The organism is Phenylobacterium zucineum HLK1, assembly GCF_000017265.1.
In the GTDB taxonomy this organism is placed as follows: Bacteria; Pseudomonadota; Alphaproteobacteria; order Caulobacterales; family Caulobacteraceae; genus Phenylobacterium; species Phenylobacterium zucineum.
The window spans coordinates 52,809-106,349 of record NC_011144.1; the positions used below are offsets into that span (position 1 = coordinate 52,809).

At 71.1% G+C, this 53,541-nt stretch carries 61 protein-coding genes (1 of these 61 cut by a window edge); 32 read left to right on the forward strand and 29 right to left on the reverse strand.

The genetic code is table 11. From position 1 onward, the window contains the following. Positions 1-197 precede the first annotated feature (197 nt). Entirely contained in the window at positions 198-437 is a 240-nt protein-coding gene (locus PHZ_RS00325; protein WP_041372918.1) for a hypothetical protein, read from the forward strand. Beyond that, positions 434-829 carry a GreA/GreB family elongation factor gene (locus PHZ_RS00330; RefSeq protein ID WP_012520621.1) on the forward strand — a complete coding sequence of 132 codons (396 nt, stop codon included), beginning with the start codon at positions 434-436 and terminating at the stop codon, positions 827-829. The genes PHZ_RS00325 and PHZ_RS00330 overlap by 4 nt, the downstream gene beginning before the upstream one ends. Positions 830-833: 4 nt before the next feature. Here PHZ_RS00330 and PHZ_RS00335 read toward each other — a convergent pair whose 3' ends face one another. From PHZ_RS00335 to alr, 3 genes are all read right to left on the reverse strand, one after another. After that, positions 834-1,019 (reverse strand): hypothetical protein, encoded by a 186-nt coding sequence (locus PHZ_RS00335; RefSeq protein ID WP_041372919.1) that lies wholly within the window; start codon positions 1,017-1,019, stop codon positions 834-836. A 256-nt stretch (positions 1,020-1,275) separates the two neighbouring features. Continuing rightward, entirely contained in the window at positions 1,276-2,556 is a 1,281-nt protein-coding gene (locus PHZ_RS00340) for a D-amino acid dehydrogenase (protein ID WP_012520622.1), read from the reverse strand. After that, a complete protein-coding gene (alr, locus tag PHZ_RS00345; RefSeq protein ID WP_012520623.1) occupies positions 2,553-3,701 on the reverse strand; it encodes an alanine racemase in 1,149 nt (382 codons plus the stop codon). Before alr ends, PHZ_RS00340 begins: the two co-directional genes overlap by 4 nt. A gap of 114 nt (positions 3,702-3,815) precedes the next feature. On the opposite strand from alr, the gene PHZ_RS00350 reads away from it, so the two are divergent. Then, positions 3,816-4,280 (forward strand): Lrp/AsnC family transcriptional regulator, encoded by a 465-nt coding sequence (locus PHZ_RS00350; protein WP_012520624.1) that lies wholly within the window; start codon positions 3,816-3,818, stop codon positions 4,278-4,280. Between the two features lie 84 nt (positions 4,281-4,364). Further along, positions 4,365-5,954 carry a phytoene desaturase family protein gene (locus tag PHZ_RS00355; protein ID WP_012520625.1) on the forward strand — a complete coding sequence of 530 codons (1,590 nt, stop codon included), beginning with the start codon at positions 4,365-4,367 and terminating at the stop codon, positions 5,952-5,954. Here PHZ_RS00355 and PHZ_RS00360 read toward each other — a convergent pair. The 4 genes from PHZ_RS00360 to PHZ_RS00375 are packed head-to-tail and all read right to left on the reverse strand — an operon-like array spanning position 5,951 to position 10,948. Continuing rightward, positions 5,951-6,301 carry an ArsR/SmtB family transcription factor gene (locus tag PHZ_RS00360; protein ID WP_012520626.1) on the reverse strand — a complete coding sequence of 117 codons (351 nt, stop codon included), beginning with the start codon at positions 6,299-6,301 and terminating at the stop codon, positions 5,951-5,953. The two genes, PHZ_RS00355 and PHZ_RS00360, sit on opposite strands and share 4 nt — an antisense overlap. Positions 6,302-6,320: 19 nt before the next feature. Continuing rightward, positions 6,321-9,548 carry an efflux RND transporter permease subunit gene (locus PHZ_RS00365; RefSeq protein WP_012520627.1) on the reverse strand — a complete coding sequence of 1,076 codons (3,228 nt, stop codon included), beginning with the start codon at positions 9,546-9,548 and terminating at the stop codon, positions 6,321-6,323. Continuing rightward, on the reverse strand, positions 9,545-10,579 hold the full coding sequence (locus PHZ_RS00370; RefSeq protein ID WP_012520628.1) for an efflux RND transporter periplasmic adaptor subunit: 1,035 nt from the start codon (positions 10,577-10,579) through the stop codon (positions 9,545-9,547). Before PHZ_RS00370 ends, PHZ_RS00365 begins: the two co-directional genes overlap by 4 nt. Positions 10,580-10,585: 6 nt before the next feature. Next, positions 10,586-10,948, reverse strand: a complete 363-nt coding sequence (locus tag PHZ_RS00375) for a rhodanese-like domain-containing protein (RefSeq protein ID WP_012520629.1) — start codon at positions 10,946-10,948, stop codon at positions 10,586-10,588. A 153-nt stretch (positions 10,949-11,101) separates the two neighbouring features. On the opposite strand from PHZ_RS00375, the gene PHZ_RS00380 reads away from it, so the two are divergent. The 5 genes from PHZ_RS00380 to PHZ_RS00400 all read left to right on the forward strand — a co-directional run bounded on the left by PHZ_RS00380 (position 11,102) and on the right by PHZ_RS00400 (position 15,817). Next, positions 11,102-12,388 carry an NAD(P)/FAD-dependent oxidoreductase gene (locus PHZ_RS00380; RefSeq protein ID WP_012520630.1) on the forward strand — a complete coding sequence of 429 codons (1,287 nt, stop codon included), beginning with the start codon at positions 11,102-11,104 and terminating at the stop codon, positions 12,386-12,388. Between the two features lie 5 nt (positions 12,389-12,393). After that, on the forward strand, positions 12,394-12,837 hold the full coding sequence (locus tag PHZ_RS00385; protein ID WP_012520631.1) for a thioredoxin family protein: 444 nt from the start codon (positions 12,394-12,396) through the stop codon (positions 12,835-12,837). A gap of 25 nt (positions 12,838-12,862) precedes the next feature. Continuing rightward, positions 12,863-13,066: a YgaP family membrane protein gene (locus PHZ_RS00390; RefSeq protein WP_012520632.1), complete on the forward strand. Its 204-nt coding sequence runs from the start codon at positions 12,863-12,865 to the stop codon at positions 13,064-13,066. A 172-nt stretch (positions 13,067-13,238) separates the two neighbouring features. After that, entirely contained in the window at positions 13,239-14,621 is a 1,383-nt protein-coding gene (locus tag PHZ_RS00395; RefSeq protein ID WP_012520633.1) for a pyridoxal-phosphate dependent enzyme, read from the forward strand. Further along, complete coding sequence (locus PHZ_RS00400; protein WP_012520634.1) at positions 14,618-15,817, forward strand: cystathionine gamma-synthase; 1,200 nt, start codon at positions 14,618-14,620, stop codon at positions 15,815-15,817. The genes PHZ_RS00395 and PHZ_RS00400 overlap by 4 nt, the downstream gene beginning before the upstream one ends. 28 nt (positions 15,818-15,845) lie before the next feature. Here PHZ_RS00400 and PHZ_RS00405 read toward each other — a convergent pair whose 3' ends face one another. Then, positions 15,846-18,215 (reverse strand): transketolase, encoded by a 2,370-nt coding sequence (locus PHZ_RS00405; protein ID WP_012520635.1) that lies wholly within the window; start codon positions 18,213-18,215, stop codon positions 15,846-15,848. 213 nt (positions 18,216-18,428) lie between these two features. Here PHZ_RS00405 and PHZ_RS00410 point away from each other — a divergent pair, with 213 nt between their 5' ends. After that, on the forward strand, positions 18,429-19,937 hold the full coding sequence (locus PHZ_RS00410; protein WP_012520636.1) for an MFS transporter: 1,509 nt from the start codon (positions 18,429-18,431) through the stop codon (positions 19,935-19,937). Here the strand turns inward: PHZ_RS00410 and PHZ_RS00415 are convergent. Next, a complete protein-coding gene (locus tag PHZ_RS00415; RefSeq protein ID WP_012520637.1) occupies positions 19,896-20,273 on the reverse strand; it encodes a hypothetical protein in 378 nt (125 codons plus the stop codon). The two genes, PHZ_RS00410 and PHZ_RS00415, sit on opposite strands and share 42 nt — an antisense overlap. Positions 20,274-20,343: 70 nt before the next feature. Between PHZ_RS00415 and PHZ_RS00420 the strand changes: the two genes are divergently transcribed. Genes PHZ_RS00420 through PHZ_RS00430 form a run of 3 tightly spaced genes read left to right on the forward strand, consistent with a single transcriptional unit; the run spans position 20,344 to position 22,083 of the window. Beyond that, complete coding sequence (locus tag PHZ_RS00420; protein WP_012520638.1) at positions 20,344-21,003, forward strand: HAD-IA family hydrolase; 660 nt, start codon at positions 20,344-20,346, stop codon at positions 21,001-21,003. Next, entirely contained in the window at positions 21,000-21,293 is a 294-nt protein-coding gene (locus PHZ_RS00425) for a 4a-hydroxytetrahydrobiopterin dehydratase (RefSeq protein WP_012520639.1), read from the forward strand. Before PHZ_RS00420 ends, PHZ_RS00425 begins: the two co-directional genes overlap by 4 nt. A 13-nt stretch (positions 21,294-21,306) precedes the next feature. Then, positions 21,307-22,083: an SDR family oxidoreductase gene (locus PHZ_RS00430; RefSeq protein ID WP_012520640.1), complete on the forward strand. Its 777-nt coding sequence runs from the start codon at positions 21,307-21,309 to the stop codon at positions 22,081-22,083. 15 nt (positions 22,084-22,098) lie between these two features. Here PHZ_RS00430 and PHZ_RS00435 read toward each other — a convergent pair whose 3' ends face one another. Then, complete coding sequence (locus PHZ_RS00435; protein WP_012520641.1) at positions 22,099-22,512, reverse strand: hypothetical protein; 414 nt, start codon at positions 22,510-22,512, stop codon at positions 22,099-22,101. A 92-nt stretch (positions 22,513-22,604) separates the two neighbouring features. On the opposite strand from PHZ_RS00435, the gene pseB reads away from it, so the two are divergent. After that, the gene (pseB, locus tag PHZ_RS00440) at positions 22,605-23,657 is read left to right on the forward strand and encodes a UDP-N-acetylglucosamine 4,6-dehydratase (inverting) (RefSeq protein ID WP_012520642.1); all 1,053 of its coding nucleotides are present in this window, start codon (positions 22,605-22,607) and stop codon (positions 23,655-23,657) included. A gap of 1 nt (position 23,658) precedes the next feature. Then, a complete protein-coding gene (pseC, locus tag PHZ_RS00445) occupies positions 23,659-24,816 on the forward strand; it encodes a UDP-4-amino-4,6-dideoxy-N-acetyl-beta-L-altrosamine transaminase (protein ID WP_012520643.1) in 1,158 nt (385 codons plus the stop codon). On the opposite strand, the gene PHZ_RS00450 is transcribed toward pseC, so the two are convergent. Next, complete coding sequence (locus PHZ_RS00450) at positions 24,813-26,528, reverse strand: hypothetical protein (RefSeq protein ID WP_012520644.1); 1,716 nt, start codon at positions 26,526-26,528, stop codon at positions 24,813-24,815. The two genes, pseC and PHZ_RS00450, sit on opposite strands and share 4 nt — an antisense overlap. Before the next feature lie 147 nt (positions 26,529-26,675). On the opposite strand from PHZ_RS00450, the gene PHZ_RS00455 reads away from it, so the two are divergent. The 5 genes from PHZ_RS00455 to PHZ_RS00475 are packed head-to-tail and all read left to right on the forward strand — an operon-like array spanning position 26,676 to position 30,131. Continuing rightward, positions 26,676-27,392 (forward strand): response regulator transcription factor, encoded by a 717-nt coding sequence (locus PHZ_RS00455; RefSeq protein ID WP_012520645.1) that lies wholly within the window; start codon positions 26,676-26,678, stop codon positions 27,390-27,392. Beyond that, positions 27,361-28,953, forward strand: coding sequence for a stimulus-sensing domain-containing protein (locus PHZ_RS00460; RefSeq protein ID WP_012520646.1), 1,593 nt, complete (start codon positions 27,361-27,363; stop codon positions 28,951-28,953). The genes PHZ_RS00455 and PHZ_RS00460 overlap by 32 nt, the downstream gene beginning before the upstream one ends. Then, a complete protein-coding gene (locus PHZ_RS00465) occupies positions 28,950-29,384 on the forward strand; it encodes an HPr kinase/phosphorylase (protein ID WP_012520647.1) in 435 nt (144 codons plus the stop codon). Before PHZ_RS00460 ends, PHZ_RS00465 begins: the two co-directional genes overlap by 4 nt. A 59-nt stretch (positions 29,385-29,443) precedes the next feature. Further along, positions 29,444-29,848, forward strand: a complete 405-nt coding sequence (locus tag PHZ_RS00470; RefSeq protein ID WP_012520648.1) for a PTS sugar transporter subunit IIA — start codon at positions 29,444-29,446, stop codon at positions 29,846-29,848. A gap of 1 nt (position 29,849) precedes the next feature. Continuing rightward, positions 29,850-30,131 carry an HPr family phosphocarrier protein gene (locus tag PHZ_RS00475; protein WP_041373751.1) on the forward strand — a complete coding sequence of 94 codons (282 nt, stop codon included), beginning with the start codon at positions 29,850-29,852 and terminating at the stop codon, positions 30,129-30,131. A gap of 33 nt (positions 30,132-30,164) precedes the next feature. Here PHZ_RS00475 and PHZ_RS00480 read toward each other — a convergent pair whose 3' ends face one another. From PHZ_RS00480 to bioB, 4 genes are all read right to left on the reverse strand, one after another. After that, complete coding sequence (locus PHZ_RS00480) at positions 30,165-30,926, reverse strand: ABC transporter permease (RefSeq protein ID WP_012520650.1); 762 nt, start codon at positions 30,924-30,926, stop codon at positions 30,165-30,167. Continuing rightward, positions 30,923-31,849 (reverse strand): ABC transporter ATP-binding protein, encoded by a 927-nt coding sequence (locus tag PHZ_RS00485; protein WP_012520651.1) that lies wholly within the window; start codon positions 31,847-31,849, stop codon positions 30,923-30,925. Before PHZ_RS00485 ends, PHZ_RS00480 begins: the two co-directional genes overlap by 4 nt. A 94-nt stretch (positions 31,850-31,943) precedes the next feature. Next, complete coding sequence (locus PHZ_RS00490) at positions 31,944-32,246, reverse strand: hypothetical protein (RefSeq protein WP_012520652.1); 303 nt, start codon at positions 32,244-32,246, stop codon at positions 31,944-31,946. A 115-nt stretch (positions 32,247-32,361) separates the two neighbouring features. Next, on the reverse strand, positions 32,362-33,357 hold the full coding sequence (gene bioB / locus PHZ_RS00495; protein WP_012520653.1) for a biotin synthase BioB: 996 nt from the start codon (positions 33,355-33,357) through the stop codon (positions 32,362-32,364). 71 nt (positions 33,358-33,428) lie between these two features. Between bioB and PHZ_RS00500 the strand changes: the two genes are divergently transcribed. From PHZ_RS00500 to PHZ_RS00525, 6 genes are all read left to right on the forward strand, one after another. After that, complete coding sequence (locus PHZ_RS00500) at positions 33,429-34,007, forward strand: CYTH domain-containing protein (RefSeq protein WP_012520654.1); 579 nt, start codon at positions 33,429-33,431, stop codon at positions 34,005-34,007. Positions 34,008-34,102: 95 nt separating this feature from the next. Next, positions 34,103-35,494, forward strand: coding sequence for an adenosylhomocysteinase (ahcY, locus tag PHZ_RS00505; RefSeq protein WP_012520655.1), 1,392 nt, complete (start codon positions 34,103-34,105; stop codon positions 35,492-35,494). Between the two features lie 37 nt (positions 35,495-35,531). Beyond that, complete coding sequence (locus PHZ_RS00510; RefSeq protein ID WP_012520656.1) at positions 35,532-36,377, forward strand: PfkB family carbohydrate kinase; 846 nt, start codon at positions 35,532-35,534, stop codon at positions 36,375-36,377. Positions 36,378-36,438: 61 nt separating this feature from the next. Further along, positions 36,439-36,717, forward strand: coding sequence for an acylphosphatase (locus tag PHZ_RS00515; protein WP_012520657.1), 279 nt, complete (start codon positions 36,439-36,441; stop codon positions 36,715-36,717). Further along, positions 36,717-37,841 carry a serine hydrolase domain-containing protein gene (locus tag PHZ_RS00520; RefSeq protein ID WP_012520658.1) on the forward strand — a complete coding sequence of 375 codons (1,125 nt, stop codon included), beginning with the start codon at positions 36,717-36,719 and terminating at the stop codon, positions 37,839-37,841. The genes PHZ_RS00515 and PHZ_RS00520 overlap by 1 nt, the downstream gene beginning before the upstream one ends. Before the next feature lie 5 nt (positions 37,842-37,846). Further along, on the forward strand, positions 37,847-38,362 hold the full coding sequence (locus PHZ_RS00525) for a GNAT family N-acetyltransferase (RefSeq protein WP_012520659.1): 516 nt from the start codon (positions 37,847-37,849) through the stop codon (positions 38,360-38,362). An 8-nt stretch (positions 38,363-38,370) separates the two neighbouring features. On the opposite strand, the gene rarD is transcribed toward PHZ_RS00525, so the two are convergent. Beyond that, positions 38,371-39,303 (reverse strand): EamA family transporter RarD, encoded by a 933-nt coding sequence (gene rarD / locus PHZ_RS00530; RefSeq protein WP_012520660.1) that lies wholly within the window; start codon positions 39,301-39,303, stop codon positions 38,371-38,373. Between the two features lie 5 nt (positions 39,304-39,308). Then, complete coding sequence (locus PHZ_RS00535) at positions 39,309-40,340, reverse strand: aspartate-semialdehyde dehydrogenase (RefSeq protein ID WP_012520661.1); 1,032 nt, start codon at positions 40,338-40,340, stop codon at positions 39,309-39,311. A 207-nt stretch (positions 40,341-40,547) separates the two neighbouring features. On the opposite strand from PHZ_RS00535, the gene PHZ_RS00540 reads away from it, so the two are divergent. Further along, the gene (locus tag PHZ_RS00540; RefSeq protein WP_012520662.1) at positions 40,548-40,931 is read left to right on the forward strand and encodes a PaaI family thioesterase; all 384 of its coding nucleotides are present in this window, start codon (positions 40,548-40,550) and stop codon (positions 40,929-40,931) included. A 7-nt stretch (positions 40,932-40,938) separates the two neighbouring features. Here the strand turns inward: PHZ_RS00540 and PHZ_RS21370 are convergent, their stop codons facing one another. From PHZ_RS21370 to leuB, 4 genes are all read right to left on the reverse strand, one after another. After that, positions 40,939-41,412: a hypothetical protein gene (locus PHZ_RS21370; RefSeq protein WP_012520663.1), complete on the reverse strand. Its 474-nt coding sequence runs from the start codon at positions 41,410-41,412 to the stop codon at positions 40,939-40,941. Next, positions 41,409-41,987, reverse strand: a complete 579-nt coding sequence (locus tag PHZ_RS00550; RefSeq protein ID WP_012520664.1) for a response regulator — start codon at positions 41,985-41,987, stop codon at positions 41,409-41,411. The genes PHZ_RS21370 and PHZ_RS00550 overlap by 4 nt, the downstream gene beginning before the upstream one ends. A gap of 150 nt (positions 41,988-42,137) precedes the next feature. Next, complete coding sequence (locus tag PHZ_RS00555) at positions 42,138-42,542, reverse strand: EVE domain-containing protein (RefSeq protein WP_012520665.1); 405 nt, start codon at positions 42,540-42,542, stop codon at positions 42,138-42,140. A 12-nt stretch (positions 42,543-42,554) separates the two neighbouring features. Beyond that, positions 42,555-43,604 carry a 3-isopropylmalate dehydrogenase gene (gene leuB / locus PHZ_RS00560; RefSeq protein WP_012520666.1) on the reverse strand — a complete coding sequence of 350 codons (1,050 nt, stop codon included), beginning with the start codon at positions 43,602-43,604 and terminating at the stop codon, positions 42,555-42,557. Positions 43,605-43,803: 199 nt separating this feature from the next. Between leuB and PHZ_RS00565 the strand changes: the two genes are divergently transcribed. Then, positions 43,804-44,274, forward strand: a complete 471-nt coding sequence (locus tag PHZ_RS00565; protein ID WP_041372920.1) for a hypothetical protein — start codon at positions 43,804-43,806, stop codon at positions 44,272-44,274. A 53-nt stretch (positions 44,275-44,327) separates the two neighbouring features. Here PHZ_RS00565 and leuD read toward each other — a convergent pair whose 3' ends face one another. From leuD to leuC, 3 genes are read right to left on the reverse strand one after another with little or no spacing between them, the layout of a single operon-like run. Further along, positions 44,328-44,939, reverse strand: coding sequence for a 3-isopropylmalate dehydratase small subunit (gene leuD, locus PHZ_RS00570; RefSeq protein ID WP_012520667.1), 612 nt, complete (start codon positions 44,937-44,939; stop codon positions 44,328-44,330). Then, positions 44,939-45,811 (reverse strand): VOC family protein, encoded by an 873-nt coding sequence (locus PHZ_RS00575; protein WP_012520668.1) that lies wholly within the window; start codon positions 45,809-45,811, stop codon positions 44,939-44,941. Before PHZ_RS00575 ends, leuD begins: the two co-directional genes overlap by 1 nt. Next, positions 45,808-47,232, reverse strand: coding sequence for a 3-isopropylmalate dehydratase large subunit (leuC, locus tag PHZ_RS00580; protein ID WP_012520669.1), 1,425 nt, complete (start codon positions 47,230-47,232; stop codon positions 45,808-45,810). Before leuC ends, PHZ_RS00575 begins: the two co-directional genes overlap by 4 nt. Before the next feature lie 139 nt (positions 47,233-47,371). Here leuC and PHZ_RS00585 point away from each other — a divergent pair, with 139 nt between their 5' ends. Both PHZ_RS00585 and PHZ_RS00590 read left to right on the forward strand, forming a co-directional pair. Then, the gene (locus tag PHZ_RS00585; protein WP_012520670.1) at positions 47,372-48,265 is read left to right on the forward strand and encodes a LysR family transcriptional regulator; all 894 of its coding nucleotides are present in this window, start codon (positions 47,372-47,374) and stop codon (positions 48,263-48,265) included. After that, a complete protein-coding gene (locus PHZ_RS00590) occupies positions 48,262-48,654 on the forward strand; it encodes a GFA family protein (protein ID WP_012520671.1) in 393 nt (130 codons plus the stop codon). Before PHZ_RS00585 ends, PHZ_RS00590 begins: the two co-directional genes overlap by 4 nt. 10 nt (positions 48,655-48,664) lie before the next feature. On the opposite strand, the gene PHZ_RS00595 is transcribed toward PHZ_RS00590, so the two are convergent. The 3 genes from PHZ_RS00595 to trmD form a co-directional block, all read right to left on the reverse strand. Next, positions 48,665-49,456 (reverse strand): FkbM family methyltransferase, encoded by a 792-nt coding sequence (locus PHZ_RS00595; protein WP_201765264.1) that lies wholly within the window; start codon positions 49,454-49,456, stop codon positions 48,665-48,667. A gap of 71 nt (positions 49,457-49,527) precedes the next feature. Further along, on the reverse strand, positions 49,528-49,929 hold the full coding sequence (gene rplS / locus PHZ_RS00600) for a 50S ribosomal protein L19 (RefSeq protein ID WP_012520673.1): 402 nt from the start codon (positions 49,927-49,929) through the stop codon (positions 49,528-49,530). 21 nt (positions 49,930-49,950) lie between these two features. Then, positions 49,951-50,661 carry a tRNA (guanosine(37)-N1)-methyltransferase TrmD gene (trmD, locus tag PHZ_RS00605; protein ID WP_012520674.1) on the reverse strand — a complete coding sequence of 237 codons (711 nt, stop codon included), beginning with the start codon at positions 50,659-50,661 and terminating at the stop codon, positions 49,951-49,953. A 77-nt stretch (positions 50,662-50,738) separates the two neighbouring features. Between trmD and PHZ_RS00610 the strand changes: the two genes are divergently transcribed. Both PHZ_RS00610 and PHZ_RS00615 read left to right on the forward strand, forming a co-directional pair. Continuing rightward, entirely contained in the window at positions 50,739-51,611 is an 873-nt protein-coding gene (locus PHZ_RS00610; protein WP_012520675.1) for an acyl-CoA thioesterase, read from the forward strand. A gap of 60 nt (positions 51,612-51,671) precedes the next feature. Further along, positions 51,672-52,541, forward strand: coding sequence for an acyl-CoA thioesterase (locus PHZ_RS00615; protein WP_012520676.1), 870 nt, complete (start codon positions 51,672-51,674; stop codon positions 52,539-52,541). A gap of 1 nt (position 52,542) precedes the next feature. Here PHZ_RS00615 and rimM read toward each other — a convergent pair whose 3' ends face one another. Both rimM and rpsP read right to left on the reverse strand, forming a co-directional pair. Continuing rightward, on the reverse strand, positions 52,543-53,046 hold the full coding sequence (gene rimM, locus PHZ_RS00620; protein ID WP_012520677.1) for a ribosome maturation factor RimM: 504 nt from the start codon (positions 53,044-53,046) through the stop codon (positions 52,543-52,545). A gap of 9 nt (positions 53,047-53,055) precedes the next feature. Further along, positions 53,056-53,541, reverse strand: the 3' portion of a protein-coding gene (gene rpsP / locus PHZ_RS00625) for a 30S ribosomal protein S16 (RefSeq protein ID WP_012520678.1). It continues 51 nt past the right edge of the window; only the last 486 of its 537 coding nucleotides appear in the window; its start codon lies off the right edge, out of view — the gene reads right to left on this strand; its stop codon occupies positions 53,056-53,058.

Below are 53,541 nucleotides of genomic sequence, written 5' to 3' on the forward strand. Positions count from 1 at the left end.
CTTGCAGGCCCTTGCCTGCGATGAGGCGTAGTCTTGTCCAGACGTCCTGGAGACCCGCGCGCCACCGGCGACGGGGCTCCCTCCTTCCCCTATCCTCGCGACCCAGGCTCGGGACCGGCTCCCTTGCGGTTCGGCTCGCGGCCCTTTCCGCTCGACCGTCGCCGGCCCGCCGGCGCTCAGCCGGGGCGCGAGGTCCGATGACGGGCGCCGCCTTCCTCGCCGCGCTGCTGGCGCCGTTTGTGGCCGGCTGGCTGCTGGCGTTCCTGATCGACGCCCGCAACGGGCGCCACGTGGACCCGGTCGGCCGGATCCTCAGGACCTGGCTGGAGCCGGACGCCGAAGCCGACGCCCTGGTGCGCCCACGGCGCTGGCGCCGCCGCCCCGCTGGGCCCCCGACCTTTCGCCCATCCTTCGATCCAGGGAGACCTCCGCCGTGACCGACGCCGCCGACGCGCCCCCTCCGCCCGCCGTCTACGCCACGCCCGCCGACCTGAAGCGGCTCCGCGCGATCTCGCTCTCGCGCCAGGCGCCCGGCCTGGGCCAGGAGCTGCTGCGCCGCGAGGTGGAGCGGATGGCGATCCGGGCGTACGACGACCTGCGGTTCGTGCGCCTGAACTCAACCGTCACCTACAAGGACCTGCGCACCCGGCGCCGCCGGATCGTGCAGGTCGTCCAGCCCGAGCACGCCCACCAGGACGAGAACCGCGTCTCCATCCTGTCGCCGATCGGGGCGGCGCTGATCGGCCTGCCCGAAGGCTCGGTGTTCCGCTGGGCCGAGCGGATCGATGGGGCGACCCGAGCCGTGAAGGTGCTGGCGGTGGAGTCCTGACGGCTCAGCCGAGCGTCAGCCACAGGCCCGCGGCGACGGCGAGCGCGGCCGCGCCGAGCAGCGCCGGGAGCAGGCTGCGGGAGCGCCGGCGCAGCCGCGACCGGCTCCAGCCCTGGCGCATGTAGACGAGGGGCCGGGGACGGCCGGCCTCGCTGCCGACGATGTTGTGGCGCAGGAATCGTTGCGACATTGCAGCCTCGCTTGCTCAAGCCCGGCCGTCGCCCACGGATGATCAGGAACGGCGACGGTTCGCGCCCGCGGGCGAAGCGGCCCACTGTGACGCGGCCCCGGAGCCGGCTGTGCGCCGCCCCGGGGGCTCAGCGGCCTGCGACGAGGCGGCCCGCCCGTCGCAGGAGTGCTTGGAAGCGCGCTGGAACTTGCATCGCGGCGCGGGTTTGGCGGCTGGGCGCAGCCAAGTCAATCGCGCGCCCCGGCCGGAGGCGGCGTCAGGCCGCCCGGCGCAGGGGCTCGGCGGCGGGCGAGCCGGGGACCGCGTAGTCGGTCAGGTCCAGCGCCGGCGCCTGGCGCCCCACCGCGTCGGCCAGCACCTGGGCCGAGCCGCAGGCCATGGTCCAGCCCAGGGTCCCGTGGCCGGTGTTGAGGAACAGCCGCCGCAGCGGCGCCTCGCCGATGCGCGGCGTGCTGGTGGGGGTCATCGGGCGAAGGCCGCACCAGAACGTGGCCGAGGGCAGGTCGCAGCTGCCGCCGAACAGGCTGCCGGCGGAATGCTCCAGCGTCGCCCGGCGCGAGGGACGCAGGCTGAGGTCGTAGCCGGCGAGCTCGGCCAGGCCGCCGATGCGCACCCGGTCGCCCAGCCGCGTGATGGCGACCTTGTAGGTCTCGTCCAGAAGCGTCGAGACGGGCGCCTTGGCCTCGTCGGTGATCGTCGCCGTCAGCGAATAGCCCTTCACCGGATAGACGCCGGTGCGGATCCCGTGCGGCCGCAGGAAGGGCTCGGAGTAGCTGCCGAGGCAGACGACGTAGGCGTCGCCCGTGACGGTGCCGCCGGGGGTGCGCACGCCCCCGACCTCGCCGCCGGCCGTCTCCAGGCCCTGAATAGTCGTCCCGAAGCGGAAGTCGACCCCCTGCCCGCGGCACAGGTCCGCCAGGGCGGTGGTGAACTTGAAGCAGTCGCCGGTCTCGTCGTTCGGCAGCCGAAGGCCGCCCACGATCGTGTCGCGGGCGTGGCCCAGGCCCGGCTCGCGGGCGATGCATCCCAGGCGGTCCAGCAGCTCATAGGGCACGCCGAGATCCCGCAGGACCTCCATGTCCTTGCCGGCCTCGTCCATCTGCGCCTGGGTGCGGAAGACCTGCAGCGTGCCCCGGCTGCGCTGGTCGTACTGGATGCCCGTCTCCCGGCGCAGGGCGATCAGGCAGTCGCGGCTGTGCTCGGCCAGGCGCACCATCCGCGCCTTGTTGGCGAGGTAGCGCTCGGTCGTGCAGTTGCGCAGCATCGCGAGCAGCCAGCTCAGCAGGGCGGGATCGAGGCTGGGCCGGACGATCAGCGGCGCGTGGCGGGCCAGCAGCCACTTCGGCGCCTTGCGCGGCACGCCGGGGGAGGCCCAGGGCGAGGCGTAGCCGGGCGAGATCTCGCCCGCGTTGGCGAAGCTCGTCTCCAGCGCGGCGCCGTCCTGGCGCTCCAGGACCACCACCTCGTGGCCGGCCTTGGCCAGATACCAGGCGGTCGTCACGCCGATCACGCCGGCGCCCAGCACCACAACCTTCATCGGGACGCTGCTCCTTGTTGGCGCAGGGGCCCCGGCCCGCCGACGTAGCGGCGCTGCAGGCGCCGGCCCATGCGCGTGAGGATCTCGTAGGGGATCGTGCCCGCCGCTTCGGCGGCGTCGACGATGTCGCGGCCGGCCCCCAGGAACTCCACCTCGTCGCCCGGCTGCAGGCGCCCGCCCGCCGCCTCGAAGGCGGTGACGTCGAGGGTGATGCTGTCCATCGAGACGCGGCCGGCGACCGGCAGGGTCTGGCCGTCGAAGAGGGCGGGCCAGCCTTCGGCGAGATTCCAGGACCAGCCGTCGGCGTAGCCGAGGGCGACCGTGGCGATCCGCGCCGGCGCCCGCGTCACATGGGCGAAGCCGTAGCCGACGCCGGCGCCGGCGGGCACGTCGCGCACCTGGACGACCGGGGCGGTCAGCCGCACCACGGGCCTGGGCGAGAGGACCTGCGAGCGGACCCCGCCGAACAGGAAGACGCCCGAGCGCACGAGCTGGTGGCGGAAGCGCGGGCCCAGCAGGGCGCCGTGGGAATTGGCGAGCGACCGGGGCCAGTCGGGCAGTGCGGCCGCCAGCCGGTCGAACGCCTCGGCCTGGGCGGCGTTGGCGGGATGGTCCGGCTCGTCGGCGCAGGCGAGGTGGCTCATCAGCAGGTCGATGCGCAGGCGCCCCAGCAGGTCGGCGTCGCCGGCGAGGCGCCGGACCTCGGCCTCGGGCAGGCCCAGGCGCGACATGCCGCTGTCGATCTGCAGCACCGCGGGCGGCGCGGCGCCGCCGTCGGGAGCCAGGCGCGACCAGCGTTCGGCCTGATCGAGGGAATTGAGCACGGGGAGGACGCCGGCCGCGGCGCAGGCCGGCTCGCGGCCGGCCGCCAGGCCGTTCAGCACGTAGAGCCGCGCGTCCTCGGGCAGGACCGGCTTCAGCTCCAGGGCCTCAGAGAGGTGGGCGACGAAGAAGTCGCGGCAGCCCTCGGCCGCCAGCGCCTCGGAAACCGGCCCCGCCCCCAGGCCGTAGGCGTCGGCCTTCACCACCGCGGCCAGGCGCGCGGGCGCCGCATGCCGCGCGAGCGCGCGGAAGTTCTCGCGGACCGCCGAGAGGTCGATCCACAGCGTCGCGCCGTCGGCAGGGGTGGCAGGGGTTGCGGTCATGGATTGCGCCTGTAACGCAGTTTACCGCCCCGGTGTTCGAATGAGCCGCCCATTGTTCGAATAAAATGCTAAATTGCAGGCCTAGGTGAACTTCAGGCGAACGCAGGGCGAACGATGTTCAATGTCGATGCGGTCGACCGCCGGATCCTGGGGGTCCTTCGGTTCGAGGGGCGCATTCCCAACAAGGAGCTGGCCGACCGGGTGGGGCTGTCGCCGTCCGCCTGCCTGCGCCGCGTGCGCCTGATGGAGGAGGCCGGGGTGATCCGGGGCTATGCGGCCCTGATCTCGGACGCGGCCGGGGACGAGGGCGTGACCGCGATCGTCCGCATCACCCTCGAGAAGCAGACCGAGGAGTTCCTGACCCGCTTCGAGGAGGCGGTCCGCCAGCATCCCGAGATCGTCGAGTGCTTCCTCATGACGGGGGATTCCGACTACATCCTGCGCGCCGCCGCCGCGAGCACGGCCGACTACGAGCGGATCCACAAGGAGATCCTCTCCAGGCTGCCCGGCGTGGCGCGGATCCACTCCAGCATCGCCATGCGCAGCGTCCTCGTGGCCAGGCCCCAAGCGCGCCGCTGACGTGCGGTCGCCGAACGGGGGGTTGCGGCCGAGGCCCGCCCCGTCCATTGCAGCTTCGACAGCGGTCGGACGGGGAGGCTGCGCGTGACGGACGCCATCGTGATCGGGGCCGGCCACAACGGCCTGACCTGCGCGGCCTACCTGGCCGCCGCCGGACTGAAGGTGACCGTCCTGGAGCGCCGCGGCGTCGTCGGCGGCGCGGCGGTGACCGAGGAATTCCATCCCGGCTTCCGCAACTCGGTCGCCAGCTACACCGTCAGCCTGCTGAACCCGAAGGTCATCCGCGACCTGGAGCTCGCCCGCCACGGCCTGCGCGTGGTCGAACGGAAGATGTCGAACTTCCTGCCTTTGGACGGCGACTCGCTGTCGGTGGGCGATGGACGCACGAAGGCCGAGGTGGCCCGCTTCTCGCCGCGCGACGCCGAGCGGCTCGACGCCTATGGCGAGCGCCTGGAACGGATCGCCGACGTGCTGCGCGAGCTGGTGCTGCAGACCCCGCCCAACCTCGTCGAGGGCGGCCTCGCCCAGGCGCTGCCCGAGCTCATCAGGAGCGCCAGCCTGGGACGGCGGCTTTCGAAGCTGGACCTCACCGCCAAGCGCGACCTCTTGGCGCTGTTCTCGCAGTCGGCGGGCGACTGGCTGGACGGCTGGTTCGAGAGCGAGCCGATCAAGGCGGTGCTGGGCTTCGACGGCGTGGTGGGCAACTACGCCAGCCCGTACACGCCGGGCTCGGCCTATGTGCTGCTGCACCACGTCTTCGGCGAGGTGAACGGGAAGAAGGGCGCCTGGGGCCACGCGGTCGGCGGCATGGGCGCGATCACCGCCGCGATGGCCGCCTGCTGCCGCGAGCGCGGGGTGGAGATCCGCACCGGGACCGGCGTCGCCGAGGTGCTGACGCAGAAGGGCCGCGCCGTCGGCGTGGTCACCGAGGCGGGGGAGGCCCTGAAGGCGCGGCTGGTGGTCTCGAACCTGCACCCGCAGCTGCTGTTCTCGAAGGTGGATGCGGGCGCCGTGCCGGCGGATTTCGCCGAGCGGATCGGCCGCTACCGCTCGGGGTCGGGCACCTTCCGGATGAACGTGGCCCTGTCCGAACTGCCCAGCTTCACGGTCAAGCCGGGGGCGGGCGACCACCTGACCGCCGGGATCATCATCGCCCCCAGCCTGGCCTACATGGACCGGGCCTACATGGACGCGCGCCGGGACGGCTGGTCGCGCGAGCCGATCGTCGAGATGTTGATCCCCTCGACCCTGGACGAGACCCTGGCGCCGGCCGGCCGGCACGTGGCCAGCCTGTTCTGCCAGCACGTGGCGCCGCAGTTGCCGGACGGCCGCTCGTGGGACGACCATCGCGACGAGGTCGCCGACCTGATGATCGCGACGGTGGACCGCCACGCGCCGGGCTTCGCCAGGTCCGTGATCGGCCGACAGGTGCTCTCGCCGCTGGACCTGGAGCGCACCTTCGGCCTGGTGGCCGGCGACATCATGCACGGGCGCCTGAGCCTGGATCAGCTGTTCTCGGCCCGGCCGGTGCTGGGGGCGGGCGACTACCGCACGCCGGTCCCGGGCCTCTACCAGTGCGGTTCGGGAACCCACCCGGGCGGCGGGGTCACCGGCGCGCCGGGCCACAACGCCGCCGCCGAGATCCTGCGCGACGTGCGCCGGCGGAAGGTCTAGCCGGCCGGCTTGCCGCGGTAGATCTCGCAGAGGGTGTCGATCACCCGGGCCGCGGCGGGGTCCTCGAGGCGGTAGTAGATCGTCTGGCCGTCCCGGCGGGTGGCGACCACGCCCTCGGCCCGCAGCTTGGCCAGGTGCTGCGAGGCGGCGGACTGGGCCAGGCCCACGTGGGCGGCCAGGTCGCCCACCGAGCACTCGCCCTCGCCCAGGCGGCACATCAGGATCAGCCGCTGCTCGTTGGCCATCAGCTTCATCAGCCGCGCGGCGGCCGAGGCGTGCCGCTCCAGCTCCTCGAGCTCGGCGGGCTTGGGCAGCTCCCGGGCGACGGCGGCGGGGACTTTGGTCATGGCCTTATTTTAGGGATCCCTAATGTTGCGCGCCAGGGGTCGGTCCGCTCGCCGGGCGGCCGTCGTCGCGCAGCACCACGTAGATCGCCGGGATCACCAGCACGGTCAGCAGGGTCGAGGAGGCCAGGCCGAACAGCAGGCTGATCGCCAGCCCCTGGAAGATCGGGTCGAACAGGATCACCGCCGCCCCGATCATCGCCGCGAGCGCCGTCAGCAGGATCGGCTTGAAGCGGATCGCGCCGGCTGTGAGCAGGACGTCGCGCAGGGCCCGGCCCTCGCCCTGCTGGTGGCGGATGAAGTCCACGAGCAGGATCGAGTTGCGCACGATGATCCCGGCCAGGGCGATGAAGCCGATCATCGAGGTGGCCGTGAACGGCGCGCGGAACAGCATGTGGCCGATCACGATGCCCACCAGGGTCAGCGGGATCGGCGTCAGGATCACCAGCGGCAGGCGGAAGCTTTTGAACTGCGCCACCACCAGCACGTAGATGCCGAGGATCGCGACGCCGAAGGCCGCCCCCATGTCGCGGAAGGTGACCCAGGTGATCTCCCACTCGCCGTCCCACAGGACGGTGGGCCGGCTCTCGTCCGTCGGCTGGCCGTTCAGGCGGATGTCGGGCTTGGGCAGCTTGCCCCAGTCGTGCGCCTCGATGGCGTCGTCGACGGCCAGCATCCCGTAGATCGGCGCCTCGTAGCGCCCGGCGAGGTCGGCCATGACCATCTCGGCGTCGCGGCCGTCGCGGCGGTAGATGGGGTAGGAGCCGGTCTCCCGGGTGGCCTCGACCACCTCGCCCAGCTCGACCAGGCGGCGGCCCTGCGGCGTCTCCGCGACGGCCACCGGCGTGGAGGCCAGCCGCTCGCTCCAGGTGCGGTCGGCCTGGGGCAGGCGCACGGCGATCTCCACCGGCGTGCGGCCCTCGCCGCGGTGCGAATAGCCGACCGTGCTGCCGCCCAGGATCGCGCCGATGGAATCGAACACCTGGCCCTCGGAGAGGCCGAAGAACTCGACCTGCTCGCGGTCGGGGGTCAGCCGCAGGCGCGGCCGCGGCTCGCCCCAGCTGTCGTCCACGTCGACGATGTAGGGCACCGACTGGAACAGCTTCTTGACCTCGGCGGCCACGGCCCTGCGCGTCTGCGGGTCTGGCCCGTAGACCTCGGCCAGCAGGGTCGCCAGCACCGGCGGGCCGGGCGGCGCCTCCACGACCTTGATCGAAGCGCCTTTCGGCAGGGGCAGCTTCGCGAGCCGCTCGCGAAGGTCGAGGGCCACGGCGTGGCTGGCGCGCTTGCGATCGGACTTGTGCGACAGCGCCACGGCGAGGTCGCCCTGCTCGGGCCGGCTGCGCAGGAAGTAGTGGCGCACCAGGCCGTTGAAGTTGAACGGCGAGGCGGTCCCGGCGTAGGCCTCCATCGAGACCACTTCGGGCACCGTCTGGGCGACGGCGGCGGCGGCGGCCAGCGTCCGGCGGGTGGCCTCCAGGCTGGTCCCCTCCGGCATGTCGACCACGACCTGCAGCTCGGACTTGTTGTCGAACGGCAGCAGCTTCACGGTCACCGCCTTGAAGGCGAACATCGACATGGCGACGAGGGTCGCCACGCCCACGCCGATCAGGAACAGCCAGGCGCTGCGGCGGGTGGCGATCACCCGGCCGGCGACGGCGCGGTAGGCGGCGCCCAGCCGCCCCTCGCCCTCGGCATGGCCGTGGCCCTCGGCCAGGGCCTTGCGGGCGAAGCGGATCATCAGCCAGGGCGCGATCACCACGGCCACGAAGAACGAGAAGACCATGGCCGCCGAGGCGTTCACGGGGATCGGCGCCATGTAGGGCCCCATCAGGCCCGAGACGAACAGCATCGGCAGCAGCGCCGCCACGACGGTCAGGGTGGCCACCACGGTGGGGTTGCCGACCTCGGCCACCGCCTCGACGGCGGCCTGGGTTCGGCTGCGGCCATCGTTCATCGCCCAGTGGCGGGCGATGTTCTCGATCATCACGATCGCGTCGTCGACGAGGATGCCGATCGAGAAGATCAGGGCGAACAGGCTGACGCGGTTGATGGTGTAGCCCATCAGGTTCGAGGCGAAGAGCGTCAGCAGGATCGTGGTCGGGATCACCACGGCGGTGACCGCCGCCTCGCGCCAGCCGATCGCGAAGCCGATGAGGATCACGATCGAAACCGTCGCCAGGCCCAGGTGGAACAGCAGCTCGTTGGCCTTCTCGTTGGCGCTCTCGCCGTAGTCGCGGGTAACGGCGACCTCCAGCCCAGCCGGGATCAGCGAGCCCTGCAGGGTCTCGACCTTCTCCTTGATGTGCTCGGCCACGACGACGGCGTTGGCGCCCTTGCGCTTGGCGATGGCGAGGCTGACCGCGGGGGCGTCGGTCCAGCGGCCGTCCCGCCGGGCGTAGCGCCACACGCCGGCCTGGTCCTCGCGCGGCGCCTGCACCACCTCGGCCACGTCGCGCAGGTAGACGGGCTCGCCGTTCACCGAGGCGACGGTCAGCAGCCCCACGTCGGCGGGCGAGGCGAGGGTGCGGCCGGCGGCCACCTCCAGGGCCTGGCCGCCCTCGCGGATCGATCCCGTCGGGAAGCTGCGGTTGGCCTGGCGCATGGTCTCGATCACCGCCGACAGCGGCACGCCGCGCAGCGTCAGCCGCTCGGGGTCGGGCTCGACGCGGATCTCGTCGGGGCGGCCGCCGACGATGAACGTCAGGCCGACGTCCTCGACCTTGGCGACCTCGGTCCGCAGCTTGCCGGCGATCTCGTAGAGGGCCTGGTCGGTCCAGCGCCCGGCGTAGCCCGGCTTGGGCGACAGCGTCAGCACCACCGCCGGCACGTCGTTGATGCCGCGGGTGACGACCTGGGGCTCGGGGATCCCGACGGGGATGCGGTCGTAGTTCGCCCGCAGCTTCTCGTGAATCCGCACGGCCGCGTCGTCCGGGTCCTCGCCGACGTCGAAGCGGGCGGTGACCAGCACCCGGTCGTCCTCGACCTGGGTGTAGACGTGGTCGACGGCGTCGACGCTCTTGACGATGGTCTCCAGCGGCTTGGCGACCAGCTCGGCCGCGTCGGGCGCGCGCAGGCCCGGCGCCTGCACCATGATGTCCACCATCGGCACGCTGATCTGCGGCTCCTCCTCGCGCGGGATCGACATCAGCGCGAGCAGGCCCATGGCGATCGCCGCCAGCAGGAATAGCGGCGTCAGGGGCGAGCGGATGGTCGCCTGGGTGAGCCGTCCGGAGATGCCGAGGTTCATCGCGCCGCCGACGGCTGGGCCAGCAGGACGTCGCCCGCGGCGGCGCCGGACAGGATCTCGAACTCCCGGGCGGTCGGACCGGGGGCGAGCTGGACCGCCACGTCGCTGGTGCGGCCGTCGGGCCCCAGCACGCGGACGAAGTCGACGCCGTAGCGGGTCGCGACGAACCGGGCGGGGACGATCAGGGCCGTCCGCTCGCCGACCTTCACGCGCACCCGCACGCGCTGGCCGACCAGGTCGGCGCGCAGGCCGGGCACGGCGATGTCGGCGGTGACCCGTCCGGCGCTGACGGCGGGGTAGACCCGGTCGATGGCCCCGACGGCGGCGGCCCCGGGCAGGTCGCCCGTCTCGACCGGAACGGGATCGCCCACCTTCAGCGCGCGGGCCTGGGCCTCGGGGATCTCCAGCCGCAGCAGCGGCTCGCCGGCGGTGATCGTCGCCACCGACTGGCCGGCGGTCACCACCGAGCCGGGCGGCACGTCGGCGGTCAGGACCCGGCCGGCCGTGGGGGCCAGGATCGCGCCCTGGGCCGAGAGCTCGGCGCTGGCCGAGCGCTGGGCGCGGGCGGCGTCGAGCTGCCCCTGGGCGGCGCGGGCCTGAGCCTGCGCCTGCTCCAGCCGCGCCTTGGCGTAGAACCCCTTCTCGTAGAGCGTCTGCACGCGGGAGAGCTCAGCCCGGGCGCGGGCGGCCTCGGCGGCGGCGGCCGCGGCCTGGGCCTCGTAGGCGCCCGTCTCGAAGGTCAGGCGCTGGTCGGTCACGACGCCCACGAGCTGACCCTTGCGGACCACGTCCCCCTCCTTGACCGCCAGCTTCACCAGCGTGCCGCCGATCCGCGCCCGGGCCTCGCCCAGGTCGCGGGTGGCCACGGTCGCGGCGACCGGCTTCAGGTCGGCCACCGTGCGCGGCGCGAGCGTCAGCCGCTCGCGCGCCGTGCTGACCACCGGGGTCTCGGCCGGCTTCGGCTCGGAGCCGCAGGCCGCCAGCGCCAGGGCGGCGGCCGTGAGGGCTGCGGGGATGAGGGGGCGGATCATCGCGGGTCAGCCGGCGTCCACGACCTGGCCCGTCGCCGGGTCGAAGCGGATGGTGGGCAGGCCCTCGCTGCGCCAGGCGGCGATGCCGCCGGCCAGGTGCGCTTCGGCGGCCACGCCTTCTTGCCGGCAGCGCTCGACAGCCATGGCCGACCGCTTGCCCGAGCCGCACTGGAACACCAGCGGGCGGTCGCCGCCGGCGGGCAGGGCCCTGGGGTCGAAGGTCGACAGCGGGAAGTTCAGCGCGCCATGGATGCGCTCGGCGGCGAACTCGGGCGGCTCGCGCACGTCGATCAGCACGATCTCCCGGTGCTGCATCTTCGCCCTGACCTCGTTGGGGGTCAGGTCCTTGATCCTCTGGCGTCCGAACATCGCGGCGTCTCCGGTTGATGGGCTTGTATATGCGTAGTTGCGCATATATTGATATATCAAGCCCGATCAAGGGCAGCTTCATTAGGCTCGCCGCGGCCGGAAAGCGTTGACTTCGCTCAAGGCGGACGGCGCGGACTCCCGCAAGGTATGCTCATGGAAACGCCCGTCCCCGTCATCGCCATCCTCGGCGCCGGTCTCGGTGGGACCATCGCCGCCTACGAAATCAAGGCCGCCGTCGGCGGCCGCGCCGAAGTCACGGTCGTCAACCAGGGCGACACGTTCCACTTCGTGCCGTCCAATCCCTGGGTGGCCGTCCGATGGCGCAAGCGCGACGCCATCGAGGTCAGGCTGCCCGAGGTGATGAAGCGCAAGGGCATCGGCTTCACCGGCGTGGGAGCCCGCCGGGTCCACCCGGCCGAGAACCGCATCGAGCTGAACGACGGCCAAAGCCTCGCCTACGACTATCTGGTGATCGCCACCGGCCCCGAGCTCGCCTTCGACGAGATCCCGGGGCTGGGGCCGCACGGCGGCTTCACCCAGTCGATCTGCCACGTCGACCACGCCGAGCGCGCGGCGGCCGCCTTCGACGCCTTCGTGAAGGATCCGGGCCCGATCGTGGTCGGGGCCGTGCAGGGGGCCTCGTGCTTCGGCCCGGCCTACGAGTTCGCGATGATCCTCGACACCGAGCTGCGCCGGCGGAAGCTGCGCGACCGCGTGCCGATGACCTTCGTCACCTCCGAACCCTACATCGGGCACCTGGGCCTCGACGGCGTGGGCGACACCAAGGGCCTGCTCGAGAGCGAGATGCGCAACCGCCACATCAAGTGGATCACCAACGCCAAGGTGGAGAAGGTGGAGGCGGGGGTCATGGACGTGGAGGAGGTCGCCGACGACGGCGCCGTGAAGGCCCGGCACGAGCTCCCCTTCGCCTTCTCCATGCTGCTGCCGGCGTTCCGGGGCGTTCCGGCGATCCATGGGATCGAGGGTCTGACCAATCCCCGCGGCTTCGTGGTGGTCGACAAGAACCAGCGCAATCCCGCCTTCCCGAACGTCTTCGGGCTGGGCGTGGCCGTGGCCATCGCCCCGACCGGCAAGACGCCGGTGCCGGTCGGCGTGCCGAAGACCGGCTTCATGATCGAGAGCATGGTCACCGCCATCGCCAAGAACCTGTCGGCCCTGGTGGACGGCGGGTCGGCGAGCGCCGAGGCGACCTGGAACGCCATCTGCCTGGCCGACTTCGGGGACAGCGGGGTGGCCTTCATCGCCCAGCCGCAGATCCCGCCGCGCAACGTCAACTGGTCGGCCGAGGGCCGCTGGGTGCACCTGGCGAAGGTGGGCTTCGAAAAGTACTTCATCGGCAAGGTGAAGCGCGGCGAGGCCGAGCCCTTCTACGAGAAGCTGGCGCTCGACCTCATGGGCGCCCGCAAGCTCAAGGCCTGACGCCCATGCGACAGCTCGTCTGCCACGCGTGCAACGCGGTGAACCGGATGCCGCTCGGCAAGGACCCGCTGGAGGCCAAGTGCGGCCGCTGCGGGGACCGACTGTTCGCGGGCCGGCCGATCGAGGTGACCGGCGCCGAACTGGCCGTCCACCGGGGATCGACCAAGGGCGCGGCCCTGTTGCTCGACGTCTGGGCGCCCTGGTGCGGCCCCTGCCGGATGATGGCGCCGCACTTCGAAAAGGCGGCCGCCCGGCTGGAACCGCAGGTGCGGCTGCTGAAGCTAAATTCCGAGCAGGACCCGCAGGCCGCCGCCGACCTGCAGGTGTCGGGCATCCCGACGCTGATCCTGTTCCGGGACGGCGGGGTCGTCGCCCGCCAGGCCGGCGCCCTGAGCGCCGACCAGATCGTCGCCTGGACCCAGCAGGCGCTCGCCAAGGCGCCCGCCTGAGACTGAGAGACAAGGAGCCTTCCGAATGACCCTCGACCGCGCCGTCTTCGTCTTCGCCGGCTGCATGATCCTGCTCAGCGTGGCCCTGGCCTACTACGTCAGCCCCTGGTGGATCCTGCTGGCGGTGTTCGCCGGCCTGAACATGATCCAGGCCGCCTTCACCGGCTTCTGCCCGGCGGCCATGGCGTTCAAGAAGCTGGGCGTGCGGCCCGGCGCCGCCTTCTTCTGAGCCCCGGCCACAACGACTGGGCGGCGCGTTCTGCCCTCTGGAGGGTGCGGTGCGGCAAGGAAATCGCGGTTGCGCCGCGCTTGGGCTTAATGTCTACCACCGCTAGCTGAACTCGAAGCAATCCGGTTCCGTTTCGTAGAGCCGTGCGCTTCCGCCACTCCAGAGGCTAGTCGTGACCGCCCAACCCCTGCCGCCGCCGGCGGACTCCGCGCTCGAGCTGATCGGGCGCACCCCCATGGTCGAGCTGCATGGCTTCGACACCGGCCCCTGCCGCCTGTTCGTCAAGCTCGAGAACGCCAATCCCGGCGGCTCCATCAAGGACCGCATCGCCCGCTCGATGATCGAGGCGGCCGAGAAGGACGGCCGGCTGAAGCCCGGCGGCACCATCGTCGAGGCCACCGCCGGCAACACGGGCCTGGGCCTGGCCCAGGTGGGCCTGCTGAAGGGCTACAAGCTGCTGCTGGTCGTGCCCGACAAGATGGCCCGCGAGAAGATCCAGCACCTGCGGGCCATGGGCGTCGATGTGCGCATCACCCGCTCCGACGTCGGCAAGGGCCATCCCGAGTACTACCAGGACATGGCCGCCGCCATCGCGGCGAAGCTGAACAACGCCGTCTACATCAACCAGTTCGAGAACCCGGCGAACCCGCTGGCCCACGAGACCACCACGGGTCCGGAGATCTTCGAGCAGATGGAGGGCGACGTGGACGCCGTCGTCGTGGGCGTCGGCTCGGGCGGCACGCTCACCGGCCTCGGCCGCTACTTCGCGAAGGTCTCGCCCAAGACCAGGATGGTGCTGGCCGATCCGGTGGGCTCGATCCTCGCCCCCCTCGTCAACGAAGGGAAGCACGTCGAGGCCGGCTCGTGGATCGTCGAGGGCATCGGCGAGGACTTCGTGCCCGACATCTGCGACCTCGACCTCGTCGAGAAGGCCTATGCGATCACCGACCAGGAAAGCGTGGCCACCGCCCGCGAGCTGCTGATGAAGGCGGGCATCCTGGCCGGCTCCTCGTCGGGCACCCTGCTGGCCGCGGCGCTGAAGTACTGCCGCGAGCAGACCGAGCCGAAGCGGGTCGTGACCCTCGTGTGCGACACCGGCTCCCGCTACCTGTCCAAGATGTACAACGACAGCTGGGTGGCCGAGCAGGGCCTGGCCGACCGCCAGCTGCACGGCGACCTGCGCGACCTGATCGCCCGCTCGGAGGGCGAGGCGGTCACGGTCGGGCCCGAGGACACCCTGCTCACCGCCTACAACCGCATGCGCCAGGCCGACGTCAGCCAGCTGCCGGTGATGGACGACGGCCGCCTGATCGGCCTGATCGACGAGAGCGACCTGCTGGAGGCCGTCGAGCGGCGCCAGGCCGAGGGCCGCTTCAAGCAGCCGGTGAGCGCGGCCATGACCGCCAAGCTCAACACGCTCCAGGCGAACCAACCGCTGGACGCCCTGCTGCCGATCTTCGAGCAGGACCAGGTGGCCATCGTCATGGACGGCCGGGACTTCCTGGGCCTCATCACCCGCATCGACCTGATCAACTACATGAGGCGCTCGGCGTGACCAGCGACAGCCCCAAGACCTCTCCCACGACCCTTGGCGGGAAGAACCGGCTGGAGTTCGCCACCCGGACCATCCACGGCGGCCAGAGCCACGATCCCAGCACCGGCGCGGTGATGCCGCCGATCTACGCGACCTCGACCTACGCCCAGTCCTCGCCCGGCGTGCACCAGGGCTTCGAGTACTCGCGCAGCCACAACCCGACCCGCTTCGCCTTGGAGCGGGCGCTGGCGGACCTGGAGAGCGGGACGAACGGCTACGCCTTCGCCTCGGGCCTGGCGGCCATCTCAACCCTGCTGGAGGTGCTGGACGCGGGCGACCACGTCATCGCCTCCGAGGACCTCTACGGCGGCTCGTTCCGACTGTTCGACAAGGTGAAGCGCCGCTCGGCGGGCCTCGAGTTCAGCTTCGTGGACCTGGCCGACGTCGCGGCCATCGAGGCGGCGATCACGCCGAAGACCCGGATGATCTGGGTGGAGACGCCCACCAATCCGCTGCTGCGGCTCGCGGACCTGGAGGCCATCGCCGACCTGTGCAAGCGCCGCGGCCTGATCGCGGCGGCCGACAACACCTTCGCCAGCCCCTACGTCCAGCGGCCGCTGGAGCTGGGCTTCGACGTGGTGATGCACTCGACCACCAAGTACCTGGGCGGCCACTCCGACGTGGTCGGCGGGGCGCTGGTGGTCGGCGACAACGCCGCCCTGCGCGACCAGCTCACCTTCCTGCAGAACGCCGTGGGCGCGGTGGCCTCGCCGTTCGACAGCTTCCTGACGCTGCGCGGGGTGAAGACCCTGGCGCTGCGCATGGAGCGCCATTGCGAGAACGGGATGAAGATCGCCCGCTGGCTGGAGGCGCGCGGCCACATCCGCCAGGTGATCTATCCGGGCCTGGAGAGCCATCCGCAGCACGCGCTGGCGAAGAAGCAGATGCACGGCTTCGGCGGCATGATCACCGCCATCCTCGACCGCGACCTCGACGGCACGCGGCGGATGCTGGAGCGGACCCGCCTCTTCACCCTGGCAGAGAGCCTGGGCGGGGTGGAGAGCCTGATCGAGCACCCGGCGATCATGACCCACGCCTCGATCCCGCCCGAGACCCGCGCGCGCATCGGCATCTCGGACGGCCTGATCCGCCTGTCCGTGGGCGTGGAGTCCGCCGACGACCTGATCGCAGACTTGGAGCAGGCGCTGGCTCCGTAACGGCGCTCCCCCTTCAGGGGGAGCCCCACTACAGGAACAGCTCCGCCGCCGCGTCGACGATGGCGTCCACGTCGAGGCGGTAGTGGCGGTAGAGGTCGGGCAGGTCGCCGACCTGGCCGAAGCTGTCGAGGCCGAGCGCGCTGACCCGCATGCCGCGCACCCCGCCCAGCCACGAGAGCGTGGCGGGCGAGCCGTCGACGACGGTGACGAGGCCGGCTCCCGGCGCCAGCCGCGACAGCAGCGCCTCGGCGTGGCTGCGCCGGCGCTCGCCGCGGGTCCAACGGCCGCGGCGCGCGTCCATCCAGTCGCGGTGCAGCAGGCCCGGGGAGACGACGTTCAGCACGCCCAGCCCCGGCAGGTCGTCGGCCAGCTGCTCGGCCGCGGCCAGCACCTCGGGCGCGACGGCGCCGCAGAACACGAGGGCCGCCTCGGAGCCTTCCGCCGGCTCGCGCAGCCAGTAGCCGCCCTTCAGCGCCGGCTCGCGCCAAGCGTCGTCGGACCGTTCCGGCTGCGACAGGCTGCGGGTCGTCAGGCGCAGGTAGACCGAGCCGCCGTCCGGCGCCTGCATGTGCTCGAACGACCAGCGCATGACCTCGGAGAGCTCGTCCACGAAGGCCGGCTCGAAATAGGTCAGGCCCGGCTGGCCGATGCCGATCAGCGGCGTGTAGATCGACTGGTGCGCCCCGCCTTCCGGGCCCAGCGTCAGGCCGGACGGCGTCGCCACCAGCATGAAGCGGGCGTCCTGGTAGCAGGCGTAGTTCAGGGCATCGAGGCCGCGGCTGATGAAGGGATCGTACACGGTCCCGATCGGCAGCAGCCGCTCGCCGAACAGCGGGGCCGTCAGGCCCAGGGCGCCCAGGTTCAGGAACAGGTTGTGCTCGGCGATGCCGAGCTCGATGTGCTGGCCGGCGCGCCCGCCCGCCCATTTCTGGGGCGAGGGGATCTTGGCGTCGCGGAACACGTCGGCGGTCTCGCGCCGGCGGAACAGGCCCCGCTGGTTCACGAAGCCGCCGAGGTTCGTCGAGACGGTCACGTCCGGGCTGGTCGTGACGATCCGGTCGGCGATCGGGTGGCCGCTCTTGGCGAGGTCCAGCAGGATGCGCCCGAAGGCGGCCTGGGTGGACTGCTCGGCGCCGTCCGGGGCGGGGAAGGCCTCGCGCGGCGGGACCGGCACGGGGGCCGCCCGGGGCCGCCGGTCGGCCTCGGCGGCGAAGGGGACGTCGCGCACGAAGGCCGCCAGCGCCTCGGCCTCCTCGGGCGGCAGGCCGGCGTAGGGCTCCCATTCGGCCCCCGCGGGAACGCCCATCGCCTCGCGCAGGGCTTCCACCTGGGACGGCGTCATCAGGCCGGCGTGGTTGTCCTTGTGGCCCTGCAGCGGCAGGCCGAAGCCCTTGACCGTGTAGGCGATGAACAGGGTGGGCGTGTCGTCGCGGGCGGCGGCGTCGAAGGCCTCGGTCAGGGTCTCGATGCAGTGGCCGCCGAGACCGATCATCAGCTGGTGCAGCGCCTCGTCCGAGAAGCTCTCGAGCAGGGCCGGGACGTGCGACTCGCGGCCGATGTCGCGGGTCAGGCGTGCGCGCCAGGCCGCGCCGCCCTGGTAGGTGAGCGCCGCGTATTCGGCGTTCGAGCAGGCCTCGATCCAGCTGCGCAGGGCCGCGCCGCCGGGACGGGCGAAGGCGCGCTCCTGGGCCTTGCCCCACTTCAGCGTCACGACCCGCCAGCCGGCGGTCTCGAAGATGTCGTCGAACCGGTCGAACATCCGGTCGGCGGTCGTCGCGTCGAGGCTCTGGCGGTTGTAGTCGACGATCCACCAGACGTTGCGGATGTCGTGCTTGTAGGCCTCGATGAGACACTCGTAGATGTTGCCCTCGTCCAGCTCGGCGTCGCCCAGCGTGGCGACGAAGCGACCCTCGCGCGCCGGATCCAGCAGGCCGTGGCCCTTCAGGTAATCCTGGGCCAGCGAGGCGAAGGCGGTGATCGCCACGCCCAGGCCGACCGAGCCGGTGGAGAAGTCGACGTCGTCCTTGTCCTTGGTCCGCGAGGGATAGGACTGGGCGCCGCCGAAGCTGCGGAAGGCCTCCAGCTGCTCGCGGGTCTGCCGGCCCATCAGGTACTGGGCGGCGTGGAAGACCGGGGAGGCGTGCGGCTTCACCGCCACCCGGTCCTCGGGGCGCAGCGCGTGGAAGTACAGCGCCGTCAGGATGGTGGTCATCGAGGCGCAGGAGGCCTGGTGGCCGCCCACCTTCAGGCCGTCGCGGCTCTCGCGCAGGTGGTTGGCGTGGTGGATGGTCCAGGTGGCCAGCCAGCGCAGGCGCTCGTCGATGCGCGTCAGGGCGCGGGTCCGGTCTGCGGTCCCGATGTTGTGACCGGCGGCGGGAACGGCTTGGGCGCGGGGCATGGAATGTTCCGGCGTCAGGGGTGAGGGGGACGAACGTGCGCCCATGGCGGCGCTTCGGGAACGTCGAACCCCCTCCTAGCAGGTTTCCGGGGCAGGCGGCAGTCGCAAGGATCGCCGCCGTGGGGATCGAAAGTGCGGTACGCCGCCGATTGACGGTCCCGCGGCCCTGAGGTTGGCTTGCGGCAAGGCGCCCGAGAGCGCGGGAGGATGCGGATGGTCGGCAAGCCGGCGGCGGGCGAACGCCTGCCCATGAAGACCAAGCTCGCCTTCGGGCTGGGCGGCGCGGCGGAGATGGTCGCGCTCTATTCGGTCTCCAGCTTCGCCATCCTCTTCTACAACCAGGTCCTGGGCGTGCCGGCCCATCTGGCGGGCCTGGCCATCTCGGCCAGCCTCGTGCTGGACGCGGTCTCGGACCCGATCGTGGGCTCGATCTCGGACCGGACGCGGTCGCGCTGGGGCCGGCGGCACCCCTACCTGTTCGCCGCCTGCATCCCGGTGGGGCTGTCGGTGTGGGCGATCTTCGCGCCGCCCGCCGGGCTGGGCCAGACGGGCCTGCTGATCTGGCTGGCGGCCGCGGTGATCCTGATGCGGCAGGCGATGACGTTCTTCTACGTGCCGCACCTGGCGCTCGGGGGCGAACTGTCGCCCCACTACACCGAGCGCTCCAAGGTCATGGCTTACTACAGCTTCTTCAACTGGGCCGGCGGGTCGCTGACCGTGATCGTGGCGCTGCGGGTGTTCTTCCCGACCACGCCCGAGTTCCCGCGCGGGCTCCTGAACCCCGAGCCCTGGGGCGCCTACGCCCTGACGATCGGCCTCGTCACCGGCGGCGTGCTGCTGATCTCGGCCTGGTTCACCAAGGACCGCATCCCCCACCTGCCGAAGGCCCAGCCGGGGCAGCCGGCGTTCAGCGTCGGCGGCTTCCTCAGCGACATCCGCAAGGCGCTGGCCAACATCAACTACGTCTGGCTGCTGGTGGCCTACTTCTTCGTGGCCCTGATGATCGGCCTGCGCGAGGGCCTCAGGCTCTACGTCGCCACCTACTACTGGGATCTCTCCAGCGAGGAGCTGTCCTGGTTCGTGCTGGGCAGCTTCGTCGGCTACCTGACCGCCTTCCTGTTCGCGCCCCTGCTGCACGGGCGCATCGACAAGAAGCGCACCATCATCATCGCCGCCCTGATCTACGCCCTCGTGCCGCCGATCCCGATCATCCTGGGCATGATGGGCGTGCTGCACCCGGGTCAGGCCGGTCTCGTGCCGCTGCTGATCGCCTTCGCGGCGGTGCAGTACGGCGCCATCAGCGTGCTGCAGATCAGCGTCATGTCGGCCCTGGCCGACGTCGCGGACGAGAACGAGCTGCGGTTCGGCCTCCGCCAGGAGGGAATCCTCTATTCGACCCGCACCATGGCCGGGAAGATCGACATGGCCGTGGGCACCGCCGTCGCCGGCTGGGTGATCACCCTGATCAACTTCCCGATCGGGGCGAAGACCATCGCGGACGTGCCGTCGGACGTCCTCTTCAACCTGGCCCTGTGGGACAGCGTCATGGCCGCCGTGCCCGGCGTGATCGCGGCGTTCTTCTACTCGCTCTACAGGATCGACCGGCGGACCTACGAGGCCACCAAGGCGGCGCTGGAGGAGCGCCGGGCGCGCCAGCGGGCCGAGGCGGAGGGCCAGGGCTCAGGCGTGATCCCGGGCGCGGCCCCGGCGCCGGCGGAGTAGCGTCGCCGCCGCAACCACCGCGGCGACCCCGACCGCGTCGGCCAGGAAGTCGAGGGGATCGCCCTGCCGGCCCGCGCCCATTCCCGCCTGCAGCGCCTCGATGGCTGCGCCCAGGACCAGGGCGAAGGCCGAGACGGCGAGCAGCCGGCGGGGCCAGAACGCCAGGCCCAGGAGGACCAGGCCGGCCCAGGTGAGCGCGTGCTCGGCCTTGTCCCAGACGTCGAGCGCGACGTCAGGCAGGGCGTCGGTGGGCGCCAGGCAGATGTACAGCACCACCGCCGTGGCCGCGGCATAGGCGGCGAGGCGGACGGCGAGGGGCAGGCGGTCGGGGCGCATCGGCCCTTAGTTGCACGGCCGGCGCAGCCTCTCTAGACCGCTGGTGACGATCAGGAAGGCGGAGCGGCGGATGAGCATCGAGGCGGTGATCTGGGATTTCGGCGGGGTGTTCACCTCCTCGCCCTTCGAGGCCTTCAACCGCTACGAGGCCGAGAAGGGGCTGCCGCGGGACTTCATCCGGCGGGTGAACGCCACCAACCCCGACCACAACGCCTGGGCGCTGTTCGAGCGCAACGAGATCGACGCCTTCCGCTTCGACGAGCTGTTCCTGGCTGAGTCCACGACCCTGGGCCATCCGGTCCCCGGCCGCGAGGTGCTGCCGCTGCTGTCGGGCCAGCTGCGCCCGCGGATGGTGGCGGCGCTCAAGGCGTGCAAGGCGCAGTTCAAGGTGGGCTGCATCACCAACAACGTCGTCTCCGAGCACAGCCCCGGCCAGGACGAGGGCCAGCGGATGGCCGGCGCCATGGCCCAGGTGATGCCGCTGTTCGACGCCATCATCGAGAGCAGCAAGGCCGGCGTGCGCAAGCCCGACCCGCGGATCTACCTGATGATGTGCGACCTGCTGGACGTGCGGCCCGAGGCCTGCGTCTACCTCGACGACCTGGGTATCAACTGCAAGCCGGCCGCGGGCCTGGGCATGCAGGCCATCAAGGTGACCACCGAGGCCCAGGCGCTGGCCGACCTGTCGGCCATCGTCGGCCTCGACTTCCCCGAGGAGGAGCCGGCATGAGCCGCCCCAAGAAGATCGGCGCCGAGGCGGCGCTGGCGCGCCTGCCGACCTGGGCCAAGGCCGAGGGCGGGCGCGATGCGATCTGCAAGACCTTCCGCTTCAAGGACTTCAACGCGGCCTTCGGCTTCATGACCCGGGTGGCGATCCGGGCCGACCAGCTCGACCACCATCCGGAGTGGTTCAACGTCTACAACCGGGTCGAGGTGACCCTAGCCACCCACGACGCCGACGGCGTCACCGAGCTGGACATGACCCTGGCGGGGTTCATGGACGAGATTTCGGGGAACTAGGAGGAAACAGACGATGGCCCGACGGGTCGCGGGCAAGAAGGCGTTCATCACCGGGGCGGCGCAGGGACTGGGGGCGGCGTTCGCGCGCAAGCTGGCGTCCGAAGGCGCCAAGGTGAGCCTGGCCGACATCAACGTGGCGGGAGCGGCGGCGGTCGCCGCCGAGATCAACGCCGCGCAGGGCGAGGGGACGGCGTTCGCCTTCCCGCTCGACGTGACCAAGGAGGAGCAGTGGATCTTCGCCCTCGAGGAGGCCGACGCGGCCATGGGCGGGATCTCGGTGCTGGTGAACAACGCCGGCATCAGCCGCGGCGGCAATATCGAGGAGCTCAGCTTCGAGGACTGGAAGCTGGTGATGGGCGTCAACGTCGACTCGGTCTTCCTCGGCACCAAGCACGCGCTGAAGTATCTGCGCCAGAACCAGCCCGGCTCGATCGTCAACATCAGCTCGATCGCGGGTCTGATCGCGGCCCACAACACCCCCGTCTACAACGCCTCGAAGGCGGCGGTCTGGCTGCTGTCGAAGGGGATCGCGCTGCACTGCGCCAAGCAGGGGCTGGACGTCCGCTCGAACTCGATCCACCCGACCTTCATCGACACCCCGATCCTCGATCCGCTGCGCCAGCGGTTCGGCAAGGAGGAGGCCGAGGCCAAGCTGGCCCGCCAGGTGCCGCTGGGCCGCATCGGCGAGCCGGACGACATCGCCAACGCCGTGCTCTACCTGGCCTCGGACGAGAGCCGGTTCATGACGGCGGCAGAACTCAAGCTGGACGGCGGCATCTCGGCGATGTGAGGCCGCTGCTGGGCGTCAGTTCACCAGCACGGCGCCCAGCAGCACCTTGGCGCCGGCGCGGCCCAGCACCTGGTCCGTCTGCTGCTGCAGGGCGCGGGCGATGAAGTCGACATTGGGCGGATGGCCGGCCGGCAGGCCCGCGGCGTAGGTCCGGACCGTGGCGGCGAAGGCTGACCGCAGGCGGGGCATCGAGGCCTCGGCGCGTTCCCTCAAGGACGCGTCCGGTATGTCGAGTCCGCACTCCACCGACAGCGACCCGCGGCGGCCGTCCGGCCGCACGGTCGTGCCGAGCAGGGTCTGGATCGGGACGTAGGGCGAGCGGGTGGCCGGCTCGTCCTTCTTCTTGCCGGCCGCGCGGGCGGCGCCGGGCAGCAGGGCGGTCCCCACGGGGATCAGCGCGATCAGGCCTGCGAGGCGGCGGCGGTCCATGGGGCGATGATGGCCCCGCGCATGGTTAGCGGTCTCTTTACGCGGCGGGCCGGACAGTCGGCTCCGATACGAATCGCTGCCGGGAGCCCCGCTTGGGACGATTTGCGCCGACCGCCCTGGACCTCGACGGCAAGGTCATCCTCGTGACCGGCGGCACCGGCTCGTTCGGGCGCCGCTTCATCGAGACCGTCCTGCAGCGCTCGACGCCCCGCAAGCTGATCGTCTACTCGCGCGACGAGCTGAAGCAGAGCGAGATGCAGATCGACCTCGCCGAGCGGTTCGGGCGCGAGAAGCTGGCGCACATGCGCTTCTTCCTGGGCGACGTGCGGGACCGCGAGCGGCTGAGCCTGGCGTTCCGCGGCGTCGACGTGGTGATCCACGCCGCCGCCCTGAAGCAGGTGCCCGCGGCCGAGTACAATCCCTCGGAGTGCATCCACACGAACGTGCTGGGCGCCGAGAACGTGGTCCGCGCCTGCCTCGCCAACCGGGTGCAGAAGGTGGTGGCGCTCTCCACCGACAAGGCCTGCAATCCGATCAACCTCTACGGGGCCACCAAGCTCGCCTCGGACAAGACCTTCGTGGCGGCCAACAACCTGTCGGGCGACATCGGCACGCGGTTCTCGGTGGTGCGCTACGGCAACGTGGTCGGCTCGCGCGGCTCGGTGGCGCCGCTGTTCCAGCGCCTGATCGCCCGCGGCGCGGCCGAGCTGCCGATCACCGACCCGCGCATGACCCGGTTCCTGATCACCCTGGACGAGGGCGTGGACTTCGTCCTCTCGTCGCTGCAGCTCATGCGCGGCGGCGAGATCTTCGTGCCCAAGATCCCTTCGATGAAGGTCGTGGACATCGCCGCCGCCATGGCGCCGAAGCTGCCCACCAAGGTGATCGGCATCCGCCCGGGCGAGAAGCTGCACGAGATGATGATCTCGTCGGACGATGCGCGCACCACGCTGGACCTCGGCGACCGCTACGTCATCGAGCCGGCCTTCGCCGAGTACACCCGCGAGCCGCTGGAAGGCGGCGAGGTCGCGGAAGGCTTCTCCTACGCCTCGGACACCAACGACGACTGGCTGGGCGCCGAGGCCTTCCTCGCCATGCTGGGCGAAGACGCCCCCGAGCGCCGCCGCCGGCGCGCGACCGACTGAGGTGGCGGTGCTTCCCTACGGCCGGCAGACGATCGAGGACGACGACATCGCCGCCGTCGCCGAGGCCCTGCGCGGCGACTTCCTGACCACCGGCCCGACCGTCGAGGCGTTCGAGCGGGCGTTCGCCGAGGTGGTGGGGGCAAGGCACGCCGTCGCCTGCGCCAACGGCACGGCGGCGCTGCACCTGGCCATGCTGGCGCTGGACGTTCGCCCCGGCGAGGCGGTGATCGCGCCTGCCATCACCTTCCTGGCGACGGCCAATTGCGCCCGGTATGTCGGCGCCGAGGTGGTGTTCGCCGACGTCGATCCCGACACCGGCCTGATGACGCCGCAGACCCTGGCCGAGGCGCTGGGCCGGCTGGACGGGCGCCGGCTGCGGGCCGTCCTGCCCGTCCACCTGCGCGGCGACGCGGCCGAGCTGCCGGCCCTGGCGGACCTGGCCCGCAGCGCCGGCGCGGTGCTCGTCGAAGACGCGCCGCACGCCCTCGGAACGACGATGCGCTTCAGCGATAGGGCGGAACGGGTCGGCGATGTGCGCCACTCCGCCATGGCGACGTTCTCGTTCCACCCGGTGAAGACCATCGCCACCGGCGAGGGCGGCATGGTCACGACGAACGATCCCGAGCTCGCCACGCGCCTGCGGACCTTCCGCAGCCACGGCATGGTCCGGCCCGAGGGCTGCGAGCCCTGGTGGTACGAGATGCCCGAGCTGGGCTTCAACTACCGCCTGCCCGACGTGCTGTGCGCCCTGGGCCTCTCGCAGCTGAAGAAGCTGCCCAGGTTCGCGGCGCGGCGACGGGCCCTGGCCGGCCTCTACGCCGAGGCGCTCGCGCCGCTAGCGCCGGTGGTGCGTCCCGCGGCCCGCCCCGCCTGGAGCGATCCGGTGCTGCACCTGATGACCGTGCTGATCGATTTCGAGGCGGCCGGCCGCACGCGCCTTGAGGTCGTGGAGGCCCTGAAGGCGCGCGGGATCGGCAGCCAGGTGCACTACATCCCGGTCCACCGCCAGCCGTACTACCGGGACCGGTACGGCGCCCTGGAGCTGCCCGGGGCCGAGGCCTGGTACGCGCGCTGCCTGTCCCTGCCGCTCTATCCGGGGATGGCGGATGGCGACGTGGCGAAGGTGGCGGGCGCGCTCGAGGAGGCGCTGGGCCTCTAGGCCGCCAGGCCCGCCTGCTGGATCAGCTCGCGCATGCTGTCGACCTGGTCCGGGGTCTGGGACAGCTCGATGCGGATGTCGTCGTGGCGGGCGAGCTTCAGCGCCTCGACCTTGGCGCGGCCGGCCGCGGGGCCGAGCGGCGCGGTCTCGCCGCTGGCGAGCTTCAGCAGCAGGGTGAGCCGCTGGACGGCCGAGGCGTTGGCCTTGACGATGCTGGCCACCAGCCGGGCCTCGGCCTCGACCTGCCCGCCGAGTTCGCCCAGGCGGGTCTGGATCGGCACGAAGTCCTCCTCGACGAGGCCGCAGCGGGCCACCGCGCGCTGGAGGGCGGCGAGCTGGGCGAGGCGCACCGCCGGGCTGTCGGCGCCGTCCTGGCGCATCTCCTTCTCGAAGCGCAGGGACTGCACCACGGCCTTCAGCCAGCGGCCGGCCTGGCGCTTGTTGGCGGCGCCGATGACGTTCTCGGTCAGCCAGATCAGCGCCTCGACTTCCTCGCGGGAGGTTTTGCCCTGGCCGAGGTAGGCCTCAACGAAGTCGCCGGTGATCAGCATCCGCGAGCGGGCGGAGAAGGCGGCCTGGACATCCTCCAGGGGCAGCAGCTTGCCCGAGGCCGCGGTCAGCGACATGGCGAGCGCCCGCAGGACATCGATCTCGGCCTCGGCGTCGCCGGGCTTCAGGCGGCGGGGCCCGTTCAGTTCGCGCAGGATGCGCTTGCCCAGCGCGGTGCGCACGTCGGCGAAATCCTCGGTGGAGAGCCATTTGGCGAGACGCTGCGCGGGGGGCGCGAGCTCGGGCATGACCTTGGCGACTGACCGCTCGACGCGGATGAGCGACTCCACCGATTCATAGGCCGCAAGGCGGGTGACGGCGGCCAGGCCCGAGCCGAGGTCCAGCCCCTTGCCCAGCAGGTCGCCGAGCCCGGGCTTGGATTCCAGGATCTCGGCCAGCGGCTGTTCCAGCACCGACAGGGCGAGAGCGCGGGCGGCGTGGCCCTTGGGAGCGGCGTCGGCCAGGTCCAGCAGCCGCAGCACCTTCTCGGACCAGTTGTTCGCCGGCGCGATGGAGGCCGCGACGCCGGCGCCCAGCAGGTAGACCCGCTCGGGCTCCTTGGCGAGGCGTTCGGCGGCGGCCGCGAAGCCTTCCCTGTCGACATCGGGCAGGGCGCCGCGGCGGTGGTCGCCCATCAGGCGGTCGACGGCGCGGTCGACCAGCTGGTGGAACACCCGCATCAGCTCGTGGACCGTCATGCCGCGGGCCTGGGCCTCGGGCACGGCCAGCTTCTGGATCGCGTGCTGCAGGTCGATGCCGGAGGCCTCCAGCTTCTCGACCAGGTCGGGGCGGTGCAGCAGCTCGAAGGGCGTGGCGTTGTTGCGCTCGAGCCAGCCCTCGAGGAGGCGGCCGATGCGCTCGCGCGCATGGATGGTGTAGAGGTCCTGGGGCGTCACGCAGAGCGGCTGGACGTCGACCTGCGGCTTGGGCTTGCGGGCGGCCTCGGGTGCGCCCAGCTTCAGTATGGCGACGCTCTGGAACTCGCGCGTGTCCTCGTCGAGGGTCTCCTTTGTCACCTTGGCGGCGGCGCAGCGACCCTCCTTGAACATGTCCTCCGCAGCCTGCATGGCGGCCGTGCGGTTCTCCGTGGCCATCTCCAATGTCCACGGCGCGCCGGGGGTTTTCCGGACGAACACCTCGAAATGCACGCTGAATCCATCCATGCCAGCATCCCCCCGGACGCTGGCACGTTGCTAGAAACAGCTTAAGGGCGTGTTGACTTCACGCAGCACCTGAACCCCGGCCCCATTGAGGCCACGGTGCTCTCTCAATAGCTTGGCTCTTCTCGGATACGGAGACCTCGATCGCACATGGCGAAGATCACCCTGGTGGACGACGACGAGAACATCGTCACCTCCGTCAGCCTGGCGCTGGAAAGCCACGGCCACGCGGTGAAGGCGTACTACGACGGCGCCTCGGGCCTGGCGGCGCTCGAGAACGACCCGCCGGACCTGGCGATCCTGGACGTGAAGATGCCGCGCATGGACGGCATGGAGGTGCTGCGCCGCCTGCGCCGGACCTCGGACGTGCCGGTCATCATCCTCACCTCGAAGGATGAGGAGATCGACGAAATCCTGGGCTTCAACCTCGGGGCCGACGACTACATCCACAAGCCGTTCAGCCAGCGTCTGCTGATCGAGCGGGTGAAGGCCGTGCTGCGCCGGGCCGGCCGGGGCGAGGCCGACGAGGCCGCGGGCCCCGCCAGCGCCGCCGAGGTCAGCGCCCGGGCGATCAAGCGCGGCAAGCTCACCCTGGACCCCGCCCGTCACGACTGCCTGTGGGACGGCAAGCCGGTGAAGCTGACGGTCACCGAGTTCCTGCTGCTGCAGTCGCTGGCCCAGCGGCCCGGCTTCGTGAAGAGCCGCGACAACCTGATGGACGCGGCCTACGAAGACCAGGTCTATGTCGACGACCGCACGATCGACAGCCACATCAAGCGCATGCGCAAGAAGTTCCGCGAGGTCGACCCCGATTTCGACGCGATCGAAACCCTCTATGGCGTCGGCTACCGCTACCGGGAAACCTGAGCGGCCGGCCCGGGCTTCGAAGTTCCGCTGGCTGCCGGGCTCCAAGCTCGGCCGGCTGATCGTCGCCCTGAACCTGCTGGGCCTCGCGGTTCTCGTGGGGGGCGCCCTGGTGCTGAACGAGCTGCGCCAGGGCCTCGTCAACGCGCGCATCGACAGCCTCAGCACCCAGGGCGCGCTGATCGCCGACATCATCAACCGGGCGGCCACGGTGGGCGAGCCCGAGCCCGAGATGGATACGGCGCTCGCCGCCGACATCATGCAGACCTTCAAGAGCCCGACCACCCAGCGGGCGCGCCTGTACGACCGCGAGGGGCGGCTGGTGGCCGACACCGACCTCCTCGCCGACCGGGTGGAGTGGAAGGTGCTGCCGCCCGCCCGGGCCCGGGAGGAGCGCGGCGTCCACCTCGACCTCATGCCGCACAAGCCGAAGGCCACCGCGGAGGAGGCGCAGCAGCAGCTCGCCTTCGAGGTGGGCGAGGCGCTGAAGGGTCGCCAGTGGGCCGGGATGCGCCGCAGCGCCGACGGCGAGCGGGTGGTCTCGGTCTCGATCCCTATCCGCCACGTGAAGGCCGTGCTGGGGGTGATCACCCTGGAAGCCAGCGACGTCGACGAGATCATCGCCGGCGAGCGGGCCGCGCTGATCCCCTTCATCCTGATCGCGGTGGCGGTGAACCTCGCCTCTATCCTGCTGCTGAACAGCCTGGTCGCCCAGCCTGTGCGCCGGCTCGCCCGCGCGGCCGACCGGGTGCGCCAGGCCCGGGCCCGGGCTATCTCGCTGCCGGACCTCGCCAAGCGGGACGACGAGATCGGTGACCTGACCCGCAGCCTGGAGGACATGACCCACTCGCTCTCCGAGCGGATGGACGCCATCGAGGCTTTCGCGGCGGACGTGGCCCACGAGATCCGCAACCCGCTGACCTCGATCCGCTCGGCCGTGGAGACCCTCGACCTCGTGAAGGAGCCCGCCTCCCGCGAGCGGCTGATGGGGGTGGTGAAGAACGACGTCCAGCGGCTGGACCGGCTGGTCACCGACATCTCCAACGCCTCGCGGCTGGACGCCGAGCTCTCGCGCGACCAGCCGAAGCTTGTGGACGTCGGCCGCCTGCTGTCCGACATCGTCCGCCTCTACCAGGCCACCGCCAAGACGGGCGACGTGCGCGTCCGCCTCGAGATCGCCCCCGGCGCCGAGCCGGTCCGGGTGATGGGGCGCGAGGGCCCGCTGGGGCAGATCTTCCGCAACCTCATCGACAACGCCCGCTCGTTCAGCCCCCCGGGCGACGTGGTCACCGTCGCCCTCGGCCGCGGGCACGGCCGGGTGGTGGCCACCGTCTCGGACAACGGCCCGGGCATTCCCCCGGAGAACCTGGAGACGATCTTTGAGCGGTTCTACACCTCGCGGCCCAAGGGCGCGGCGTTCGGCGGCAATTCGGGCCTTGGACTGTCGATCGCGCGGCAGATCGCCGAGGCGCACGGCGGCACCGTGCAGGCGCAGAACCGGACCGCCGACGGCGAGGTGCTGGGCGCCGTCTTCACGCTGATCCTTCCGGACTCCGAGCCGTGATCCGCCACGCCGGCCTCGTGGCGCAGCGGATCGGCGGCCGCTGGCTGGGCGTGCTGATCGAGGGGCCGTCCGGCGCGGGCAAGAGCGATCTCGCCCTCCGCTGCCTCGGCGGGGGCTTCCGGCTGGTGGCGGACGACCGGGTGGTGCTGTGGGCCTCCGGGGGGCGGCTCTTCGGCCGCGCGCCGGACGCGCTGCACGGGCTGATCGAGGTGCGCGGCCTGGACGTCGTGCGGACCGAGGCGCTGCCGCTGGCCGAGGTGGGCCTGGTGGCGCGCCTGGGCGAGCCCGAGCGGATTCCCGATCCCGCCTTCGAGGACATCCTTGGCGTGCGCACCCCGATGCTCACTACCGCAGCGTTCGAGGAGTCGGCGCCTGCGAAACTCAGTCGCGCGCTGTCATGCTTTGACGCGGCGCACAACAGGCGTATTTAGCTCCGCTCGCGCCCCGGCTACGGCGCCATCGGGTGGGGATACCCTTTGGAACAAAAGGCATGATCGGGCTCGTGATCGTCACCCACGGGCGTCTGGCGGAAGAGTTCATCTTCGCCATGGAGCACGTGGTGGGCCCGCAGGCGGCGGTGGAGTCGATCTGCATCGGCCCCGACGACGACATGGAGCGCCGGCGCAAGGACATCCTCGAGGCCTGCGGCCGCGTGGATACAGGCCAGGGCGTCATCCTGCTGACCGACATGTTCGGGGGCACGCCCTCGAACCTGGCCATCTCGGTGATGGAGCAGACCCGGGCCGAGGTGATCGCCGGCCTCAACCTCCCCATGCTGATCAAGCTGGCCAGCGTACGGACCCGCTACAGCCTCGAAGACTCGGTTGCGGCGGCGCAGGAAGCCGGGCGAAAGTACATCTCCGTCGCCTCCTACGTCCTGGCCGGAGAGAAGTGAGCTGAGCGAGACCGTCGCCTCCCGCACCGTGGAGATCGTCAACAAGCGAGGCCTGCACGCCCGCGCGTCGGCGAAATTCGTAAAGACCGCCGCCGGCTTCGACGCCGAGGTCCGCGTCTCCAAGGACGGCCAGTCCGTCGACGCCCGCTCGATCATGGGCCTGATGATGCTGGCGGCTTCGCCGGGCTGCTGCATCCAGATCGAGGCCGAGGGGCCCGAGGCCGAGCCGGCCGTCGCCGCCCTGGCCGAGCTGGTCGCCGCCCGCTTCGACGAAGACGAATAGAGAAGCTTCAGAACTCCTTCAAAATCGAAGGACCTAGCTCTTCAGGCGCCAGCCGGTACGGAAGATCCAGGTCACCGCCGCCATGCACAGCGCCAGGAAGCCGAAGGTGGCGGCGAGGCTGACGCCCACCCCCACGTCCGAGACGCCGTAGAACGCCCACCGGAAGCCGCTGACCAGGTAGACCACCGGGTTCACCAGGGCGATGTCGCGCCAGATCCCCGGCAGCATGTCGATCGAATAGAAGCTGCCGCCCAGGAACGTCAGCGGCGTGATCACCAGGATCGGGATGATCGACAACTTCTCCCAGCCGTCGGCCCAGATGCCGGTCAGGAAGCCGAACAGGCTGAAGGTCACCGAGGTCAGGACGAGGAACGCCAGCATCACGAACGGGTGCGCGATGGAGAAGTCCACGAAGAGGCGCGCCGTGGCCAGGATGATGAGCCCGAGCACCACCGACTTGGTGGCCGCCGCGCCGACGTAGCCCAGCACCACCTCGAAGGTGGAGACCGGCGCGGACAGCAGCTCGTAGATGGTGCCGGCGAACTTCGGCATGTAGATGCCGAATGAGCCGTTGGAGATGCTCTCGGTCAGGATCGAGAGCATGATCAGGCCCGGGATGATGAAAGCGCCGTAGCTGACCCCGTCGATCTCGGGCATGCGGCGTCCGATCGCCGCCCCGAAGACGATGAAGTAGAGCGAGGTGGTGATCACCGGCGCGGCGAGGCTCTGCACGATGGTGCGCAGCCAGCGGTGCATCTCGAACAGGTAGATGGCCTTCACGGCGTGCACGTTCATGCGCGGCTCCTGACCAGGCTCACGAAGATCTCCTCCAGCGAGCTTTCCTGCGTGCGCAGGTCCCTGAAATCGACGCCCTGCTCGGTGAGCCGCTTGATCAGCTCGGCGATGCCGGTGCGCTCGGCCTGGGCGTCGAAGGTGTAGACGAGCTCGGTCCCCTCGGCGGCCAGCTCGAGCTGGTAGTCGGCGAGCCCGGGCGGCACGGCGGCCAGGGGCTCCTGCAGGTGCAGGGTGAGCTGCTTCTTGCCCAGCTTGCGCATCAGGACGTCCTTGTCCTCGACGACGATCAGCTCGCCCCTGGAGATCACGCCGATCCGGTCGGCCATCTCCTCGGCTTCCTCGATGTAGTGGGTGGTCAGGATCACCGTCACGCCGGCCTCGCGCAGGCGGCGGACCATCTCCCACATGTCGCGGCGCAGCTCGACGTCCACCCCGGCGGTGGGCTCGTCGAGGAACAGGATGGTCGGCTCGTGCGACAGGGCCTTGGCGATCATCACCCGGCGCTTCATGCCGCCGGACAGCGCCATGATCTTGGCGTCCTTCTTGTCCCAGAGGGACAGGTCCTTCAGCACCTTCTCCAGGTGGGCGTCGTCGGGCGCCTTGCCGAACAGGCCGCGGGAGAACTTCACCGTGTCCCACACCTTCTCGAAGGCGTCGGTGGAGAGCTCCTGAGGCACCAGGCCGATCTTGGTGCGCGCGGCGCGATAGTCTCGCTGGATGTCGTGGCCGTCGGCGACCACCTGGCCGGACGAGGCCCGCACGAGGCCGCAGATGATGCCGATGAGCGTGGTCTTGCCGGCCCCGTTCGGGCCCAGCAGGGCGAAAATCTCGCCCCGGCGGATGTCGAGATTGACGTCCTTCAGGGCCTGGTGGCCCGAGGCGTAGGTCTTGGAAAGACCCCTGACGGAAATGATCGGATCCAAACGCGTCCCCCTCCGGAAGCTTCCCAGATAGGACCCGAAGGACGGTTCAGCTAGGCCGTCGCCGACATGATCCGATGAACAGGCAGGCAAGACCTCAGGCGCGGACATCCACCAGGAGGCCCGTCCGCTGCTCGGTGTCTTCGCGCACCTTCTGCTCGATCATCTCGCGGACCTTCTCCTCCAGCTTCTCGCGCTCCTTCGGGTCCATCGCCCGGACCTCGTCCTCGGTCACGCCAAGGGCGCGCAGGACCTGCTCGCGCATCTGCTCGGCGGCGGTCTTCTGGGCATAGCTGAGGAACTCGGCCGCCGCGGCGCTGCGCTCGGGCGGCTTGGCTGCAAACCCGCCGAACCCGGTCGTCGGCGGAACGAAGGCGGAGGCAGGAGAGGGGATCTGCATGGCCGGGCCCGCGCAAGCGGCGTGCCGCCGCAGACCGGCGTGTTTTCAACCGCTTGCCTGCGAGGGCGGCGCTCCCCTGTGAAGAATCTGCCGCCGGGGCGGCAGATTCCCGCCCTCAGGCCATCGCCATGGGCTTCATCTTGAGGTCCGCGAGCAGGGCCTCGTCGGCGGTCTTCTCGGGATTGTCGGTGGTCAGCAGCCGGGCGCCGACGAAGATGGAATTGGCGCCGGCCAGGAAGCACAGGGCCTGCAGCTCCTTGGTCATGTGCTCGCGGCCGGCGGCGATGCGCACCATCGACTTCGGGCAGACGATCCGCGCCACGGCGATCATCCGCACGAACTCCAGGGGATCGACCGCCTTGGAATCTCCCAGGGGGGTTCCGGGGATCGGCATCAGGTCGTTGATCGGCAGGCTGTCCGGATGGGCGGGCAGGGTGGCGAGCTGGTGAAGCAGCCCCGCGCGGTCGCGGCGGGTCTCGCCCATGCCGACGATGCCGCCGCAGCAGGTGGCCATGCCGGCGTCGCGCACGGCGGCCAGGGTGTCGAGCCGGTCCTGGTAGGTGCGGGTCGTCACGACCTTGTCGTAGTAGTCCGGGCCGGTGTCGAGGTTGTGGTTGTAGTAGTCGAGGCCGGCGGCCTTCAGCGCCTTCGCCTGGTCGGCCGTCAGCATGCCGAGGGTGGCGCAGGTCTCCAGGCCCAGGGCCTTCACGCCCGAGATCATGGCGGCGACCTTCGGCAGGTCGCGGTCCTTCAGGTCGCGCCAGGCCGCGCCCATGCAGAAGCGCTGGGCGCCCCCCGCCTTGGCCTCGGCGGCGGCCGCGATCACCGTCTCGGCCTCCATCAGCTTCGAGGCCGCCAGCCCTGTCTTGAACTTCTGCGACTGGGCGCAGTAGCCGCAGTCCTCGGGACAGCCGCCGGTCTTCACCGACAGGAGCTGCGAGAGCTGCAGCTCGGTTGGGTCGAACCAGCGCCGGTGGACCTCGGCCGCCCGGAACACCAGCTCGGTGAAGGGCAGCTCGAACAGCGCCTCCACCTCCTCCAGCGTCCAGTCGTGGCGCGGCTGGGCGGGATCGACGTTCGCGGGGTCGACAGGGCGGACGTGCGCGTTCATGAGGAACTCTCCGAGGCCGGAAGCCCGCATTACCGGGCTTTCCCCAGGGTCAGCAACGGGCGGTGATCAGCATGGGCGAGGCGGGCCGCGAGTTCGAGCTGAAGTTCCTCTGCGATCCCAAGGACATGGACGCGGTGCTGGCGGCCGCTCCCGCCGGGCCTGAGGAGACCCGCGAGCTGGTCTCGGTCTACTACGACACCCCCGACGCCGCGCTGCACGCCGCGGAGGCCGCCTTCCGGGTGCGGTCGGGGGGCGGCCGGTACGTCCAGACGCTGAAGCGGGGAAAGGGCTTTTCCCGCGAGGAGCACGAGATGGAGGTGGCGGGGCTCTCTCCCGACCTCTCCATGCCCGCCCTGCGCGCCCTGGCCGGGGAGGACCAGCTGGCGGCCCTCGTCCCCGTCTCGGAGGTCAGGATCACGCGCCGCCAGCGGCTCGTGCGCTACGCGGGGGCCGAGATCGAGATCGCCGCCGACGTGGGGCAGGTCCTGGCGGGCGGCCGCTCGGGGCCGATCAGCGAGGTCGAGCTGGAGCTGAAGTCGGGGCCCCAGGAGGCGCTGTTCGCCCTCGCGCGGGAGCTGGCGAAGGCCGCGCCGCTGAATCTCTCCTTCGAGAGCAAGTCGGCCCAGGGGCGCGCCCTCCGCGGGACCTGAGCCCGGGACATAAAGACTTCTTTATATGATTGTTGCGGCTGGCCGCCCCGGCGGCTATAGAGCGCGCAACCGAACTTCCCCCTTTTGAGGACGCCATGACCGACTACGTCGTGAAGGACATTTCGCTCGCCGACTGGGGCCGCAAGGAAATCGAGATCGCCGAGACCGAAATGCCGGGCCTCATGGCGGTGCGCGAGGAATTCGCCAAGGCCCAGCCCCTGAAGGGCGCTCGGGTCGCGGGCTCGCTGCACATGACGATCCAGACCGCGGTCCTGATCGAGACCCTGGAGGCTCTCGGCGCCGAGGTGCGCTGGGCTTCGTGCAACATCTTCTCCACCCAGGACCACGCCGCCGCCGCCATCGCGGTGAAGGGCACGCCGGTGTTCGCCATCAAGGGCGAGACCCTGATCGAGTACTGGGAATACGCCCACCGGATCTTCGAATGGGCCGACGGCGGCTACCCGAACATGATCCTGGACGACGGCGGCGACGCGACCCTGCTGTGCGTCCTCGGGCCCAAGGCCGAAGCCGATCCTTCGATCCTGAACAATCCTCAGAACGAGGAAGAGGAAGCGCTCTACACGGTGATGAAGCGCTACCTGAAGGAGAAGCCGGGCTTCTATTCGGCGATCCGCGCCGCCATCAAGGGCGTGTCGGAAGAGACCACCACGGGCGTCCACCGCCTGTACCAGATGGCCGAGCGGGGCGAGCTGCCGTTCCCGGCGATCAACGTCAACGACAGCGTGACGAAGTCGAAGTTCGACAACCTCTACGGCTGCCGCGAGAGCCTGGTGGACGCCATCCGCCGCGGCACGGACGTGATGCTGGCCGGCAAGACCGCCGTGGTCATGGGCTACGGCGACGTGGGCAAGGGCTCGGCCGCCTCGCTGCGCAACGGCGGCGCCCGGGTCATGGTCACCGAGGTCGACCCGATCTGCGCTCTGCAGGCGGCGATGGAAGGCTATGAGGTCGTGACCGTCGAGGACGTGGCCGACAAGGCCGACATCTTCGTCACCGCCACCGGCAACAAGGACGTCCTCACCGTCGACCACATGCGGCGGATGAAGAACAACGCCATCGTGGCGAACATCGGCCACTTCGATTCCGAGATCCAGATCGCCGGCCTGCGCAACTTCAAGTGGGACAAGATCAAGGATCAGGTCCACCACGTGGAGTTCCCGGACGGCAAGAAGATCATCGTGCTGTCGGAAGGCCGCCTGGTGAACCTCGGCAACGCCACGGGCCACCCCAGCTTCGTCATGTCGGCCTCGTTCACCAACCAGACGCTGGCCCAGATCGAGCTGTGGCAGAACGGCGCGAAGTACGAGAAGCGCGTCTACACCCTGCCCAAGCACCTCGACGAGAAGGTGGCCATGCTGCACCTCGAGAAGCTCGGCGCGAAGCTGACCAAGCTCTCCAAGGAACAGGCGGACTACATCGGCGTGACGCCGGAAGGCCCGTTCAAGCCCGAACACTACCGCTACTAGGGCTTTCGGAGCGGCGCGCGGGGGCTATGGTCAGGCTGTGCCCTTAGCCCTCGTCCTCTCCTCCTTCGTGGCGGCCAGCCGGATCGGCGGCGGGGCCCAGCAGTACGTGCTGGCCGCGCACAGGATCGACCCCGTGCTGGCCCCCACGGTCATGTTCGGCCGCAGCCCGGCCAAGGGCGGCCTCGGCGAAGTGACCGCCCCCGACGTGCTCGCCCGCATGCTTGGCGACATCGAGGCCGACGCGATCTTCGGCCTCGTCGACCTGATCATCACCGGCCATTTCTCCATGCCCGAACAGGTGGACATCGCCGCCGGCGTGCTGGAGAGGGTGCGCGCCGCCGAGCGCGGCCCGGCCTATTCCCGCCGTCCGGTGGTGGTGGTCGACCCGATCATGGGCGATGCGCCCAAGGGCCTTTATGTGAACCCCGACGTGGCCGACCGCGTCGCCCGCCGGCTCGTGCCGCTCGCCGACTGGATCACGCCGAACCTCTGGGAGCTGGGCCGGCTGTCCGGGCGCAGCGTCGAGACGGCCGGCGCGGCGCGCGACGCGGCCCGGGCCCTGGGCCGGCCGGCCCTGGTCACCTCGGTCCCCGCCGGCTCGGACGAGATCGGGCTCCTGCTGGTCACGGAGGCCGAGGCGGTGCTGTTCGCCCACCCGCGCCTCGACCGCGCCCCGAACGGGACCGGCGACCTCGTCGCCGCCAGCTTCGGCGCCGGGCTGGTGGAGGGGATGGCTCCCCTGGCCGCCGCCGAACGCGCGGCCCGCGCCGCCGCCGAGACCGTCCAGGCCACCCTGGAGTGGAAGGCCCCCGAGCTGCCGATCGTGGCCCTAGCCGACCGGCTCGTGTCTCCGCGGGCAGCGGTGCGCGTGGAGCGCCTCTGAACCGGCCTGAGCTGTCGGCGAGTTGATTTCGGGGCGCGGCGGGGGCATCCCCCGTGGCGTCATGCGTCGCGCCGTCATCCTCAGGATCGAGGGCCGGGTCCAGGGCGTGGGCTACCGCTGGTGGGCGGCGGCCGAAGCCCGGCGGCTCGGCGTTTCCGGCTGGGTGCGCAATCGCGCCGAAGGCTGGGTGGAACTGCTGGCGGTGGGGCCGGCCGATGCGGTGGACGCTCTGGTCCGCGCCTGCGCCGACGGGCCGCCGGCCGCGCGGGTCACGGCGGTCACGCCGGCCGAGGCGGCGGACGACGGCGCCGAGGGTTTCGAGGAAAGGGCCACGGTCTGATGGTCGAGATTGCAGGCTTCGCGCCGCCCCGGTTCGCCGCCGTCAAGGACGCCTTCGCCGCCCACTTCGAGGCGGGCGAGGAGCTCGGGGCGCGGTTCACCCTCGTCGAGGCGGGCGAGGTCGTCCTCGACCTGTGGGCGGGCCATGCCGACCGCAAGCGGACGCGGGCCTTCGATGAGCAGACCCTGACCTGCATCTTCTCGACGACCAAGGCCCTGGCCGCCCTGCTGGTGGCGCGGGCGGTGGAACGCGGCCTCCTCCGCTACGACCAGCCCGTGGCCGAGGTCTGGCCCGAGTTCGCGCAAGCCGGAAAGGCGGCGATCACCGTCGAGCAGGTCCTGTCGCACCAGGCGGGCCTGTCGGGGTTCCTGGAGCCCATGGAGCCCAGCCTGTGGGTCGAGTGGGACGCCATCGCCGACAAGCTCGCCGCCATGGCGCCGATGTGGCCGCCGGGAACGGCCAGCGGCTACCATCCGATCACCTTCGGCTACCTGGCCGGCGAGGTCTTCCGCCGGACCGACGGGCGCATGATGGGCGACGCCCTGGGGGCGGATCTTCGGGCCCCCTTCGGCCTCGACCTCTGGATCGGCCTGCCTGAGAGCGAGTTCGGCCGCCTGGCCGAGCTGCAGCGGCCCAGCGCCCTGCCGGACTTCGGCGAGGTGAACGATCCCACCCGCGCCGCCTTCCTGACGCCCTGGGCCTCGGTCGGCGGCGTTCCGGCCGCTGTCTGGCGCAAGACACAGGTCCCGTCGGCCAACGGCTACGCCACGGCGCTCGCCCTCGCGCGGCTGATGGGCGCGCTGGCCGACAACGGCTGGCTCGAGGGCGGGCAGATCCTGTCGCCCGCCCTGATCGCCGAGGCGAGCCGCGAGCGCATCCACGGCCAGGACCTGGTGCTGCCGTTCGAGATGAGCTGGGGCGCGGGCTTCATGCGCAATCCGCCGAACAATCCCTGGGGCCCGGGCGAGCGGACCTTCGGCCACTCGGGCTGGGGCGGGAGCTGCGCCTTCGCCGATCCGGACCGTCGACTGGGCGGCGCCTATGTGATGAACAAGCAGGGGACCGCCCTGATGGGCGACGCCCGGCCCCGGCGGCTGATCGAGGCCGCCTACGGGGCGCTCTGAGCGCCATGTCGGACATCAAGCTGGATTTCCGCGCCGCGGGACCTACGGACCTTCCCGCTGTCCACCGGCTGGTGGAGAGCGCCTATCGCGGCGACAGCGCCCGCGCCGGCTGGACCCACGAGGCCGACCTGATCGAGGGGCCCCGCACGAGCGCCGAGGCCCTGCAGGCGATCGTCGACGATCCGGCCCAGGTTCTGCTGCTGGCGTTCGACGGCGACCGGCTGGCCGGCTGCGTGCAGGTGAGCCGCGTGTCCGGCGAGACGTCCTACTTCGGCATGCTGACGGTCGATCCGCGCCGGCAGGCCGGCGGGCTCGGCCGCCGGATCGTCGCGGCGGCCGAGCGCTTAGCCCGCGAGCGGTTCGGCGCCTCGCGCATGGAGCTGACGGTGGTCTCGGTCCGCGCCGAGCTGATCGCCTACTACGAACGCCGGGGCTACCGGCGGACGGGCGAGAGCCGGCCGTTCCCGGTGGCCCTCGACCCGCCGCTCGCGCTCTCGGTGATGGAGAAGGCGCTGAGCTAGCGCCCTCGCTACTTCCGCGCGGCCGCCGTCGTGGCGATCGCGACCCGCACCGCGCGCGAGCGCCGCCATGCGCCGTAGAGGAAGACGGCGGCCCCCGCCCATATGAAGGCGAAGGAGATCGCCCGCAGCGGCGTGAACGCCTCGCCCTGAAGGAGGCCGATGCAGAAGCTGATGGTGGGCGCCAGGAACTGCAGGAACCCCATGGCCGACAGCGGGAGCCGGCGGGCGGCCCAGGCGAACAGCGCCAGCGGCGCGGCGGTGATCGGGCCCGAGGCGATCAGCCAGGCGGCCTCGACCGGCCCGGCCGTGAAGTGGCCCTCGCCGCGCGCCTGCAGCCAGAGGATCAGCGCCAGACTGGGCAGGCCCAGGATCAGGCACTCCCACAGGAGCCCCGTCTGGGCGGAGGCCGAGACGCGCTTGCGCACGATCCCGTAGCCGCCGAAGCTGAAGGCCAGCACCAGCGACACCCAGGGCAGATGGCCCAGCGCCGCCGTCTGGACGAGCACGCCGACGAGGGCCAGGGCGATCGCCGCCTGACCGATGCGGTCGATGCGCTCGCGGAAGATCAGCGCCCCGGCGGCCATGTTGACCAGAGGGTTGATGTAGTAGCCGAGCGAGGTCTCCAGCAGGCGGCCCGAGTTCACCGCCCAGATGAACACCACCCAGTTCGTGGCGATCAGCACGGACGAGACCGCCAGCCAGCCCAGCACGCGGGGCTGGCGCAGCACGGCCCGCGCCTCGGCCGCCTGGCGGGCGAGCAGCACGAAGAGCGCCGCGGCGGGCGCGCTCCAGAGGATCCGGTGGGAGAGCATCTCCCACGATCCCACGCCGAGGGCCCCGATGGCCTGGAAGGCCAGCGGGACGAACCCCCAGATCAGGTAGCAGACGATTCCCGCCGTCAGCGCCAGACGGCCTTCACCGTCGGACGCGGACGGAGCCATGGGTCTTAAGCGATCGCCTTCTGGCGGATCAGGCCGCGCTGGTGGAGCAGCTCGGCGATCTGCACCGCGTTCAGGGCCGCGCCCTTGCGCAGGTTGTCGGCGACCACCCACATCGACAGCCCGTTCTCGACGGTCGGGTCGTTGCGGATGCGGCTGACGAACACCGGGAACTCGCCCTGGGCTTCCTTGGGCGTGATGTAGCCGGTGGGCTCGCGCTTATCGATGACGATCAGGCCCGGGGCCTCGCGCAGGATCTCGCGGGCCTCGTCCTCGTCGAGCGGGCTCTCGAACTCGATGTTCACCGCCTCGGAGTGGCCGACCATCACCGGCACGCGCACGCAGGTGACCGTCAGCTTGATGGCCGGGTCGATCATCTTGTGCGTCTCGTCCCACATCTTGGCTTCCTCGTCGGTGTAGCCGTCGTCGCGGAACGCGCCGATGAACGGGATGACGTTGAAGGCGATCTGCTTGGGGAACTTCTTCGGTTCGGGGGCGCCCAGGACGAACACGCCCTTGGTCTGGTCCCAGAGCTCGTCCATGCCTTCCTTGCCGGCGCCCGAGACCGACTGGTAGGTGGCCACCACCACCCGCTTGATCTTAGCCCGGTCGTGCAGCGGCTTCAGCGCCACCACCAGCTGGGCGGTCGAGCAGTTCGGGTTGGCGATGATGTTCTTGCGGTTCGCCCACTCCACGTCGTCCGGGTTCACCTCGGGGACGATCAGCGGGACGTCGGGGTCCATGCGCCAGGCCGACGAGTTGTCGATGACGATCGGGCCCGCGGCGCCGATCTTCGGCGACCACTCCTTGGAGAACGAGCCCGAGACGCTCATCAGCACGACGTCGACCTTCGAGAAGTCGAACTGCTCGACGTCCTCGCAGGCGATGTTCTGGTCGCCGAAGGAGACGAGCTGACCGATGGATTTGCGGGACGCGATCGCGTGAATCTTCTCCACGGGGAATTTCACTTCCTCGAGGATGTTCAGCATTTCACGGCCCACGTTGCCCGTGGCGCCGACCACGGCGACCCGGTAACCCATCGGTGTCCTCCTAAGACTGGGGAGCGTCCCCGTACGCCCTGCGCCCCGCCAGCGCAAGGCGAGCGATCCTCAACGCCCCTTCAGATAGGCTCTCCCGGCGCCAGCGGAAGGCGCGCCGGCGAGAGGCGGTCCCGGCATGACGCCGAAGGTCATGGACGGCGCGCCTGCGGGGGCCCTATGCGGGCCGGGACAACGGGAGGATCACCGATGGCCGACACCGGCATGCCGTTCGCCAATCTCATGGGCGTGGAGATCGTCGAGCGCGAGAAGGATCGCGTGCGGGGGCGGCTGACCGTCCGCGAGGACCTGTGCACGGCCGGCGGCATCCTGCACGGCGGCGCCTTCATGGCCTTCGCCGACGCGCTGGGCGCCATCGGCGGCTTCCTCAACCTGCCGGCCGGCGCCCGGACCACGACGCTGGAGAGCAAGACCAACTTCCTGGGCTCGGCCAAGGTCGGGACGGTGGTCGATGGCGAGGCGACGCCACTGCACATCGGACGCCGGTCCAGCGTCTGGCAGACCCGCATCACCGGCCCCGACGGCCGGCTGCTGGCGCTGGTCATCCAGACCCAGATGACCGTGCAGGACTAGGACCGGATCAGGCAGGCTCAGGCCCAGCGTAACGGCTCGTCACCTTGCGCAGGCCGTCCAGAACCGGCTCGGCCCCGCCGTCGGGCAGGTCGGGGTTCATGAGCAGGCGCCAGGCGCGGACATGCACGGCCACCGCCTCGCGGTCGAACCGGCCGCGCGTGCGGAGATGGTCGATGAGGTCGCACAGGCTGGTCAGCGCCTCGTCCACGGCCGGGACCCCGCAGACGGCCCCCGCGCCGATGCCGCGCACGGCGATGGCGTAGAGGTCGGCCAGACCCGCATCGTCCGCCGGCTCTGGCAGCTGCTCGAGGCCCGCCTCGGCGTACTCCAGCAGGGCCGTGAGGTCGGCGATGCAGGTGGGGCGGATCTCCTCGAGGTTCGTCTGCGCCCGCTCCAGCGCCTCGGCGACGGTGAGCCCGCCGGGGGTCTTCAGGATCTCGGTCAGCCGGACCTTCGGGAAGACGAAGCGGACGGTGCTCACGACGCGGCCCGCGCGTCGGACGCGGCCTCCTCGTCGGCCGGCGCCTCGCCGGCGTCGACCATGTGATCCTCGCGCCGGCGGCCGATCCCGTCGGGCGGTCCGTCGTTGCGGAAGCGCCGGTCGGGCCCGACGTAGCTGCCCGAGAACAGGAAGGGCCGCCCCTCCTTGGCCACCCACAGGATCCGCTCCAGCATGACCTTGGGCGCGATCGGCTTCTTGATGATGATGTGCCCGCCGCAGTCGCGGGCCCGGGCCACGTCGCTGGCCGGCGTGTGGGCGGTGGTGATCAGCACCGGCGTGTAGCAGTTGGGCTCCTTGGCTTCGGTCCGCATCCAGCGCACGAAGTCGTAGCCGGCCCCCGACGGCGCCATGCCGTCGACGATGGCGAGGTCCAGCTCGTAGCTGGTGGCCACCTGCTGGGCCTGCTCGACGCTGGCGCAGCGGTAGAGCGTCTTGGCGCCCAGCCCGGTGACGATCTGCACCAGGATCGACATGCCCATCGGGGTGTCGTCCAGCAGCATGACGGCGGCGCGCTCCAGGTTGAAGCGCGCGCGAGAGGCGGGATCGAGCGACATCGACCGGCCCTTGGCTCCCTCGCGTCGGCCGGACGATCCGGCCTCGTCGGGTGAAGCTTTGCCGTGAGCACGGTTAACACGAGCTTGCCGGGAACTTGTTCTTTAACACGACCTTAAGGCGAGTGCGGCGCGAGAGGGTTGAGTGCGCCCTCAGCCGGCCATGCCCAGGATCGCGCGCCATTCCTCGGGGCGGACGGGCGAGACCGACAGCCGCGACTGCCGCAGCATCGCCATTTCGGAGAGGGCGGGGTTCGCCTTCATCTCGGCCAGGGTCACGGGTCTGGCCAGCGGCCGCACGGGCTCGAGCTCGACGGCGACGAAACGGCCGGAAGGGTCGGTGGCGTCCGGGAAGGCCTCGCGGGAGACCCTGGCGATCCCCACCACCGCCAGGCCTTCCTGGGAATGGTAGAAGAGCACCTCGTCGCCCGCCTTCATCGCCTTCAGGTGCAGGGCCGCGGCGTTGTTGCGGACGCCGTCCCAGACGGTGCGGCCGTCGCGCTGCAGGTCCTCGAAGCTGTAGGTGTTGGGTTCCGACTTCACCAGCCAGCCCGCCATCGTCCCCTCCCGCTAGAGTTCGGCGAGCACCGCCTCGCCCATCTGGATCGTGGTGAGCTTACCGCCGAGATCCGGCGTGCGCGCCCCCTTCTCCAGGGCCCGGCCCACGGCCGCGAACAGCCGGTCGGCCAGGTCGGGCCGATCCAGCGACCAGCGCAGCGCCATCTCGAACGACAGGATCGCCGCCAGCGGATTGGCGATCCCCTTGCCGGCGATGTCCGGCGCCGAGCCGTGGATCGGCTCGTAGAGGCCGGGACGGCCGGGCTCGCCCAGCGCGGCCGAGGGCAGCAGGCCCAGGCTGCCGGTCAGTTGCGAGGCCTCGTCCGAGAGGATGTCGCCGAACAGGTTGTCGGTGACGATGACGTCGAACTGGCGCGGGTTCTTCACCAGCTGCATGGCGGCGTTGTCGGCCAGCATGTGCTCGAGCTGGACGTCCGCGTAGTCGCGCTGGTGCAGGTCGGTGATCACCTCGCGCCAGAGCAGGCCCGAGTCCATCACGTTGGACTTCTCGCAGCTCGTCACCTTGTTGCGGCGCTTGCGGGCGAGCTCGAAGGCGACCCGACCGATCCGCTCGATCTCGGGGGTGGTGTAGACCTGGGTGTCCACCGCCCGCTTGCCGCCCGGGATCTCCTCGATGAAGCGTGGGCTGCCGAAGTAGATGCCGCCGATCAGCTCGCGCACGATCATGATGTCGAGGCCCTCGACCACCTCCCGCTTCAGCGTCGAGGCGTCGGCCAGCGGCTCGAAGCACAGGGCGGGGCGAAGGTTCGCGAACACCTCCATGCCGGCGCGCAGGGCGAGCAGGCCCGCTTCCGGGCGCTTGTCGCGCGGAACGCCCGCCCACTGGGGGCCGCCCACGGCGCCCATCAGCACGGCCTTCGACGCCTTGGCCAGGGCCAGCGCCTCGTCGGTCAGCGGCGTCCCGTGCCGGTCGTAGCTGGTCCCGCCGAACGGGCGCTCGTCGATGGCGAGGTCGGGCGCCAGCCGCTCGGCGACCCGGCGCACCTGGGCGGTCACTTCCGGTCCGATGCCGTCGCCGGGAAGCAGAAGCAGATCGGTCACGGCAGGTCCCCCAAGGCTCGGTTCGTCCAGGTGCGCGGGCGACCTCCTAGGCGAAGACGGCGCGCTCGGGAACCCCGGGCCCGTCACGGCATGGCCACGGCTGCGCCATTTTCTCACCCACAGCGGCGGTCTCTCTAGGCGGCGGTCGGCGGGGACCACTGGCGTCTGCGAAGGCGGACGCCGCAAGGGAGACCACTGGATGCGTATCGCGACCACTTTCTTCGCCATGGCCGCCGCCGCGGCGCTCGCCGGCCCGGCCAGCGCTCAGCTCCTCGGCGGCGCGGGTCAGGTGACCGGCTCGGCAGGCGCCGCCGTGGGCGGCGTGGCCCAACCCGGCGCGGGCCTCGGCTCGACCGTGAGCGGCGTGGCCCGTTCGGGCGCCGAGACGACCCGCGGCGTGAGCCAGACGGCCCGCCAGAAGGCGAAGGCCGCCGCGAAGGCCGCCGAGACGGCCGGCCAGCAGGCGAGCCCCGCCGCCGCCGTGTCCGGCGCGACCACCGCCGAGGGCTCGGCCGCGGCGGCGTCCGACGCCGCTCCCGCCAGAGCCGATGCGAATGCGGGCGTCGACGCTGGCGCTTCGGCCGACACGACCTCCGGCGTCACGGCCAGCGGCTCGGTCCAGGGCTCGGCGAGCGCCAAGGCCGGACCTGACGAAGAGAAGAAGCAGTAGAGGACGAGCTCCGCCGGACGCGCGCCGTCCGGCGGAAGTTCCTCAGGGGGTCCTCAGGCCCCCTCCAGCCAAGGCTGGGCCAGCGCCCGCTTCATCTCGTAGACGTCGATGTCCTTCTGCGACTGGAGGGTCTCGCCGATGGCGTCGAGGCCCCGGAGCATCTTGTCCTTGCGCTGCGGATCGATCTCGAAGCGGAACACGGCCCCCGACGGAGACGTGACGGTCTGGGCCTCGAGGTCCACGCTGACCACGTGGTTGCCGCCGCGGGCCTCGTCCATCAGCTGCTGGACCTCCTCGGCCTTCAGCACCACCGGCAGCAGGCCGTTCTGGAAGCAGTTGCCGTAGAAGATATCGGCGAAGCTGGTGGAGATCACGCAGCGGATGCCGAAGTCCATCAGCGCCCACGGGGCGTGCTCGCGCGAGCTGCCGCAGCCGAAGTTGTCGCCGGCCACCAGCACGCCGGCGCCCTTGTACTCGGGCCGGTTCAGGACGAAGTTCGGCTTCTCGCGGCCCTGCTCGTCGAAGCGCAGGTCGTAGAACAGGCCCTTGGCCAGGCCCGCCCGCTCCACCGTCTTCAGGAACTGCTTGGGGATGATCTGGTCGGTGTCGATGTTGGCCAGCGGCAGCGGCGCGGCCTTGGCGTCGAGGCGGGTGAAGGCTTCCATCAGGCGGTCTCCATCGCAGGTTCGGCGCTGAGCATGAGGGTCGGAACGCCCGCGGGGGCGTCGCGGACGGTGAAGACCTGGGTGCCGGGCTTGCGGCCGGCGCGCAGGTCCGAGACGTCGAAGCCGGCGGCGGCGATCCGCGCCCGGGCGGCCCCGGGCTCGTCCACCCGCCAGGCTAGGCCGCCGAAGGCGTCGGGGCCGGTGGTGACGGGCTTGGTGAGGCTGGCGGCGACCTCCACCACGGTTTCCCCCGCCTTGAAGAACATCTGCCGCGCGCTCCACTGAGGGTTCTCGCGGTCCAGTCGCAGGTCGAGCCCCAACTTGGCTCCGTAGAGGGCGAGGGCGCGGTCGGGGTTGGGCGTGTGGACGACCACGTGGTCCAGCCGGGCCACGGGCGCGGGGCCCGCCGGCTCGGAGAGCGGCCAGGGCGTCCCGTCGCGGGGTTGAGCGATCAGCAGGATCTGCAGGCCACCGGTGTCCTCCGGGTCGGCGTTCGACCCCAGCCAGTAGCGCTTGCGCCCGTCGTCGTGCGTCGAGCGGGTCAGGGCGGGTTCGGTCATCCGCAGGCCGCGGCGGGACAGCAGCTTCGCGAACGGCGCCAGGTCGTCCACCGTGCGGCCGACGGTGAAGGCCAGCGCCCAGATCCCCTCGCCGTGGGTCTCCAGCTGGGCGCGCATGCGGTCGCCGAACGCGCCCTCGCCGTGCGGGCTGATGACGTCCAGCGCCATGTTCGGCAGCTGGAACCAGGCGTGCCGCGCCCCGCCGTCGCCGCCCAGCCAGTTGGGCTCCACGCCCAGCAGCCGGCGGTAGCCGTCCACCGCCGCGTCCAGGTCGCGCACGCAGAGCGCGACGTGGTCGAGACCGGTGATCACAGGAACTCCCGCACGTCGGCGATGTGGCCGGCGATCGCGGCCGCCGCGGCCATGGCCGGGCTCATCAGATGGGTGCGCCCGCCGCGGCCCTGGCGGCCCTCGAAGTTGCGGTTCGAGGTCGAGGCGCAGCGCTCGCCCGGCGCCAGGCGGTCGGGGTTCATGCCCAGGCACATCGAGCAGCCCGGCTCGCGCCAGTCGAAGCCGGCGGCCTTGAACACCTCGTCCAGCCCCTCGGCCTCGGCCTGCTCGCGGACCAGGCCCGAGCCCGGCACGACCATGGCCCGGACGCCCGGGGCGACCTTGCGGCCGCCCTCCAGCGCCTTGGCGACGATCGCCGCCGCCGCCCGCAGGTCCTCGATCCGGCTGTTGGTGCACGAGCCGATGAAGACCACGTCGACTTTCGCCTCGGTGATCGGCTGGCCGGCGGTCAGGCCCATGTACTCCAGGGCCCGGGCGGCCGAGGCGCGCTTGTCGGGTGTCCCGAAGCTGTCGGGCGAGGGGACGAGACCGGTGACCGCCACCACGTCCTCGGGGCTGGTGCCCCAGGTCACCGTCGGGGCGATCTTCGCGGCGTCCAGCACGATCTCGCGGTCGAAGACGGCGTCCTCGTCGCTGTGGAAGCCCTTCCAGTAGTCCAGCGCCATCTCCCAGGCGCCGCCCTTCGGCGCGGCGGGCCGGCCCTGCAGATAGGCGTAGGTCATCTCGTCCGGGGCGATCAGGCCCGCCTTGGCCCCGCCCTCGATGGTCAGGTTGCACAGCGTCATGCGGCCTTCCATCGACAGCGCCCGCACGGCCGAGCCGGCGTACTCGATGACGTAGCCGGTGCCGCCGGCGGTGCCGATCTCGCCGATGACCGCCAGGGCGAAGTCCTTCGCGCCGACGCCGGGGGCGGGCTCGCCCTCGATGCGCACCCGCATGTTCTTCGCCTTCTTCTGGCGCAGGGTCTGGGTGGCCAGGACGTGCTCGACCTCGGACGTGCCGATGCCGTGGGCCAGCGCCCCGAAGGCGCCGTGGGTCGAGGTGTGGGAATCGCCGCAGACGATGGTCATGCCCGGCTGGGTGCGGCCCTGTTCGGGCCCCACCACGTGGACGATGCCGTTGCGCACGTCGCCCATCGAGAAGAACTCGATGCCGTGCTCGGCGACGTTCTTCGCCAGGGTCTGGAGCTGGAGGCGCGCCTCCTCGTCGGCGACGGCGTCGATCCCCAGGCCCTGCCCCTCGGTCGGCACGTTGTGGTCGGCCACGGCGAGGGTGCGGTCCGGCCGGCGCACCGGGCGGCCGGCGACACGCAGCCCCGCGAAGGCCTGCGGGGTGGTCACCTCGTGGATCAGGTGCAGGTCGATATAGAGGATCGCCTCGCCGTCCTGTTCGGCGACGACATGGGCGTCCCAGATCTTGTCGTAGAGGGTCTTGCCGGGCATGGCGCGCATCTAGGTCCGCGGACCCGCGCACGTCTAGTGCTGCGACGCCGCAGAATGCACGCGGTTGCAGCAATTTCTTGCCCGGCGACGATTGGGAAAGCGTTTCTGACGCCGGGAAGCTTGAGCTATTCAAGGGCGCATGACGACCACGCCCGACTGGGACCTGCTGCAGAGCCTTCACGCCGTGCTGGAGGCGGGCAGCTTCTCGGCCGCGGCGCGGCTGCGCCGGCTGACCCAGCCGACCCTCGGCCGTCACATCGACCAGCTGGAGCGCCAGCTGGGCGCGCCGCTGTTCCTGCGCAGCCCCCGGGGCCTGCAGGCGACGGACCTCGCGCTCACCCTCAAGCCGCACCTCGCCGACATGGCCGCCGCCGCCGGCGCGGCGGGGCGGGATGCGGCCGGGGCCGCCGATCACGCCGGCGGGGTCGTCCGCGTGGCCGCCAGCGAGATCATGGGCGCCGAGGTGCTGCCGCCGATCCTGGCCAGGTTCCGCGAGGCCCACCCGCGGATCGACGTGGAGATCGCGGTCTCGAACCGCGTCGAGGACCTTTCCCGCCGCGACGCCGACATCGCCGTGCGCATGGCGCGTCCGACCCAGAACGCGATCGTGGCGAAGAAGGTGGGCGACATCGGGTTCGGCTTCTATGCGACCCCCCGCTACCTCGAGCGCCACGGGGTCCCGGACGACCTGGACGCGCTCGGGGCCCACACCCTGATCGGCTATGACCGCAGCCCGCCGCCCAAGGGGATCGGCGTCGACATCGGGCGGCCGATCACCCGCGACATCTTCGCCCTGCGGACCGACAACGACGTGGCCCAGCTCGCCCTGCTCAAGGCGGGGTTCGGGATCGGCGTCTGCCAGCATCAGATCGGCCGCCGCGCGGGGCTGGTCCACGTGCTGCCGGGCGCCTTCCAGTTCCGGCTGGAGATCTGGATCTGCATGCATGAGGCGCTGCGGGGGGCGCCGCGCATGCGGGCGATGTTCGATCACCTGGCGGCCGAGCTCGCCGGCTATGCTGCGGAGGCGGGATGACGGCGTACGAGGGCGGCTGCTTCTGCGGACGGGTCCGCTTCCGCGCCGAGGGTGCGCCGGTGAACGTGCGCGTCTGCCACTGCCGCATGTGCCAGAGGGTCACGGGCCAGCCGTTCTTCGCCCGGGCGCTGTTCGCGACCGAGCAGGTGGCGATCGAGGGCGAGCCGCAGTGGTTCGCCTCGTCGGACGACCTCTCCCGCGGCTTCTGCCCCACCTGCGGGACGACCCTGTTCTCGCGCCGCGGGTCGGCGGGGCGGACGTCGGTGGCTCTCGCGGCCCTGGACGATCCGTCGGCCCTGTCGCCGACCGACCACTTCTGGGTCGAGAGCCGGGTGGCCTGGCTGAAGCTGGACGATGGCCTGCCGCAGCATCCGCAGGCCGCGCCCTGACGGCGACGCTCTAGACCTTGATGGGCGAGCGCCAGTTGGCGGGGTCGATGGGCGGGGCGGCGATGTTGCTCGGCCGCTCGCTCGGGATGGCCAGGAGGTTCAGCGACACCGTCCCGGGGAAGACGTTCTCGGCGTTCCCGCGGAAGTTCTGCGGATCGAACAGCGCCGGCGTGTGCCAGTACATCCGGTAGCCCTGGCCGTGGATCAGGTCGATCACCGCCTGCTGGTTCGCGGCGCGGTCGTTCTCGACGTAGAGGATCGGCCGGCAGCGGGCGATCGTGCCGGCGGCGCCGCGCAGGACGGCGGGCTCGAAGCCCTCGACGTCGACCTTCAGCAGGTGGCAGGCGGGCAGCTCCAGGTCGTCCAGCCGCACGATGCGCGTCCGCAGGCCCTCGGATCCGTCGGGCTGCAGCGCGACGCCGCCCGGGTTCCGCACGGCGCCGTAGTCCAGCCGCGGGACCACCGCCCAGCCGGGCGCCTCCCCGCAGGCTTCGGGATAGGCGACCGCGTTGGCCACGCCGTTCAGGGCCAGGTTGGCGCAGAGCGCCTGGAACACCCGCTGCTGCGGTTCGAAGGCATAGAGGGGGCCCGGCGCGCAGGCGCGCGCCAGGGCGACGGTGTGGCTGCCGATGTTGGCGCCGATCTCGACGACGGTGTGGCCAGGCTTGACCAGCTGGTCGAAGAGGCGACGCTCGCCCGGGCAGTACTCGCCGTAGAGCTCCAGCGAGCGGGCGACGTAGATGTCGCTGGCGAAGCCCAGCATCGGGCCGTCGCGGGTCTCGTATCGCTGCAGGTCGCTCACGGCCGTCCCCATACATGAACGGCGGCCGGATCGCTCCGGCCGCCGCATGGAAACTCGGTGCGTCGGGGCCTTTAGGCTTCCGACTTCTCGGCGGGCTCTTCCTTGGACGCCGCCGTCATCTGGCGCTCGGCGATCCGGGCCGACTTACCGCGACGGTCGCGCAGGTAGTACAGCTTGGCGCGGCGCACGACGCCGCGGCGCTTCACCTCGATCGACTCGATCATCGGCGACAGGATCGGGAACACGCGCTCCACGCCCTCGCCGAACGAGATCTTGCGGACGGTGAAGTTCTCGTCGACGCCCTGGCCGGCGCGGGCGATGCAGACGCCCTCGTAGGCCTGCACGCGTTCACGGTCGCCTTCCTTGATGCGGACGTTCACGCGCACCGTGTCGCCGGGGCGGAATTCCGGAACCTTGCGCTGCGCCAGGAGGCGGTCGGCCTCTTCCTTACGGAGCTGTTCGATCACGTTCATCGTCGTCTTCCTTACTGGGCTTTACCCGCCCTTTGCCTGTTGATTGGCGAGCCGCTTCGCCCAGAGGTCCGGACGCCGCTCCCGCGTGGTCTGTTCGCGCTGCTCCTGGCGCCAGCGGCGGATGGCCGCGTGATTGCCCGAAAGCAGCACCTCGGGGATCTCGAGCCCTTCGAACGTCCGCGGCCTGGTGTACTGCGGATGCTCGAGGAGCCCGTCCTCGAAGCTTTCCTCACTCAAACTCTCGGCCTGCCCCAACACACCGGGCACGAGCCGTACGCACGCCTCGATCGCCACCATCGCCGCAGCCTCGCCTCCGGCCAGGACCGCGTCTCCGACGGAGACCTCCTCGAACCCGCGGGCGTCGAGCACCCGCTGGTCCACCCCTTCGAACCGACCGCACAGGACGATCAGCCCCGGGCCCTCGGCCCATTCACTCACGCGCGCCTGGGTCAGGGGCCGGCCCCGGGCGCTCATGTACAAAAGCGGACGTCCGCGCCGCTCCACGCTGTCCAGCGCGGAGGCGATCACGTCGGCCCGCATCACCTGCCCCGGGCCGCCACCCGCAGGGGTGTCGTCGAGGAAGCCGCGCTTATCCTTGGAAAAGGCCCGGATGTCCACCGTTTCGAGCGACCAGAGGTTCTGCTCGCGCCAGGCAGTGCCGATGAGCGAGACGCCCAGCGGGCCGGGGAAGGCCTCGGGGAACATGGTCAGTACGGCGCAGTCGAAGGACATGGCGGTCGTAAGGCGGGCGCCGACGCCGCCACGTCAAGCCTTGCCGGGCGCGGCGCCCCCGCGTATCGCCGCTGGTCATGAGCGAGACCGACGCCCAAGACGAGACCCTGGTCGAGACTCTCCAGCTGGAGCGGATCGAGGAGAACCTGTTCCGCGGGACCTCGCCCGACAACGCGCCGGGCCGCATCTTCGGCGGGCAGGTGATCGCCCAGTCGCTGCTGGCGGCCTACGAGACGGTGGAGTCGCGGGTCTGCCACTCGCTGCACTGCTATTTCATCCGGCCGGGCGATCCGACCGTGCCGATCGTCTTCGAGGTGGACCGGTCCCGCGACGGCGGCAGCTTCACCACCCGCCGGGTCGTGGCGGTCCAGCACGGCAAGCAGATCTTCAATCTCGCCGCCTCGTTCAAGGACCCGGAGGAGGGCTTCCGCCACCAGGCCCCGATGCCGGAAGGCCCGCACTGGTCCGAGCTGAAGGACCAGATGGAGGTCCTGCGCGAGCTGATGAAGGACGCGCCCGAACAGGCCAAGCGCTGGCTCTCGCGGCCGATGCCGATCGAGATGCGCTCGAAGGACGCCCGGACCTACTGGCTGGACGGGCCCAAGGAGCCGGTGTCGCAGAACTGGTTCCGGTGCCGCACGCCGATCGGGGGCGATGCGCGCATGCACCAGGTGATCCTGGCCTACGCGTCGGACATGAACCTGCTCTCGACGGCCATGCGTCCGCACCAGGTCCACTGGCAGACGCCGGGCTTCCAGTCGGCGAGCCTGGACCACGCCATGTGGTTCCACGCCCCGACCGACTTCAACACCTGGCACCTCTACGTCCACGACAGCCCCTCGGCGTCGGACGGGCGCGGACTGATCCGGGGCGCGATCTACGCCGAGGACGGCACGCTGGTCGCCTCGGTCGCCCAGGAAGGCCTGATGCGGATGAAGGCCGCGAAGTAGACGGCCTCGCCGCGGCGGCGTAATGCACGCGCCTTCGCACTTGCAGCATCCGCGGACGCCATGGACACCCAGACGCTGGTCGAAACGCTCGGGCTGGAGCAGCTCGAGGTGAACCTCTTCCGGGGGACCACTCCCGACAAGGAGCAGCGCCAGCGCATCTACGGCGGCCAGGTGATCGCCCAGTCCCTGCTGGCGGCCTACGAGACGGTCGAGGGCCGGATCTGCCACTCGCTGCACTGCTACTTCATCCGGCCGGGCGACCCGACCGTGCCGATCATCTTCGAGGTGGACCGGGCGCGCGACGGGGGCAGCTTCACCACCCGTCGGGTGGTGGCCATCCAGCACGGTCAGCAGATCTTCAACCTGGCGGCCTCGTTCCAGACCGAGGAGCAGGGCTTCGAGCACCAGGCCGACATGCCCGCCGCGCCCTCGCCCGACGAGGTGGAGGACGACGCCGTCGTGCGCCGCCGGCTCAATCCGAACCCGCCGCCGCAGGACGTCGACTGGATCGACCGCGTGCAGCCGATCGAGATGCGAACCGTCGGCGGCCGCTTCGACACCGCCAGTCCCGAGCCGCGCGACCCGCACCAGCAGGTCTGGTTCCGCGCCCGCCATCCGATCGGCGATGATCCGCACATGCACCAGGTGATCCTGGCCTACGCCTCGGACATGAGCCTCCTGGGCACCGCGATCCGCCCGCACGGGGTGAGCTGGCGCACGCCGGGCTTCCAGTCGGCGAGCCTGGACCACGCCATGTGGTTCCACCGCCCGACCGACTTCAACGAATGGCACCTGTACGTCCAGGAGAGCCCCAGCGCCTCGGGCGGGCGGGGCTTCAACCTGGGCTACATCTACCGGGCCTCGGACGGGGTGCTGGTGGCGTCCTGCGCCCAGGAAGGCCTGATGCGAATGCGCAAGCCGAAGGCCTGACCTACTCGGTTTCCTCGGGGCGCACGGCCACGACCTTGCCCTCGGCGAGGCGCACCTCGGGCACGGCCTCCTTCGTGAACGGCAGGTACCAGGCGGCGCCCTCGGGGGGCTCGATCTCCAGGAGGTCGCCGGCGCCGAAGTCCTGGACGTTCTTGACCCGGCCCAGCGGCTCGCCCTGCGGCGTCTCGACGGCCAGGCCGATCAGGTCGGTGACGTAGAACTCGTCCTCCTCGGGCTCGGGGAGGATGTCGCGCGGGATGTAGAGGTTGAGGCCGCGCAGGGCCTCGGCCTGCTCGCGGGTCTCCACTTCCTGAGCGCGCACGACAAGGCCGCCCTTCGCAGGGCGGCCGGACAGCAGCGTGAGGGCGGGCCGGCCGTCCTCGCGCTTCAGGTCGCGATAGTCCAGCAGGGCCGAGGGCTCGGCCGTGTAGCTGGTGAGGCGGACCTCGCCGCGGACGCCGAAGGCGCCCGCCACGCGGCCCACCAGGATCAGGCTGTCGCCCATCCCGAGCGCTTAGGCCTGCTCTTCGCCTTCGGCCGGAGCGGCCTCTTCAGCGGCGGGAGCGGCTTCCTCGGCGGCGGCCTCGGCGGCCGGGGCCTCTTCGGCCGCAGCGGCTTCCGGGGCGGCCTCGGCGGCGGCTTCCTCGGCCGGAGCCTCTTCAGCCGGGGCTTCTTCAGCCGGAGCGGCGGCGGCCTCGGCGGCCGCGGCGGCGCGGTCGGCTTCGCGCTGGGCGCGCTCCTCGGCGCGTTCCTTGGCCTTCTGGCCCGGCTCGCCCTTCTTCGGGTTGTTGCCGGCCGTCCACTGGGTGATGCCGAGCTTGGACAGTTCGCGGGCCACGCGGTCGGTCGGCTGGGCGCCCTTGCCGAGCCACTCCTGGATGCGCTCCTGCTTCACGACGATCCGGTTCGGGTCGTCCTTCTTCAGCAGCGGGTTGTAGCTGCCCACCTTCTCGATGAACCGGCCGTCGCGGGGCGAGTGGCTGTCGGCGATGACGATCGA

Bases quoted from the DNA above. Each gene is read 5' to 3' on its own strand.
- PHZ_RS00470 (WP_012520648.1), top strand. From the start codon at position 29,444: ATGATCGGGCTCGTGATCGTCACCCACGGGCGTCTGGCGGAAGAGTTC.
- PHZ_RS00405 (WP_012520635.1), bottom strand. From the start codon at position 18,215: ATGCCCCGCGCCCAAGCCGTTCCCGCCGCCGGTCACAACATCGGGACC.
- PHZ_RS00365 (WP_012520627.1), bottom strand. From the start codon at position 9,548: ATGAACCTCGGCATCTCCGGACGGCTCACCCAGGCGACCATCCGCTCG.
- leuC (WP_012520669.1), bottom strand. From the start codon at position 47,232: ATGCCCGGCAAGACCCTCTACGACAAGATCTGGGACGCCCATGTCGTC.
- PHZ_RS00610 (WP_012520675.1), top strand. From the start codon at position 50,739: ATGAGCGAGACCGACGCCCAAGACGAGACCCTGGTCGAGACTCTCCAG.
- PHZ_RS00325 (WP_041372918.1), top strand. From the start codon at position 198: ATGACGGGCGCCGCCTTCCTCGCCGCGCTGCTGGCGCCGTTTGTGGCC.
- PHZ_RS00490 (WP_012520652.1), bottom strand. From the start codon at position 32,246: ATGCAGATCCCCTCTCCTGCCTCCGCCTTCGTTCCGCCGACGACCGGG.
- PHZ_RS00500 (WP_012520654.1), top strand. From the start codon at position 33,429: ATGGGCGAGGCGGGCCGCGAGTTCGAGCTGAAGTTCCTCTGCGATCCC.
- trmD (WP_012520674.1), bottom strand. From the start codon at position 50,661: ATGTCCTTCGACTGCGCCGTACTGACCATGTTCCCCGAGGCCTTCCCC.
- PHZ_RS00585 (WP_012520670.1), top strand. From the start codon at position 47,372: ATGACGACCACGCCCGACTGGGACCTGCTGCAGAGCCTTCACGCCGTG.
- PHZ_RS00520 (WP_012520658.1), top strand. From the start codon at position 36,717: ATGGTCGAGATTGCAGGCTTCGCGCCGCCCCGGTTCGCCGCCGTCAAG.
- PHZ_RS00425 (WP_012520639.1), top strand. From the start codon at position 21,000: ATGAGCCGCCCCAAGAAGATCGGCGCCGAGGCGGCGCTGGCGCGCCTG.
- PHZ_RS00455 (WP_012520645.1), top strand. From the start codon at position 26,676: ATGGCGAAGATCACCCTGGTGGACGACGACGAGAACATCGTCACCTCC.
- PHZ_RS00590 (WP_012520671.1), top strand. From the start codon at position 48,262: ATGACGGCGTACGAGGGCGGCTGCTTCTGCGGACGGGTCCGCTTCCGC.
- PHZ_RS00480 (WP_012520650.1), bottom strand. From the start codon at position 30,926: ATGAACGTGCACGCCGTGAAGGCCATCTACCTGTTCGAGATGCACCGC.
- PHZ_RS00410 (WP_012520636.1), top strand. From the start codon at position 18,429: ATGGTCGGCAAGCCGGCGGCGGGCGAACGCCTGCCCATGAAGACCAAG.
- PHZ_RS00535 (WP_012520661.1), bottom strand. From the start codon at position 40,340: ATGGGTTACCGGGTCGCCGTGGTCGGCGCCACGGGCAACGTGGGCCGT.
- PHZ_RS00370 (WP_012520628.1), bottom strand. From the start codon at position 10,579: ATGATCCGCCCCCTCATCCCCGCAGCCCTCACGGCCGCCGCCCTGGCG.
- PHZ_RS00460 (WP_012520646.1), top strand. From the start codon at position 27,361: ATGGCGTCGGCTACCGCTACCGGGAAACCTGAGCGGCCGGCCCGGGCT.
- PHZ_RS00415 (WP_012520637.1), bottom strand. From the start codon at position 20,273: ATGCGCCCCGACCGCCTGCCCCTCGCCGTCCGCCTCGCCGCCTATGCC.
- leuD (WP_012520667.1), bottom strand. From the start codon at position 44,939: ATGGAAGCCTTCACCCGCCTCGACGCCAAGGCCGCGCCGCTGCCGCTG.
- PHZ_RS00450 (WP_012520644.1), bottom strand. From the start codon at position 26,528: ATGGATGGATTCAGCGTGCATTTCGAGGTGTTCGTCCGGAAAACCCCC.
- PHZ_RS00540 (WP_012520662.1), top strand. From the start codon at position 40,548: ATGGCCGACACCGGCATGCCGTTCGCCAATCTCATGGGCGTGGAGATC.
- PHZ_RS00615 (WP_012520676.1), top strand. From the start codon at position 51,672: ATGGACACCCAGACGCTGGTCGAAACGCTCGGGCTGGAGCAGCTCGAG.
- rarD (WP_012520660.1), bottom strand. From the start codon at position 39,303: ATGGCTCCGTCCGCGTCCGACGGTGAAGGCCGTCTGGCGCTGACGGCG.
- rplS (WP_012520673.1), bottom strand. From the start codon at position 49,929: ATGAACGTGATCGAACAGCTCCGTAAGGAAGAGGCCGACCGCCTCCTG.
- PHZ_RS00350 (WP_012520624.1), top strand. From the start codon at position 3,816: ATGTTCAATGTCGATGCGGTCGACCGCCGGATCCTGGGGGTCCTTCGG.
- PHZ_RS00555 (WP_012520665.1), bottom strand. From the start codon at position 42,542: ATGGCGGGCTGGCTGGTGAAGTCGGAACCCAACACCTACAGCTTCGAG.
- PHZ_RS00565 (WP_041372920.1), top strand. From the start codon at position 43,804: ATGCGTATCGCGACCACTTTCTTCGCCATGGCCGCCGCCGCGGCGCTC.
- PHZ_RS00335 (WP_041372919.1), bottom strand. From the start codon at position 1,019: ATGTCGCAACGATTCCTGCGCCACAACATCGTCGGCAGCGAGGCCGGC.
- alr (WP_012520623.1), bottom strand. From the start codon at position 3,701: ATGACCGCAACCCCTGCCACCCCTGCCGACGGCGCGACGCTGTGGATC.
- PHZ_RS00390 (WP_012520632.1), top strand. From the start codon at position 12,863: ATGACCCTCGACCGCGCCGTCTTCGTCTTCGCCGGCTGCATGATCCTG.
- ahcY (WP_012520655.1), top strand. From the start codon at position 34,103: ATGACCGACTACGTCGTGAAGGACATTTCGCTCGCCGACTGGGGCCGC.
- PHZ_RS00430 (WP_012520640.1), top strand. From the start codon at position 21,307: ATGGCCCGACGGGTCGCGGGCAAGAAGGCGTTCATCACCGGGGCGGCG.
- PHZ_RS00525 (WP_012520659.1), top strand. From the start codon at position 37,847: ATGTCGGACATCAAGCTGGATTTCCGCGCCGCGGGACCTACGGACCTT.
- PHZ_RS00340 (WP_012520622.1), bottom strand. From the start codon at position 2,556: ATGAAGGTTGTGGTGCTGGGCGCCGGCGTGATCGGCGTGACGACCGCC.
- PHZ_RS00420 (WP_012520638.1), top strand. From the start codon at position 20,344: ATGAGCATCGAGGCGGTGATCTGGGATTTCGGCGGGGTGTTCACCTCC.
- PHZ_RS00375 (WP_012520629.1), bottom strand. From the start codon at position 10,948: ATGTTCGGACGCCAGAGGATCAAGGACCTGACCCCCAACGAGGTCAGG.
- PHZ_RS00360 (WP_012520626.1), bottom strand. From the start codon at position 6,301: ATGACCAAAGTCCCCGCCGCCGTCGCCCGGGAGCTGCCCAAGCCCGCC.
- rimM (WP_012520677.1), bottom strand. From the start codon at position 53,046: ATGGGCGACAGCCTGATCCTGGTGGGCCGCGTGGCGGGCGCCTTCGGC.
- bioB (WP_012520653.1), bottom strand. From the start codon at position 33,357: ATGAACGCGCACGTCCGCCCTGTCGACCCCGCGAACGTCGATCCCGCC.
- PHZ_RS00435 (WP_012520641.1), bottom strand. From the start codon at position 22,512: ATGGACCGCCGCCGCCTCGCAGGCCTGATCGCGCTGATCCCCGTGGGG.
- PHZ_RS00385 (WP_012520631.1), top strand. From the start codon at position 12,394: ATGCGACAGCTCGTCTGCCACGCGTGCAACGCGGTGAACCGGATGCCG.
- PHZ_RS00550 (WP_012520664.1), bottom strand. From the start codon at position 41,987: ATGTCGCTCGATCCCGCCTCTCGCGCGCGCTTCAACCTGGAGCGCGCC.
- PHZ_RS00380 (WP_012520630.1), top strand. From the start codon at position 11,102: ATGGAAACGCCCGTCCCCGTCATCGCCATCCTCGGCGCCGGTCTCGGT.
- PHZ_RS00515 (WP_012520657.1), top strand. From the start codon at position 36,439: ATGCGTCGCGCCGTCATCCTCAGGATCGAGGGCCGGGTCCAGGGCGTG.